The following is a 57,671-nucleotide window of genomic DNA, read 5'->3' as shown; positions in this document are numbered from 1 at the left end:
CCTTAACATGGTCGCCGAGTGTCAGAACATCCTCAACATGGTTGATCCTCTCTTTAGCGATCTTGGAAATGTGTACCATTCCCTCCTTGCCGGGAGCAAACTCAACGAATGCACCAAATTCCTTGATGCTGACAACCTCGCCCTCGAGGATCTGTCCCTGATGGAAGTCTGTTGTAATGATCTCGATCAGGCGCTTTGCCTCATTCATCATTGCTTCATCCTCACCACAGATAGAAACCTGACCTTCATCGTTGATATCGATCTTAACGCCTGTTCTCTCGATCAGTGCATTGATCGTCTTACCGCGCTGTCCGACAACATCACCGATCTTGGTTGGGTCGATCATGATCTGAATGATCTTCGGAGCAAATTCGCCAACCTTCTCACGAGGCTCGCTGATTGCAGGCTTCATACAGGTATCCATAATGAACATTCTTGCCTCACGGCATCTTGCGATCGCACCCTCAACGATTGGTCGGGTCAGTCCGTGGATCTTGATATCCATCTGGATTGCTGTGATACCATCCTCTGTACCGGTTACCTTAAAGTCCATATCACCAAAGAAGTCCTCAAGACCCTGGATATCGGTCAGAAGTACAAAATCATCATCGGTATCTCCGGTTACGAGACCGCAGGAAATACCTGCAACCATCTTCTTGATCGGCACACCGGCAGCCATAAGAGACATGCAGGATGCACAGGTAGATGCCATGGATGTAGAACCGTTGGACTCGAAGGTCTCGGATACGGAACGGATTGCATATGGAAACTCTTCCTCGCTTGGAAGTACCGGAAGAAGTGCCTTCTCAGCCAGCGCACCATGACCGATCTCGCGACGTCCCGGTCCACGACTTGGCTTTGTCTCACCAACAGAGTATGAAGGGAAATTGTAATGATGCATATATCTCTTCTCTGTCTTGTTGGCATCCAGACCGTCGATTCTCTGCTTCTCAGAAAGAGGAGCAAGTGTTGTAATATTACAGATCTGTGTCTGTCCACGGGTGAACATTGCAGAACCATGTACTCTTGGAATCAGATCAACCTCTGCTGCAAGCGGTCTGATCTGTGTGATCTCACGACCATCCGGACGCTTATGATCCTTTAAGATCATCTTACGGACTGTCTTCTTCTGGTACTGATATACTGCCTCATCCAGAATCTCCAGCCAGTCTTCCTTGTCCGCAAATGCCTCAGCAAGCTTCTCTGTTACCTGACGGACATTCTCTTCTCTTGTCTGCTTATCATCAGAGAATACGGCCTCCTCCATCTCAGCAGGAGGGACGATCTTCTTGATCTCCTCAAACATCTCCTCCGGGATCGCACAACTTGTATACTCATGCTTTGGCTTACCGATCTCCTCTACCATCTGATTGATCAGCGCAATGATCGTCTGGTTGACGTCATGACACTTGTAGATTGCTTCGATCATCTTGTCCTCAGGAATCTCATTGGCTCCTGCCTCGATCATGATAACCTTCTCAGCAGTAGATGCAACAGTCAGACGAAGATCACCGTTGTCCCATACCTCCTGGCTTGGGTTTACGATAAACTCACCGTCTACCATACCCATCTGGGTTGTTGCACATGGACCGTAAAATGGAATATCTGAAATACTGGTTGCTACGGCAGAGCCGATCATTGCAACGAGCTCCGGACGACACTCCGGATCTACAGAAAGCACCAGATTGTTCAGAGAACAATCATTTCTATAATCCTTCGGGAATAAAGGACGCATCGGACGGTCAATAACACGGGCGGTAAGCACTGCATTCTCAGACGCCTTACCCTCACGCTTATTGAAACCTCCCGGAATCTTTCCTACTGAATACATCTTCTCTTCAAATTCAACTGACAGAGGGAAAAAGTCGATTCCCTCACGTGGCTTCTCTGATGCGGTTGCGGTACACAGAACCGTTGTGTCTCCATAATGCATCAAAGCTGCACCATTTGCCTGCTTTGCAACTCGTCCGATATCAATTGACAGAGTTCTTCCGGCAAGCTCCATGGAATATGTTTTGTATGCCATCGATAATCTCCTTTCCTATGCCCGGCGGGCTTTGCAAAACAAGGCACCCTTGCAGGTGCCTCATCCCTTATTGTATCATGATTATTTTCTAAGACCAAGCTTCTCAATCAGTGCACGATATGCATCAAGATCTTTCTTCTTGAGGTACTCAAGAAGGTTACGTCTCTGACCAATCATCTTCAGCATACCACGTCTTGAGTGGTGATCCTTTTTGTTCTCCTTCAGATGCTCAGTGAGCTCACGGATACGGAATGTAAGAATTGCTACCTGTACCTCTGGAGATCCTGTATCCTCTGGTGTACGTCCATACTCTTTTACGATTTCTGCTTTCTGCTCTTTGCTAATCATTGTTCTTCCTCCTAAAATTTAATATATGCCTGTCACTAAGATCCGGTTGGAGTATCCGAAATCTGAGCAACGGTAATCACAACTTATTAAGAATAACACATTGTAATGCGTTTGTAAACCGCTTCGGTTAAATTTCTGCTAATTTTCTGTTATGCTCCAACGTTTCCCGCTTAAATATCAAGCTCAAGCTGTATCTCTTCCTCTGCCTCAATCTTGAAGTCCTCTACCTTTTCCGGATTTACCACCGGCAGATCCTCCAGCGATTCAATGCCGAAGTTACGTAAAAACTCCTCCGTCGTAGCGAAAAGGATCGGGCGACCCGGTGCATCAAGACGCCCAACCTCACAGATCAGCTTGTACTCGACAAGCTTGTTGATCACATGATCACTCTTGACACCACGTATGTGTTCCACCTCCAGCTTTGTGATCGGCTGCTTGTAGGCAATGATCGACAATGTCTCAAGAAGAACATCGGTCAGCACATGCTTCTTCGGCACATGAGCGATCCGGACCAGATATTCATACATGGATGCCTTCGTACACATCTGAAATGCACCATCAAGCTCTATGATCTGTATTCCTCTGTCATCGCCGGCATACCGGTCCATCATGTTGCGGATCACATGACGGCAGGTATCCTCATCCTGCTCTGTGGCTGCAGCGATCCGTTCCAGTTCCACTGCTTCTCCCATGGTAAAAAGAATTGCCTCGATCACCGCTTCCAGATCTGATATTTTCATTTCCTTATCCATACTACTTCTTACATTCCTTTCTCAGCACAAAAAACGAACTCTCTGCGAAACATCTGCCGGGTGAGTATATTTATTTCACGCAATATCCTTCCGGATCTTATACGCCACTGGACGGCACAACCTCTACGTCCTTCACACCCGGTACATATGTAATCTGAATATCATCAAAGGTGTTTTCCTGTTCGATCTTAAGCTTACCAACCTTCATCAGCTCCAGGATTCCCAGAAATGTCACGATCAGCATCAGCTTGCTGTGCTGCTCCTCCAGCATTCCGCGGAATGTAAAGCTTCCGTGAAGCATCGCATATTCCTCGATATGCAGCATCCGGTCGGTCAGACTTATCTTCTCCTTCTCGATGTTACCAAACTTGCTTCGGATCGGATCGATCTTGTCGACCTGTTTCTTCATGATATCCCGGAAAATGCTCTGCAGTCTGGAAAGCGTCACATCTGAAAGAAGTTCTCCCACATCGACCTCCTCCTGATACTCGGCAATCTCCTTCGGGATGGACGGATCCTTAAAAATCATTCTCGAGGCATCCAGCTGACGATCCTTCAGCTCATAGGATGCATATTTGTACATCTTATACTGAAGCAAACGTTCAACCAGCTCTGCTCTCGGATCTTCCTCCTCGCCCTCCTCGGTCGGAGGTGCCGGAAGAAGCATTTTGGACTTAATCTTAAGCAGTGTCGCTGCCATGACCAGAAAGTCACTCATCACATCCATATCCTTTGTCTCCATCCGCGACACATAATCCATGTACTGCTCCGTGATCTCAACAATCGGTATATCAAAGATATCAATCTTATTTTTCTCGATCAGATGAAGCAGAAGATCCAACGGACCATCAAATGCTTCCAGCTTAACAGATAAACTCATACCAGCAATCATACCTTTCCAAAATCACAATAATAAAAGAATCAGCCTCGATGCACCATAGTGGATCAGATCAAACAAAAGCACCAGCACAAAGATCAGCTTGACAGTTCCATCCACCTTCAGCATCCCAAGATATCCCGTCGGTGATGTCCCGGCAATCAGAAGTCCCATGTCAAACGTTGACACCGGAAACAGATTTGCCACAAACATCCCAAAGCTGAGCATCGCAAGGTACTGTACGAAAATTGGGGCAATACTCTGCCACCAATGATGTATTACCAGATGATCCAGTCCCTTCACGCCTCCGTAACCGAACCGTAGAACAAGTATGCTGCCCGCAAATACCATGAGCAAACTGACAAGTCCCGCCACCCCCAGACGTCTGTTTGTTATCGGATCCCTGACCCGGTAGAAATACGGCTTGGAAATTGGCACACAGCTGGTAAGGGAAAGAATCAGACCGATCGGATCAATATACCGCCACACCTTCCACGGAGTTGTCCGAAAACAGTGTACAGACCGCTGACAGCACGCATATACAATCAATCGGATTACTTCGTGCCAGATCATCAGCAGCATCGCAGCCACCAGACAGCTCCCTGTTTCTATAAGGATTTCTTTCACCCTGTCACCTCAAATAATCAAACTGAAGACCATACATACGAACGGTATCGCCTTCTTCGATGCCAAGCTTCTCCAGTTCGTCCACAATACCGCTTGTGCGCAGGAACTTCTGGAAAAATTCAAAGCCCTTCTCGGAATCAAGGTTCGTGTAACCAAGCATACGCTCGATCCTTGGTCCCTCGACCACATACATGCCTTCCTTCTCGTCGTACTCAACCGTATACGGCTCGTCCTTGAAGGTTTCCTGCTCCAGATCGTATTCCTGTTCAAAGACAACCGGCTCCTGATCAAGCTGATCCAGTTCCTTGCGGACATAATATAAAAGTTCCTTAACGCCCTTGCCGCTTACGGCAGAGATTGGAAATACCGGGATTCCCTTCGGTTCAAACTCTTCCTTAAGAAGTGTGATCACCGTATCCTCCTCCGTGCCATAAAAGACATCAGTCTTATTCGCCGCGATGACCTGCGGTCTCTTGATAAGCTCCGGACTGTAGTTTTCCAACTCTTTATTGATGACAAGAATATCATTGAGCGGATCGCGTCCCTCTGTGGAAGCTGCATCCACCATATGAATAAAAAGCTTGGTACGCTCGATATGGCGCAAAAACTCATGACCAAGTCCAATGCCCTCTGATGCGCCCTCGATCAATCCCGGAATATCGGCGATCACAAAGCCGTCTGCCCCGTCCAGATCGACAACACCGAGAATCGGACTCAGTGTTGTGAAATGATAATTGGCAATCTTTGGCTTTGCATTGCTGACTCTGGATAAGAAAGTAGACTTTCCAACATTTGGAAAACCGATCAATCCCACATCTGCGATCGTCTTTAACTCCAGAATAACCTCAAGCTCTCTACCCGGCTTACCCGGCTGTGCATACTTCGGCACCTGCATCGTCGGCGTTGCATAATTCATGTTGCCCTTACCGCCACGACCGCCCTTTAACACAACTTCTCTCTTGTGTTCATGGGACATGTCAATAATGACCTTTCCTGTCTCTGCCTCGCGTACCACAGTTCCCTCCGGCACATGAACAACCATATCCTCGCCATCGGCTCCATGACAACGGCGCTTGCCGCCCGGCTCGCCATCGCCCGCAAAATATTTACGGATATGACGAAAGTCATTCAGTGTATTTACGCGGGGATCCACTTCAAATATCAGATCACCACCACGGCCGCCGTCTCCGCCATCCGGACCACCTGCAGCTACATACAGTTCTCTTCGGAAACTCACATGACCGTCTCCGCCTTTTCCGGATCGTATCGTTATCTTCGCACTATCAGCAAACATCATATCCTCCTTTTGTTCAAACTGCTTCCGCTTAGTCGAAAGCCCAATGGAAGCTTCCTACACATACAATAAAGAAATAGGGGCTGCCAGTGGCAACCCCTTATCGGTAACCGGATCCCCGGTCAAAAAGTCTTATTTAGCTTCTACCGGATATACGGAAGCCTGCTTTTTGTCTCTACCTTTTCTCTCGAAACGAACAACACCATCAACAAGTGCAAACAGAGTGTCATCTCCACCGCGTCCAACATTTACACCCGGATGAATCTTTGTACCACGCTGTCTGTATAAAATGTTACCAGCAAGTACGAACTGTCCATCGGCTCTCTTTGCTCCTAATCTCTTAGACTCGGAATCTCTACCGTTCTTTGTAGAACCCATTCCCTTTTTATGAGCAAATAACTGAGGTTCATCTTTAACATGGTTCTATCCCTCCTGTTTTTTAATTCGAAGTTTAATGTGTTTCTTACCATACTCATCCTGAATGCCATTAAGCCCCAGAACAAGTGATTTCAGTAACAGCTCTGACGATGATCCGACCGGCATGTCCTTTATTTTGAAAAGAACGGTTCCGGTCTCAGGATCTACAGAACTTTCAAATGAATCTTCGGTATACTGCTCAATCGAATTGATCGTGTTGATCACCAGCGCTGACACGGCAGCGCAGACAATGTCCTGACCATATTCTGCATACTCCGCATGACCATTCATCCGAAATCCTGTATACTTCCCGGAGGAAGTCTGAAAAATCTCAACATCTATCATACTGTCACCCTTCTGTGAACTTCACAGAATCCCTGCCATCAGACCGGATTAAGCGTTGATCTTATCGATCTTAACCTGTGTGTAAGCCTGTCTGTGACCGTTTTTCTTATGATATCCGGTTTTTCTCTTATATCTGTAAACGATAACTTTCTTTGCTCTGCCTTCCTTAACAACTGTTGCAGAAACACTTGCATTTGCTACATCAGCACCTGCCTTCATAGCTCCGTCGTTTACAGCCAAAACGCTATCAAATGTAACTGCCTCGCCAGCTTCTGCTGCAAGCTTCTCTACGTTAATGATATCACCCTCGGCTACTTTGTACTGCTTTCCACCTGTTGCAATAATTGCGTACATCTTTGCACCTCCTTATCATTACTCGCCAACTTTGGTATCCGGAAGCATTTCCGACATTTCACAAAACCTCGTTGAGCGGCACACTTGATTATCTTATCATTACACTTCCATTCTGTCAACTGTTTTTTATTATTTTTCCATTGGTAATTTTGAAGACTGCCGCCATCTCACAAAAGCACGAAAATCCCATATAAGATCAGTAGATGTACCGGATAAAACCAATAGAAAAAGCTTCGAGGCAGCCTCGTCCTGCCCGCATCCCTATCCGCCGCATAATAACGCACAAAAAATAACGCCACTGCACCGAACGCCTCCAGCCAGCCCTGACCGACACACAAAAGCAAAATGCTGTATATCAGCAATCGCCAGTCATACTGCCCCACATAAAACGCAAGAATCATTAACACTCCCCAAAACGAATAATCACTTCGGCAAAGCACGGCAGCCACCATGGCAACCCCAACGATCCCACAAGAAATCGGAATACGCCACCCTTTCCCAACATACTCCTTCGTCCGGAAAAGTTCCAAAAGCATCATTAGTCCGATTGCAAGCGTCACAAAGACATTCTGATTCCACGGATTCCAGACACGTCCGAAAAACGCAAGATCATACGGAATCTCCGATACCAGTGCAAAGCACCATAGCCGGAAAAGATACTTTCTGCGGCTGTGCGTATAGAAAAAGCCCTGTACCAGAAGAAAACAGATCAGAGGGAAAGAAACCCTTCCAATCCCACGAAGCAGATAATAACATACCGGCATCGTTTTCACCGGCACAAAAATGCAGCCCACATGATCCAAAACCATCGTTACCATAGCGATCCACTTCAACTGATCTCTTGAGAACTGCTCCTTCGACAATGAAAATACCACCTTCTCCTCTCCCTTCGTAAGCAATCCGTCTTAAAGCGGGCTTGCCCAGTTTGCGCGTCACCGCACAATTGCTTATGCATCTTCCTCTGTGCGGTGATCGCATCCTGCGGTGCGTTTTACATTATAGGAAACGACAAGTTTCCTATAATGTAAAAAAACAAAAATCTACTCATATACTACGAGTAGATTTCCATTCGGGTTGGGCTGTTATAAATAACAGTTAGCAGTCTGTAGGGGAATCGAACCCCTGTTTTCGCCGTGAGAGGGCGACGTCTTAGCCGCTTGACCAACAGACCATTTCGCTGCTGCGCTTTACCGCGTCAGCAGTTGATATATTACACTACTTTCTGACAAAATGCAAGCATTTTTTTGATTTTTTTTAAAATATTTTTTTTAAAACTCCGCGAACCCGCATTATTTCTAGGGTTTAGCGGTTAAAATATTTATCAATTCCGTCTGCCATTCCCTTTGCCATTTTGTTCTGGGTAGACTTTTTCTGCATATAGCGATCCTCTGTCGGATTACTCAAAAATCCCATCTCGATCAGAGTCACCGGAATCTTACTCCAGTTTGTTCCTGTCAGATCGTCTCTGAGAGAGAGACCTCTGCTACGAATTCCTGTCTTCTTACAATAACTGTTCAGCATATACTGAGACAGCTTCTTAGACTTCGCACTGAGCTTTCCGACATACCGGTTCTTTGTCGACGGATATAACGCAGATGCTCCCCGTACTGACGATGACGCAGAACTGTCCGCATGGATCCTTACATAGATATCAGCACCGCTTTTATTGGCAATCTGCGCCCTCTGCTTATTACTGATATTGACATTATTCTTCGTGCGGATCATAACAACCTTATATCCACGAGATTCAAGCTCCTTACGAAGCTTTTTGGCAACACTTAAGTTAATCTTATACTCCGGCACATGAGAAGACACACCTGTCGCACCTCCGGCAACCTTTGCCTTACGCACTGAAGAACCCGGTCCCACCGGCTCTGTCGAGCTGTTACCGCGACTCTGATGACCGGCATCGATTGCAACTACCTTTGCATCATCTGTATCTGCATCCGAACTGCGCTCTGCAGCCTTAGCCTTATTCCCCTGGGAACGAAGTGTGCCAAACTTGTTCAACGGATAGATCCGAAGTACAGCCCTTCCCTCAATCTTGTCGCGGGATACCGGACCAACCTCCTCATAACGGCTGTCCTCGCTGACCTCACGATTATCTCCCAACACAAAATATTCATCCTTGCCGAGCTTTAACGGCTCCGAGGCAATGCCGGATTCCGTCATCGGATCCTTGCCATAACTCTCCTTAAGAACCTTTCCATCAATATAGATCGTATCTCCCACAATCTGTATCGTCTCTCCCGGCAGACCGATTACCCGCTTAATGTAATAATCCTCATTCTCTCTGCCATATGGATAAAATACGATCACATCAAACCGTTTTGGATCGGAGAAGCGGTAAGACAGCTTATCGACCAGAAGGTTATCCTGATCCTGCAGTGTCGCCTCCATAGAGGTACCATCCACGATCGTACGCTGTATCACATAGCGCGGCACAACCATCACACATACCACAATGATCGCCACATAAACAAGCAGCTCAAAAATGGCACTTCGGATGCGCTGTACCTTTGATGGTTTCTTCGTATTATCCTTATCCTGTGTATTTTCTTCTACCGGGCAGTTTTCTTCCTGCTCCACTTCATTTGTCTGATCCTGGTTTTGTTCCATCATCAACAAGCTCCTATCCTGACAATTTGATTAGTCTTCCTCAGAAAAAGAAAGGAATGACTCTGCTTCCTCTGCTCTCTCCTGTGCCTCTTTGGCCTTCTTTGCCTCAAGCTCAGCAGCCTCTTCCTCGCTGAGAATACGGATTTTGGAATTGCTTAACTCCTCAATTGCTATAGACAGCGGTTTTGGACATTTGGATTTTACGAGTGGCTGAACTCCATCGATCAGCTGACGTGCTCTCTTGGAGGTTGCCAGAACGATAGAATAACGGCTGTTGACTACCGGAGCCTCACCGGTCTCTACCTCACTGTTTACTAATTTCATTAAATCTGTATAAGATGGATGTAACATAAATATACCCCTTTCAATTGTAATCTGATTAATTTGAAAATATTGCACTAGCTATTAGAATATCGCAAAAAGATAAATTTATCAACTATCTTTTTTCAAACTCCTGTTTTATTTTCTGAATGAAGCCCTCCTGCTGTTCTCTCTTATAATGAAGAGAACGGATCAGCTGATGGACATTCTCCACGCATTCATCAAGATCATCGTTAATGACAACATAGTCGTATTCTTTCATATAAGCACTCTCTTCTTTGGCTCTCGCCATGCGCTCACGGATCACCTCTGCCGTCTCTGTTCCTCTGCTGACCAGCCGCCGTTCCAGTTCATCCACCGTTGGCGGTGTCAGAAAGATCAGATTTACCTCCGGAAGGATCTCGCGGACACGAAGTGCTCCCTGCATTTCAATTTCAAGAATAACGTCTTTGCCCTGCTCCAGCTGCTGCACCACATATTCCTTTGGTGTTCCGTAATAATTTCCGACATACTGCGCATACTCAATGAGCTGATGCTCTCTGATCATTTTCTCAAACTCTTCTTTTGTTTTGAAGAAATATTCTCTACCATCCTGCTCCCCCTCCCGCGGTGATCGGGTTGTCGCTGAGATCGACAGACCATAATCGTATTCTTGAAGGAGCTGTTTAACAACGGTTCCTTTCCCGGCTCCCGAAAATCCTGAAATCACTGTAAGAACTCCTCTGTCTGACATTTTTATTCCTCCATTTCCTCATTATGCTTCTCATAATCCATCGGCGTTTTCACTCTGCTCTCAATCGTTTCAGGCAGAAGTGCCGACAAAACAAGATGTCCACTGTCCATGACCAGAATGCATTTTGTTTTTCTGCCACAGGTGGCATCCACCGCCAACCCTGCATCCTTGGCATTTTGAATCATCCGCTTGATCGGTGCCGCATCGGCACGCACAATGCTGATGACCTTATTCATATTAACCACATTCCCATAACCGACATTTACCAGCATTTTATTTCCTCCCGGCTCTGCCATTATTCAATGTTCTGAATCTGCTCTCTGACCTTCTCGATCTCCGTCTTCAGATCAATGGCAATATTGGAAAGTGTCCTGTCATTTGCTTTTGAAAGAATGGTATTAGATTCTCGATTCATCTCCTGTGCGATAAAGTCGAGCTTGCGTCCGATGTTCTCTCCCAGCAGCAATGTATCTCTCATATTCTTGATATGGCTGTGAAGCCGGACTGTCTCTTCATCCACACAGACCTTATCTGCATAGATCGTAAGCTCTGTCGCAAGCACACGCTCATCAATATTCTTATCACCAAGCAGCTCCTCTACCTTATCTGTGATCTTCTGTCTGTACTCAGCAAGCATCTCCGGAGAACGCTTCTCCACATCACATACCATCTGCTCAATACCATCTAACTTCTCATTCAGATCACGGAACAGATGCTCCCCTTCCTTCTCTCGGGATTCTGCAAAACGCACAGCAGCCTCTCTTAACGTCTGCTCCAGCACCGGAAACAGCGTCTCTTCATCGTCTTCCATCTCATCCAGAGCGATCACATCCGGCATACGGATCAGCGCTGCCGCAGAGATTCCCTTTTCAATACCAAAGGTGACCGTCGCCTTCTCGATCGCATCCATATAGCCTCTTGCAACGGTATCGTGGTAATCCACCTTTGTCCGCTTTCCGGCATAATCCTCATAAGAAATATAAATATCAATCTTACCTCTGGAAGCATATTCCTTCACGGTGGAACGCACTGCATTCTCAAATGCATTAAACTTCTTAGGAAGCTTGATCCCGATATCGCAGTATCTGTGATTGACCGCCTTCATCTCCACTGTCATCTTATATTCCTCGGTGATCACTTCGCTTCTTCCAAAGCCTGTCATACTTTTAATCATATTTTCCCCATTTCTGTGTACAGCTCCCCTTTTGATTCCGGTCCTGCACACCCGGCCGGCATCATTTTCTATCATTAACCGTTGCTTTATTTGTGTTCCTGCTTGTCTGTCACTAATACATCTGCAGCTTCCACAGTCCGCCCCGGCATGTTTTCCCCGGCTTCCACGACCTTCCCGTACTCGTCTCTGCCGCCTTCTGCCAAATCGTCCACTGTCTTCTCCGATGCATTTTGACTATCCTGCCCTGCTGCATTCTTCAGCTTCGGCTGTTCTCCCTCCGCATCCGAAACATCCATCGGCTTCTGGTCTAACAGCTGCATCAGCGTTATTTTATCCTCTGCATCTCTACGCAGATTTGCATTTCTCTTTTCCTTCTTTGTATACAGGATATAATGCTTATCTCCCTGGACATCGGACTGAATACTCTTCAGATCCTTATACATCTCTGTCTCCGTACTAAGTCTCTTATGATACAGCCGAAGCTCCAGATAGTCCTTCAGCAGACGATAGATCATCGCAAACAACGGCACTCCGACGATCATGCCGACAATGCCCCACATTCCGCCGAACAGCAGGATTGCAAAAAGTACCCAGAATGCGGTCAGACCGGTCGATTCACCAAGAATAGCAGGTCCTATTACGTTTCCGTCCAGCTGCTGCAGAATAATGATAAAAACCACAAAATATAAACACTGCATCGGGCTGACCAACAGGATCAGCAACGCACTCGGCACCGCTCCAATATACGGACCGAATACAGGGATCACATTCGTCACACCAACGATCACGCTGATCAGCAGCGAATACGGAAGCTTCAGGATCCACATTACAATAAAACAGATCACTCCGATAATCGCTGAGTCCACGATCTTACCAACAATGAAGCCGCTAAATGTATCATTTGTCATGCGGCTGTAATGCAAGATCACATCTGCCTGCTTCTTTCCAAAGACCGCATAGATCATTTTCTTTGCCTGTGCCAAAAACTTCTCCTTGCCAAGAAGCAGATACACGGCAACAATACAGCCGATCAGCAGATTATATAATACGCCCAGCACACTGAACACACCACTTGCAAACATAGACGCAAGCGAATTGACATTCGGCAGGAGCCCGGTCTGCAGCCACGGAAGCAGATCCTTCTGTGTCCACTCATCCAGACTGTCAGTCAGATGAAGCAGCGCATCCTGAAACTGATTGGCCATATAAGGATTGTCCATAACCCACTTGCTGACCTTATGATAATAATCCTGTGCCTGATCCGGCAGCGTATTGGCAAGTGCAATGACACTGTTAAACACCTGCGGGATCAGCATCCAGAGCAGCACGGTAATGATCAGCAAACCTGTGATCATCGCCAGGATCAGGCTGATCACCTTGGAAAACTTCTGATAACGTTCCACATGCCGCTCCTCGTCCTCCGGAATCTTTCTTCCAAACAGGCGGTAAAATACATTGCCGTAAAATACCATCAGCGGATTCAGCAGGTATGCGATCACCAGACCATATATTACCGGCATCAGAAGCTTCACCAGCGTCCGCACTGCTTTCAGAATATGCACCATATTAGAAAGGCAGTAAAATATAACGATTGATATGATAATAACAAGAAACAGACCAAACCAGTGACCAAGCATTCCCCGGAAACGTTTCTTTTTCTTTTGTTGTGATGCCACATAATCCGGATGAAAGATTTCCTCCGGCTCCTGTACAGATATATCTATATTTTTTGTCTGCTTCTTCTCCATAAGCACTCCTCATTTCTACACTTTTGCTGACATTCGATGTATATCGGTTACACACACTCTTTCTTATGATAAACGATTCGCCCTCAAAAAGCAATAGCGAGGCGGTACATCCTTTCTTTATAAAAAGCAGGAAAATACGGACGCTCCCACAACCGTCAAAAGACCTGCAACCGCAATCGACAAGCCGGAAATCGCCCCTTCCGTCTCTCCCATTTCCATTGCCTTGGAGGTACCGATCGCATGCGATGCCGTTCCGATCGCAACACCTCTTGCAACCGGCTCCGTGATTTTAAAGATCCTGCACGCCGTCTCCGCCAGAACACTTCCAAGAATACCGGTAATAATTATGATTGCCACAGTAAGTGTCACATAACCGCCAAGCTCCTCCGAAACGCCCATCCCGATCGCTGTTGTGATCGATTTTGGCAGGAGCGTCGCATACTCCTTGTGATTCAGTCCAAAGAAAACAGACATGGCAAGCACACTGCAAAGACTTGTCAATACCCCCGAAAGTATCCCCACCATGATCGCACGGAAGTTCTTTTTCAAAAGCTCAATCTGCTCATAAAGAGGAATCGCAAGGCAGACCGTTGCCGGTGTCAGAAAATAGCTGATCACATTCGCCCCCTCTTGATACTTTCTGTAATCTGTCCCTGAAACACCAAGAAAGACCATAATCAAAATAACAGAGATTAATAATGGATTAAAAATTGCCCGATGAAATTTTCTCTGCAGCAGCATTCCAATTCCATATGCCACAAAGCTCAACGCTACACCCCAGAATACCGATTCTGCATAAACTCACTCATTGGTCTGCTCCTCTCCTTTCATCGCCTGCGTTACCCTGCCTGCCACCAGCATCACAAGCAGTGTACTCACAAGCGTGATCACTACATATGGCACCAGCACCGGCATTAATGTATGATATGCTCCGAGCAGTCCGACTGCCGCCGGAATAAACATAAGCGGCATTACCTCGATCAGAAAACGACCGGTCTCACGAACCTCTTCCAATGGTATGATCCCTGTCGATAATGCCGTAAACAGTATTGCCAGACCATAAATGCTTGCCGGCATCGGAAGTGGAACAATACTATGTAATATTTCTCCTAATAATGAAATGAAAAGAATGATTGAAAACTGCTTCAGATACTTCAATCGAAAAACACCTCTTTCTCTCTGCGAATATTCGCTATGTACTTGTGATATAACTGCTTTTTACAGACAGCGTTTTTTAGAGTATACCTATTAAAATGTTTTGTCAACAAGGAATTTGTGATCAAAGAATTTAAAAAAATCAAAAAAGGGGCTTTTCAAATGATTTATTTTGTGATATAGTAATCTGCAGTTGGATAACGAACGGAACAAGGGTGTTCTCATTACTTGTAATGAGTGCGCCCTTTTTTACTAATCAGACTGACATAAACAGTTTATCCAGCATCCATGAGACGGTCATCGACAACAGGGTTTGACACATTATCCGACCGCCTCATAAAATAAAAAGTCAGTTGATGATGAAAGGATGGTAGGAATTATGGAACAAAACGTAATTGAGCAGGTTTTTGGTAAAGACGTGTTCAACGATGAGGTAATGAAGGAAAAGTTGCCTAAGGACGTCTACAAATCATGGAAGAAAACATTGGAGAATGGCGAGGATCTCAATCAGGATATCGCAAACGTCGTCGCTCATGCCATGAAAGAGTGGGCTTTAGAGCACGGCGCTACTCATTATACACACTGGTTTCAGCCAATGACCGGTATTACAGCAGAGAAGCATGATTCATTCTTAAGTCCTGCATCTGACAGCAAACCGGTTCTTGAATTTTCCGGCAAGGAGCTGATCAAGGGTGAACCGGACGCTTCTTCTTTCCCTTCAGGTGGTCTTCGTGCGACCTTTGAGGCAAGAGGATATACAGCATGGGATTGTACATCACCTGCATTCCTGCGTGAGGATGCTGCCGGCGTTACACTCTGCATCCCTACCGCATTTTGTTCATATACAGGTGAGGCACTTGATAAGAAAACTCCTCTCCTTCGTTCCATGGAAGCGCTCAGCAAACAGGCTGTCCGCATCGTAAAGCTTTTCGGATATGATGATGTCAAGAAGGTATCCTGCTCCGTAGGACCTGAGCAGGAATATTTCCTGGTTGACAGAGATAAATATTTACAGCGTAAGGATCTGATCTTCACCGGTCGTACTCTTTTCGGTGCACCGGCTCCAAAGGGTCAGGAGCTTGATGATCACTACTTCGGTACCATTAAGGAGCGCATCGCTGCATTCATGAAGGATCTCAACATTGAGCTCTGGAAGCTTGGAATCCTTTCCAAGACACAGCATAACGAGGTTGCTCCGGCTCAGCATGAGATGGCTCCAATCTTTACAACTGCTAATATCTCTACCGATCATAACCAGCTTGTTATGGAGCTGATGAAAAAGGTAGCTAAGAGACATAATCTTGAGTGTCTGCTTCATGAGAAGCCATTTGCAGGTGTAAACGGTTCCGGTAAGCATGACAACTGGTCTATCGTAACCGATACCGGAATCAACCTTCTGGATCCGGGCAAGAAACCACATGAGAACAAGCTGTTCCTTCTGACACTTGCCGCTGTGATCAAGGCTGTTGATGACAACGCAGAGCTTCTTCGTCTGTCTGCTTCCAGCCCCGGAAACGACCACAGACTCGGAGCAAACGAGGCACCGCCTGCTATCATTTCTATCTTCCTTGGCGAGCAGCTTGAGGATATCATTGAGCAGATCATCCGAGGTGATGTTTCTTCCTCTATCCAGGGGGAGAAGCTTGATACCGGTGTTCATGTTCTTCCGGTACTGAAAAAGGATGCTACTGACAGAAACCGTACATCTCCATTCGCATTCACCGGTAATAAGTTCGAGTTCCGTATGCTTGGTTCTTCCATGTCCATCTCCGGACCAAACTTTACATTAAATACTATGGTTGCCGATGTCCTTCAGGATTTTGCAGATGAGCTTGATCAGGCAGACGATTTCGACTCTGCTGTTGACGCTCTGATCAAGAAAACCGTTACCGAGCATCAGCGTATCATCTTCAACGGAGACGGATATTCTAATGAGTGGGTTGAGGAAGCTGAGAGACGTGGTCTTCCAAACATCAAGTCCATGGTTGAGGCAATTCCTTATCTTGCAACAGACAAGAGCGTAAATCTGTTTGAGAGACAGAATGTCATGACAAAGGCAGAGCTTGAGTCTCGTGTAGAGATTAACTATGAGAACTACTCAAAGACGATCAACATTGAGGCTAAGACAATGATTGATATGGCTGGCAAACAGTTCATTCCATCTGTTATCAAATATACAACAAGCCTTGCAGATTCTATCACAAAGGTTCAGACTGCATGTCCGGATGCTGATGTATCTGTACAGACTGAGCTGTTAAAGAAAACATCTACTCTCCTTGCTTCTGCACAGAAGGCACTGGCTACCCTTGAAAAGGCAGTTGATGAGGCAGATACTAAGGAAGAGGGCAAGGAACAGGCTCTGTTCTTCCGCGAGGTTGTATTTGCTGATATGGAGACACTCCGTGCTCCGATCGATGAGCTGGAGATGATCGTCGATAAGACGTACTGGCCGGTACCAACCTACGGCGATCTGCTGTTCGAGGTATAATACATACCTTTGAACCGTAGAGAATAATTATGCTTTCATATTATAATATTCCCAATTTATAAATGAATCAGAGAAGGGGCGGTTGACCGTATGGCAATCGTCTCTTTTCTTGTGTTATCATTCCGTTTATGATATACTTAAAGTTATCAATGCAGATGTTTTTTGTTCGTAAATATATCTGTCTATCACTACATAATACATATGGAGGTACCCATTATGAACAATAAAAAAATCGTGGTTGCTCTTGGTCATAACGCCCTTGGCAGCACCTTTCCGGAGCAGAAGGCTGCCGTAAAGAAAGCCGCTGCAGCAATTGCCGATCTCGTTGAGGCAAAGTATCAGGTTGTGATCACGCACAGTAACGGACCACAGGTCGGCATGATCCACGCAGCAATGACCGAGTATTCTCTTCTCGAGCCGGACAATACAGTAGCACCAATGTCCATCTGCAGCGCAATGAGCCAGGGCTACATTGGCTATGATCTTCAGAATGAGATCCGCACCGAGCTGTTAAACCGCGGTATCTACAAGCCGGTCACCACACTGATCACACAGGTTCGTGTTGATCCGTTTGACGCAGCCTTCAGCCAGCCATCCAAGGTCATCGGTCGTTATATGACGGAGGAGGAAGCCAAAGCTGAGGAAAAGAAAAACAACCATGTCATCAAGGACGGCGACAAGGGTTACCGCCGTATCATCGGCGCTCCACGTCCAATCGAAATCTATGAATTAGATGCGATCAAGGCACTCCTCGACGCAGATCAGATTGTCATTGCCTGCGGTGGTGGCGGAATTCCTGTTCTGCAGCAGGGAACCCGCTTAAAGGGAGCCAGCGCTGTTATCGAGAAGGATCTTACCAGTGCATGTCTCGCAGAGGGTATTCAGGCAGATATGCTTCTCCTGCTTACCGGTGTCGAGAAGGTTATGCTGAACTTTGACACGCCACAGGCAACACCGTTAGATCATCTCTCTGTTGAGGAGGCAACCAGATATATCGATGAAGGACAGTTCACTACAGGAGCAATGCTTCCAAAGATCGAGGCTGCTGTTTCCTTCGCATCCTCCTCTCCTGCCCACAAGTCTGTTATCACTGACCTGAACACTGCTTTGGACGGCGTAGCCGGCAAGACCGGAACTGTGATCACGGCAGATTAAGACAACCATTTTTTCATCATATAATCATAAAAACCAGCCCTCATATCAGAACAAATCCGTATAGGGCTGGTTTTTTATACATCTGACATTTTCCTATACCCAAAAACAGAATCCATACCGGTGTAGATTGGTATGGATTCTGTTTTTATATACACACATCTAACAGATGCCACGGATTGGTCCATTGCGATGCAATTTTGCAATCCGACAACCAGACAACCATTCATACACAGATACATATTGCTGATCTGTCTGCCGGCATCATAATATTACTCTTTTTCTTTATATCTTACTTTGCGTAGGAACCACTCTTGGAGATTGTTGCCACATCCACGATAGAAAGATGTGTCTTATCTGAGTTCTCAAGACTGGTCAGCAGTGCATTGGCAGTATCAAGCGAAGTAAGAACGTTTACACCTGTCTCGATCGCAGTACGGCGGATCAGGAAACCATCCTTCATCTTGTCGCCGTGTGTCGGTGTATCGATAACGAGATCGATCTGATGCTCCAGAAGCAGATCCATCAGCGTCGGTGCTTCCTCATTGATACGGTTTACCGGAATGGCAAGCACACCGTTCTCATTCAGTACACGTGCCGTATTTCTCGTTGCGAAAATCTCATAGCCAAGCTTCTTAAAACGCTTTGCCACTCCAACAGCTTCCAGCTTATCCGAATCCTTAACGGAAATGATCATCTTCTTATGCTTTGGAAGGTTCACTCCAGCTCCGAGGAATGCCTTATACAGAGCCTCATCAAATGTCTTGGCGATACCAAGGCACTCACCGGTAGACTTCATTTCCGGTCCGAGGGAAATCTCAGCTCCACGAAGCTTCTCAAAAGAGAATACCGGCATCTTGATTGCAAGATAGCCTGCATCCGGTGCAAGACCAGGCTCAAAGCCAAGATCACGGATCTTTGCTCCAAGGATTACGCGGGATGCCAGATCAACGATCGGAATACCGGTAACCTTGCTGATATATGGTACAGTTCGGCTGGAACGAGGATTTACCTCGATCACATAAACCTCATCCTGATATACGATAAACTGAATATTGATCAGTCCGATTACATGCAGGGAACGTGCCAGCTTGCCGGTGTAATCAACCAGAACTCGCTTGATCTTCTCTGAGATCGTCTGTGCCGGATATACGGAGATACTGTCTCCGGAATGGATACCGGCTCTCTCGATATGCTCCATGATACCCGGGATCAAAATGTCTTCGCCATCGCATACCGCATCGACCTCAATTTCCTTACCCATCAGGTACTTATCGATCAGGATCGGATGCTCCTGATGATAACGGTTGATAACCGCCATAAACTCTACGATATCCTGATCGCGTACTGCGATCTGCATACCCTGCCCTCCAAGCACATAGGACGGACGGATCAGCACCGGATAACCAAGCTCATTGGCAACCTTTAACGCTTCCTCTGTCGTAAATACCGTATCACCCTTTGCTCTCGGAATACAGCACTGCTCCAGGATCTCGTCGAACAGCTCGCGATCCTCTGCAGCATCTACATTCTCTGCGCTTGTTCCAAGGATCTTAACACCCATCTTGATCAGAGATTCTGTCAGATTGATGGCAGTCTGTCCACCAAACTGTACAACGGCTCCGTCCGGCTTCTCCAGACGAACAATATTTTCTACATCCTCCGGTGTCAGCGGCTCGAAATACAGCTTATCTGCAATATCAAAGTCGGTGCTGACAGTCTCCGGGTTGTTATTTACAATAATGGTCTCATAGCCCTCCTGTTTCAGCGCCCATACGCTGTGAACAGAACAGTAATCGAACTCGATACCCTGACCGATACGGATCGGGCCGGAACCAAGTACCATGATCTTCTTGTGGTCTCTTGTCTCCTCAACCTCGTTGCTTCCATCAAAGCAGCCATAATAATACGGTGTCTCAGATGCAAACTCGGCCGCACAGGTATCAACCATCTTAAATGCTGCGGTAATGCCATACTCATAACGGAGCTGCTTGACCTCTTCCTCGGTCTTTCCGGTCCAGCGTGCGATCACGTTGTCCGGGAACTCCATTCTCTTCGCTTCCTTCATGAGTTCCTTGTCGATATTGCCGCCACATGCCTTGAGCTTCTTCTCCATCTCAACAAGGATCGCAAGCTTATCAATGAACCACTTGTCAATCTTTGTAATCTCATGGATCTTGTCGTAGGAGGCGAGACCACGACGGAGAATCTCAGCAATCAGATAGATACGGCGGTCATCCACGATATCCAGCTTCTCAAGTACATCCTCATCAGACATGCCATCATAATCACCGGTCTCCAGACAGTCTACATGCTGTGCCAGAGAACGGATCGCTTTCATCAGACCACCCTCGAAGTTTGTACATATACTCATAACCTCACCGGTTGCCTTCATCTGTGTAGTCAGTGTACGCTTCGCATTGATAAACTTATCAAACGGAAGTCTCGGAATCTTTACAACACAGTAGTCCAATGCCGGCTCAAAGCTTGCGTAAGTCTTTCCGGTAACGGCATTCGGGATCTCATCCAGAGTATAGCCAAGCGCGATCTTCGCTGCCACCTTGGCGATCGGATAACCGGTTGCCTTTGATGCCAGTGCGGAGGAACGGCTTACACGAGGGTTTACCTCGATGACACAATATTCAAAGGATGTCGGATGAAGCGCAAACTGTACGTTACATCCACCTGTCACACCAAGCTCGCTGATGATCTTGAGTGCGGAGGTACGAAGCATCTGATACTCCTTGTCAGACAGTGTCTGTGAAGGAGCCACAACGATACTGTCTCCGGTATGTACACCTACCGGATCAAGGTTTTCCATGTTACATACGGTAATGCAGTTGCCGTTACTGTCACGCATTACCTCATACTCAATCTCCTTCCAGCCGGCGATACATCTCTCAACCAGAACCTGACCGACACGGGAAAGACGAAGTCCGTTGGAAAGGATTTCCTCAAGCTCCTCCTGGTTATGCGCGATTCCACCGCCGGAACCACCAAGTGTATATGCTGGTCTGAGCACAACCGGATAACCGATCTTATCCGCAAATGCCACACCATCTTCAATATTCTCTACAAGCTCGGAAGGCGCACATGGCTCACCGATGCGCTCCATCAGATCCTTAAACTCCTGACGTCCCTCTGCGTTACGGATCGTCTCTGCTGTTGTTCCGAGAAGCTTTACATTATGACTGTCCAGAAAACCGGATTCTGCGAGTTCCATACCAAGATTCAGACCAGCCTGTCCACCCATGTTCGGAAGCAGACTGTCCGGCTTTTCTACCTCAATAATATGCTGAAGCACCTCAACGGTCAGCGGCTCAATATAAACCTTATCGGCGATGTCCTTATCGGTCATGATCGTTGCAGGATTGGAATTGACAAGGATAACCTCCATTCCCTCTTCCTTCAGAGAACGGCATGCCTGTGTTCCCGCATAGTCAAACTCGGCCGCCTGTCCGATAACGATCGGACCGGAACCAATTACTAATACACGTTTAATTCCCTCTAATTTTGGCATTACTGATTACCTCCCATCATTTTGATAAATTCCTCAAACAGCACTTCTGAATCCTTTGGCCCTGCATTTGCCTCCGGGTGGAACTGTACGGTTTTAACCGGCTTTCCGATATATTCAAGCCCCTCAATAGTCTTATCGTTTACATTGACAAACCAAGGCTTTGCCTTTGTCTCATCAAGTGATTCGCCATCCACAACATATCCGTGGTTCTGGGAAGAAATATATACTCTTCTTGTATGCAGATCCATAACCGGATGGTTCGCACCACGGTGACCGTATTTCATCTTGTATGTCTTAAAGCCATGTGCCAATGCCATAAGCTGATGTCCCAGACAGATTGCAAAGATCGGAATGCTTGATTCTGACAGCTTCTTAATCTGCTCAATGATCTCCACACACTCTGCCGGATCTCCCGGTCCGTTGGTGATCATGATACCATCCGGCTTTGCAGCGATCACATCATCTGCATTGAAATCACATGGATACACATCGACCTCACAGCCTCTGTTTAACAGGCAGCGGATGATGTTATTCTTTGTTCCGACATCAATCACTGCAACCTTAAACTTTGTCTCGGTCTTTTCAGAACCAAGATCACCCGGCTTGAAGGACTCCTTCTCACTTCGTGAAACCTTCTTCACAACACCTGTTACGGTATATTCCTTCAGCTTCGGAAGAATCTCATCCAGATTGTAATTCTCATTGGTTGTGATCATTCCGTTCATGGTTCCTTTCTCACGAAGGATCTTCGTAAGGGCTCTGGTATCAATACCGTAGATGCCCGGAATGTCCTGATCCTCCAGGAACTTCTGTAAGGTATCTTCACATCGGAAATTGCTTGGCATACGGGAAATTTCTCTGGTGATAAAACCGTCCGACCATCCCTTTCGCGACTCCATGTCTGCATAGGTAACACCGTAATTACCGATCAACGGATATGTCATCGTTACCGCCTGTCCCGCATAACTCGGATCAGTCAGAACCTCAAGATATCCGGTCATTGACGTATTAAATACGATCTCACTGATCACTTCCTTTTGCGAGCCAACACTCTTGCCCTCAAATACTGTTCCATCCTCTAAAATAAGAAACGCTTTCATCTAAATTTCCCATTCCTTTCCATTTAGTTCTAGTATCATTTCAGCAGTTTCAACTAAATTTATCGCACTGTCCATGCTTATTTTTTGTATGTATCTATGTGCTTCTTCCTCTGTCATCTGGTTTCTCTCCATCAACAGCTCTTTTGCTTTCTGAATTATTCTTTTCTCACCTTCTGACCGTACCTCGGCTTGTTCTTCTGCTTTTTCTTCCAGCGCCGGTACTGCACCATCATCATGTTCAGGGTGTCAAGCAGATCCTGTACCTTTAGCGGCATTGGCAGCGACACAATCTCACTGATATCGCTGTCCTCCAGCTTTGCCGGCGATGCCATCAGAAGCATTTGAAATCCTTTCGGCAGATAATCAAGTATCTCTGAGAAATGCATATCGCTGAAGCGATAGCCACAGATCACTACACCGCCATCCAATTCGTTTACCGCGCCGACAACCTGTGCACCATTATCGCATACCAGACTGACATCATACCCGTTTCGAAGCAGAAGTTTTTTAAGATTTTTTGCATCGTCCAGCTTTGGAAATGCAATGATGATATCTGCCATAAAAACCTCCCGTGTATCGGTTACTTATCAGCGGTACTGCTTATACTGTTCCAAGATAACGCTCCGTCTCCCAGTGTGTTACCTGCCTGCAGTATTCTTCCCATTCTGCATCCTTTGTAGAGATCAGATAATTCGATACATGTGCTCCCAGCACCTCACGCAGGAACTCATCATTTTCAAAACGCTTCACAGCTTCATAAAGCGTCCTTGGAAGTCTCTCACGCTCAGCAAGCTCTTCCGTTGACATTTTGTCCATGCATACCGGCGGCTCAAGCTGCTTACGGACACCATCCATTCCTGCCGCCAGACAAGCCGCGATCACCAGATATGGATTCGCCGCACCGTCCGGATTGCGAAGAACGATCCTTCCGCCATCTCCACCAACCGATGTCAGGCGGATCAGAGGGCTGGAATTATGTACGGACCAGCTCACCCTGAGCGGTGCAAGAAATCCCGGAACCAGACGCTTGTAGGAGTTTACCAGCGGATTGGTTACCAGAGACATATCTGCAATATGCTCAAGCATGCCCGCCATAAAGGCATATCCTTCCTTGCTCACACCGGCTGAGTCCGATACATCCGTAAAGATATTCTGACCGTTCTTTGATAAAGAAAATGTATAATGTGCTCCGGAGCCCTTGGAATCCTTCTTCGGCTTCGGCATAAATGTCGCATGCAGTCCGTGACGCTTTGCTACGGTCCGGATAACCAGACGGGATGTCATAATGTTGTCTGCCATCGCAAGCGCATTGGTGTATGACATGTCAAGCACATGCTGTGCCGCCTCGTCGGAATGATAGGAGGACTCGGTTGAAATCCCCATATCTGCAAGATATAAGACCATGTCACGTCTTGCATTCTCACCGCAGTCCGCAGGCCCAACATCAAAATAGCCGCCCTTCTCGCTGGAATTATGGGTCGGCTCTCCGTTTTCGCCAAGGTCAAACAAGAAAAATTCATTCTTAAGGCAACGTCAAAATCGAACCCCATCTCCTTTGCCTGCGCAATTGTTCTTTTTAAAATGTAACGGCTATCGCCGTCAAAAGGTGTTCCATCCGGTTTCACGATATCACAGATAAAACGAGCTACTTTGCCATGCTGTGGACGCCATGGAAAAATAACAAATGTATCTAAATCAGGAATTAAAAATAATTCCTCCATATCGCCATCAAAGCCATCAACCGCCGCACAGTCAAACTGACATCTGCCGTCTAAGATCTTATCAATCTGATCAACGGTCGTCGCCATGTTTTTAAGATTGCCGGCAATATCCGTAAACTGAAGACGGATAAATTCGATATCTTCCTCTTCGATCATGTCCAATATGTCGTCTCTGGTATAATTTGCCACGCTGCATCCTCCTATTCGCCATGATAATTCATCGTTCATATTGTATCAACGCACTTCTCCTTATTATATATCGTATAGAGTGGGATGTCAAAGACTATTTTAGCTTTTAACTTGTTTTTGCTTGTTTCATCTGTTTTTCAACAAAAATAGGGAACTTTCTCACCGACTTATTGGATGTGAAAGCTCCCTGTATCAATTATATGTTTACTTGCTAAAACTTCCCATACCTCAAATTGATGTATGCCCATAATATTTCTTATGTCCGGAAAATAAAATATCAATTTTGCCTGAGAAATCACTTAATCCGTGAACTATGACTAAAAAATTGACGCAGATCAGTAGGATTTCCAAAAAATCTTTGCTTTGCAATGCTTTGATAAATACGCATCCGCACGACTGAGCCCCATAGGTGGGCTCAGCTTTTTCGGACGGCACGCTCCCGCTACCACTGCACCACGCAGCGGTACATAACGCCCCGGATATTCAATGGAGTATCTATATCATTTGCAAAATCCAGGGCGTAAGTGACAAGACAATTTTTTAGTCATAGCTCATGGATTTTTAATATATTGGCAGGCAAAATATGATTTCTAAATAACCGGACATAAGAAATATTATGGGCAAATTTCCATCCTTGGTATGGGAAGTCTTAGTTACTTATCTTTACATTTTTTTAAAAACTTCTCTTCAGAAAATTAACAAGTCCGTTTTTCCAAACCTTTTCCTCATGGGTTCCACCCGGATACAGGTACCACATATGATCAACCTTGTTCTCTGTAAGTCTCTTATGATAATCCTCCGGATTATTTCCTATCGTGCTGTCTGCATCACCACTGCAAAGCAAAACGGTATGTGGAGTTGTTGTCCAGCCATCCAGATTCAGAATACTTTGATCCAGACTCGGAGCTGCTGAAAAAGATCCTATATAATTAAAATGGTCCTTAATAACAAATCCAAGACGAAGCGCCTCCATTCCTCCCATAGAAAGACCACATACTCCTGTGTTCTCTCTTTTTGTTGAAACCGCATAATTCTTCTGAATATACGGTTCCAGATCAGTCAGAAATTCCTTTTCAAACACGGTAAAGGCACCAATGTTGTCACTCGAAAAAGTGTTTTGATCCAATCCATTTTTCGGTACAACACTCGGAAGAACTGCCACTAACGGCTGAAGTTCACCACGATTGATCATGTTACTTAAAATCTCGTTCAACGACATATAACGCCACTGTCCCCGGTCACATCCGATTCCATGCAACATATAAAGTACCGGATATTCTTTATTCTCATCATAATTCGGCGGCAGGTATACATATGCCTCTCTGTCCGCTCCAACAACAGCTGAATGATATGTCACATCCTTAAATTTTCCCTGCGGCATATCCTTCTGACGTTTGGTATACTGCTTCATTTCCGGATTAAAATACAATTCAAAATCTTCTTTTGTTCCACTCTTCTTACCTGCCTCCCAAGCTGCCCCCTGTTCAATATTCGGCGTTGGTACCGGCGTTGGCGTTACCGGAGCTGCCGTTGCCGGCAATGGTGTGGATGTCGGCTGTACAGACGGCGATGGTGCAGCTGGCTGTGTCGCTGTTACATCCGGCTGCGGAATTACCGTTGGTTGATTCTGTATCGGTTCACTGGTCTGCGGCGACTGTTTCGGTTTTACTGTCACTCTGCACACATACTTTTTCTTCTGAACACGTGCGATGATCTTTGTTTTTCCAATCCTTTTTCCACAAACCTCTCCTCTTTGTGTCACGGTAGCTATCTTCTTATTATTGGAGATCCACTTAACTTTCTTCTTTGTATTTTTGATTTGCAGTTTTTTCTTTTCTCCGACCTTTAATTCCAGATTTTTCCGGTTTAATTTCGGCTTTGTTTTTGCAGACGCTATTATTCCGGTGATACCCATCACCAACAATCCGGCGATCACACAGGTAATCATTGCATTTCTGGCAGCATGTAATCTTTTCATTCTCATTCCTCCTTACCAAACAAGGTTTCTCTTGACAATTTCGTAAACTAAGAATAGCATAATATGTACAAATATAGAATATCTATTTCCGACCATGATATATATTATAGCGACTTTTTTTAAACAATGTACCCTTTATAACTGATTATAATAAATGATTGAATATTACAGAATTTCGAAAGGAGTTCCCTTATGGAATTACTACCTTATATTTCCGGTTTTTCAAACTCTCTCCCGGTTTTTTTACTGTCCGGTGTTGTTCACATTCCATCTCCCAATAAGCATTTTCAGAGGATTTCACAAAATTGGATCATCTATATCATTACGGATGGCATTATGCAAATTATGGAAAATGAGAATCAATACACTCTCACCGCCGGTGATATTATGATCTTTTCTCCCGGCAAATGCCACTATGGGCTACTCACAAATGAACATATTGACTATTATTACATTCATTTTGATTAGAATTGTCTGCAGGACATAACAATGACATCCGAAGAATATCTTCAGCAAAAAGTAGGCGGACATCCATTTTTTCCAACGCCCTCCTCTACTGTCCAAAACACTTTTTTACTGCCCAAATACTTTCATCCGACACACTCTGACTTCGAAAAAATCATCCGTCAAATGCAGCATCTGACAAATTTCAATTCGACAAACGGACTTCATCAGCAATCAATCAATGATGCCCTTTTATTCGTGCTTTTGTTACAAATGTCCCGTTCAGAACTGTCTCATATTTTACACACGGAACAGGAAAATCTTTCTCTTCCGTTTCGTATCTGTGACTATTTAAAAAATAATTATTCACATAAAATCACCGGCTCTATGTTGGAAGATATTTTTCACCATAATTTCGACTATATGAACCGCCGATTCAAACAGCATACCGGCACGACCATTTTTGCCTTTTTAGAAAATTTAAGAATCGAACAAGGAAAAAAACTTTTAAAAAGCCGGCAGTTTACTATATCAGAAACAGCAGAGGCTCTCGGCTTTTGTAACGCTTTTTACTTTAGCAGGGTTTTCAAGAAACACGAAGCCATTACCCCAAGCGAATATCAACAAAAACATAGCGTCTGATCAAATAACACTATTGCTTTCATCCAAGCAGTGCGATAATAAATATCCACCAGATAATGACTACCGGATACTTATCAGATATTTGCATCCGATAAATGATTACATCAACGACAAATTTCCTCCGAATCCAGCATCACCGTAAACGGTCCGTCATTCAACAAAGACACCTTCATATCCGCACCAAACACACCGGCACCCACTTCGAATCCCCTGTCCCGCAGGCTCGCAAGCACATATTCGTACAGCTCGTTTGCCAGCTGTGGATTGCCCGCATTTGTAAAGGATGGGCGGTTTCCCTTGCGGCAGTCCGCATACAAAGTAAACTGGGATACCACGAGAAAGTTTCCACCGACATCAGCGATGGATTTGTTGGTTTTGCCGTTTTCATCCTCGAAGATCCGGAGCTTTACCATTTTGTCGATCATCTTGTCTGCAATCTCTGTCGTATCCTCTTCTGCTACACCGACAAATACCAGAAATCCATGGTCGACACGTCCGGTGATCTCTCCACCCACTTCCACTGATGCTTCTCTTACTCTCTGAATCAATAATTTCATGATCTATAAATCCTCCTGCAGCTTTTTTTCAATCATATACATTTTCGGGTCATAATGCAATCCCCCACAGACATAATCACCGACGCTAACGAAAGCTGCAAAAAAGCAAAGCACGATGTGTCCCATTTTTCGTACACACCGTGCCTCGGTTTCTCCCACGCTTATTTCGTATTTATCTGATATTTCTTTCTCAATCCGCAGCTAAAATTTATTTTATAATAAATCCCGCATCTGCGTATTTCCACATCAACATCAATCCAGATTCGTATATCCCATCAGGAATTTATCGACTTCTTTTGCCACATGGCGTCCCTCGTTGATGCCCCATACGACCAGTGACTGACCTCTGTGCATATCTCCTGCCGTAAATACCTTGTCAACGCTTGTCTTGAACTCACCCGGAGCTGTCTCGACGTTGGTACGTGCATTGAGCTTCACGCCAAATGCCTTTGCCACATACTCCTGTGCGCCAAGGAAGCCTGCTGCAATCAGGACAACATCTGCCGGCATCTCAAATTCACTTCCGGCGATCTCTGTCATATTCATACGACCGGTCTTTGGATCCTTCTTTGCCTCCAGCTTCACAAGCTTCACCTTCTTGAGCTTGCCGTTCTTGTCTGCGATAAACTCCTTTACGGTTGTCTGATAGATTCGCGGATCATGTCCGAATACCGCAATCGCTTCTTCCTGGCCGTAATCGGTCTTGCAGACTCTCGGCCACTCCGGCCAAGGATTGGATGCTGCTCTCTCATCCGGAAGCTTTGGCATCATCTCAAGCTGCGTTACGGATTTTGCGCCCTGACGGACTGCTGTTCCGACACAGTCGTTTCCGGTATCACCGCCACCGATGACGATAACATGTTTGCCCTTTGTATCAACCCAGCCCTCTTTCTTGCCGGTAAGGACATGCTTGGTGGAGCGCGTCAGAAAATCTACCGCAAAATAGATTCCCTCTGCTTCTCTACCCTTTGCCTTGATATCACGCGGATTGGATGCGCCACAGGCGAGGATCACACTGTCGTATTCCTTCATCAGATCTGTTGCCTTAACGTCTTTTCCGACATCTGCGTTGACAACAAACTTCACGCCCTCTTCTTCCATAACCTTCTGCTTGCGGTCGATAACCCACTTCTCCAGCTTCATGTTCGGAATACCGTACATCAGAAGACCTCCGATATGATCATTTCTCTCATATACCGTAACGGAATGACCGCGGCGGTTAAGCTGATCGGCTGCTGCCAGTCCGGAAGGACCGGAACCGATGACTGCAACCTTTTTGCCGGTCCGAGTCTTTGGAGCTGCGCCCCCATCAGTTCGTTGGCATAACCGTACTCGATGATCGCATTCTCATTTGCCTTGCAGGTAACCGGTGTATCGTTCAGACCACAGGTGCAGGCTGCCTCACAGAGTGCCGGGCATACTCTGGAGGTAAACTCCGGAAAGTTATTTGTCTGACGCAGCATCTGCAGTGCCTTTTTGTAATTACCATGATATAAAAGATCATTCCACTCCGGCACCAGGTTGTTCAGAGGACAACCGGAAGCCATTCCTCCGATCATCATACCGGACTGGCAGAACGGCACGCCACAGTTCATGCATCTTGCCGCCTGCTCTCTACGATCCTTTTCGCGCATTGGTGTGTGAAACTCGTTAAAGTTCTTGATTCGCTCTAATGGCTCCACTGCCTGATTATTTTTCCGCTCATATTCTAAAAATCCCGTTGGTTTACCCATGTTGATTCTCCTTTCCAATCAAAGCTTATTTATTTTTATGCTCGTAAAATGCTTCAATCTGTGCCTGCTCATAACTCAGACCGTGCTCCTCCATCTGGGCGATCAGCTGCAGCATATGAGCATAGTCATAAGAAATAATCTTCTTGAATTTTGGAAGATATTCACTGAAATCGTCAAGGATCATCTTACCCTTCTTAGAGCCTGTTGCTGCAACGTGCTCCTCGATCATCTCTTTGAGTTCCAGTACATCGTATTTATCGGTGATCGGCTCTGAGGATACCAGCTCCTTATTCAGCTTCAGGTAAAGGTTGCTGTCCTCATCCAGTACATAGGCAACACCGCCGCTCATACCGGCTGCGAAGTTCTTTCCGGTCGGTCCGAGAACAACAACACGACCTCCTGTCATGTACTCGCATCCATGATCGCCGACACCCTCTACAACCGCATAAGCACCGGAGTTTCTTACACAGAAACGCTCACCGGCAATACCATTGATGAATGCCTTACCGCTTGTGGCACCATAGAGAGCAACGTTACCAACGATAATATTTTCTTCTGCCTTGAACCGGCTGTTTGCAGGCGGATATACCACGATCTTACCACCGGAAAGACCTTTTCCGAGGTAATCATTGGAATCACCCTCCAGCTCTAAGGTAAGTCCCTTCGGGATAAATGCACCGAAACTCTGTCCACCGCTTCCGTCACACTTCACTGTGATCGTATCCTCCTCGAGAGTGTCACCAAACTTCTTGGTAACCTCGGAACCAAGGATCGTTCCGAGAGAACGGTTAATATTGTCAACTTTTACCTCGATCCGCGATTTCTCACCGGTTTCAAGAGACTTCTTCAGTTTCGGAAGGAATACCTTCTCATCGATCGTCTTTTCCAGCTCGAAATCGTATTTATCCTTCGGATTAAACTTGTTGTCCTTACGCATGCCTGCAAAGGTAGGGTCCAAAATCTTGGACAGGTCAACACGCTTTGCATACTCTGCTGCCTCACCGGTCAGCTCCTTTCTCTGAAGAAGATCAACTCGACCGATCAGATCATCGAGCTTACGGACACCAAGTGCTGCCATATATTCACGAAGCTCACTTGCGATGAAACGCATAAAGTTCTCAACATACTCCGGCTTACCGCGGAATCTCTTACGCAGCTCCGGATTCTGTGTTGCAACACCGACCGGACAGGTATCCAGATTGCAGACACGCATCATAACACAGCCCATTGTGATCAGCGGAGCCGTAGCAAAGCCAAACTCCTCTGCACCAAGCATTGCAGCAATCGCTACATCACGGCCGGTCATTAACTTACCGTCTGTCTCGATGCGGACACGGGAACGAAGTCCGTTCATGATCAATGTCTGATGAGTCTCGGCAAGACCAAGTTCCCAAGGAAGACCTGCGTTGTAGATAGAGCTCTTCGGTGCCGCACCGGTACCTCCATCGTATCCGGAGATCAGGATAACGGCTGCACCGGCCTTTGCAACACCGGCTGCGACAGTTCCGACACCAGCCTCGGAAACAAGCTTTACGGAAATTCTTGCATCTTTATTACTGTTTTTCAGATCGTAGATCAGCTGAGCCAGATCCTCAATAGAGTAAATATCATGATGCGGTGGTGGGGAGATCAGGCTGACACCCGGTGTGGAATGACGGGTCTTTGCAACCCAAGGATAAACCTTTCCACCCGGAAGATGACCACCCTCACCGGGCTTTGCACCCTGTGCCATCTTGATCTGGATCTCCTTGGCACTGACAAGGTAACGGGAGGTGACACCAAAACGTCCGGATGCCACCTGCTTGATTGCAGAGCAGCGATCCACTTCGGATCCGGCAGTTTCCAGTCTCTCAAGACTCTCACCACCCTCACCGCTGTTTGACTTACCATGGAGACGGTTCATTGCGATCGCCAATGTCTCATGTGCCTCCTGTGAAATAGATCCATAAGACATTGCACCGGTCTTAAATCTCTGTACGATCTCATCCACACTCTCAACCTGATCAATGTCGATACCCTTCTTCGGATATTTGAAATCAAGAAGACTTCTTAAATTGATCTGCTTCTCTTTCTCATCTATACACTTTGAATACTGTTTAAACAGCTCATAATTACCGGTCCAGGTTGCCTGCTGCAGAAGATGGATCGTCTCCGGATTGTACAGATGCTCCTCCTGATGGCCACGTTCTTTATGCTGTCCACGGTTCTCTAAGTTCAGATCAACCGTCAGATCCAGCGGATCAAATGCACGGCTGTGCTGCTCGTCGATCTGCTTCTCAATATCCTCAAGAGTAACACCACCCACACGACTTACCGTATCCGGGAAGTAAGTCTCGATAACTTCCTTGGAGATACCGATTGCCTCGAAGATCTTGGATCCCTGATAAGACTGGATCGTAGAAATTCCCATCTTGGAAGCGATCTTTACGATGCCATGAAGAACAGCGTTATCATAATCACTGACTGCTGCATAATAATCCTTGTCCAGCATTCCGTTACTGATCAGCTCACGGATCGTCTCATGTGCCAGATATGGATTGACCGCACTTGCACCGTATCCGAGAAGTGTTGCAAAATGATGAACCTCTCTCGGCTCTGCCGTCTCAAGAATGACTGACATGCTTGTTCTTCTCTTTGTTGTTACCAGATGCTGCTGCAGGGTAGAAACCGCAAGCAGGGATGGAATCGGCATATGGAACTCATCCACATCACGGTCACTTAAGATCAGGATGTTGCAGCCTTCCTTATGCGCACGGTCTGCCTCAAGGCACAGATGATCCAGTGCTTTCTTTAAGGATGTGTTCTTATAATAAGTAATCGGAAGAACCTCACACTTAAAGCCATCCTTATCCATGTTCTTAATCTTTAAAAGATCGGTATCATTCAGGATCGGATTGTGGATCTTTAATACCTTGCAGTTCTCTCCCTTCTCCTCGAGAAGGTTTCCGTCCTCACCGATGTAAACGCTTGTTGATGTAACGATCTCCTCGCGGATCGCATCGATCGGAGGGTTTGTTACCTGTGCAAACATCTGCTTGAAATAGTTAAACAGCGGCTGTACCTTACGGGAAAGCATTGGAAGCGGTGTATCGGTACCCATGGATGCGATCGGCTCACTTCCGTTCTGCGCCATCGGCAGGATAGAGTTCTTATATTCCTCAAAGGTATAACCGAATGCCTTCTGCATTCTTGCTCTCTCTTCATCCGTGTACTCCGGTACCTTATGGTTTGGAATATGAAGCTCTGCCAGAGTGACGAGATTACTGTTTAACCACTCACCGTACGGCTGACGGGATGCATATTTCTCTTTCAGGTCCGCATCATCGATCAGCTCACCCTTCACGGTGTCCACCAGAAGCATACGGCCCGGTCTTAAACGATCCTTCTTCACGATCTTCTCCGGAGGAAGTTCAAATACACCAACCTCGGACGAAAGGATCAGCTGATCGTCTGTTGTAATATAGTAACGGGAAGGTCTGAGACCATTACGGTCAAGGACAGCTCCCATATAATCACCATCGGAGAACAGGATAGATGCCGGACCATCCCATGGCTCCATCATTGTTGCATAATACTGATAAAAGTCTCTCTTCTTCTGGCTGATGCTCATATCATTTTCCCATGGCTCAGGGATCGTGATCATCACGGCAAGCGGCAGCTCCATACCACTCATTACCAGAAATTCCAGTGTATTATCAAGACGTGCGGAGTCGGAACCGTTTGGATCGACAACCGGCAGAATCTTATGGAAATCACTGGACAGATATGGTGTCTCCATCGTCTCCTCGCGGGCAAGCATCTTATCTGCGTTACCTACGATCGTATTGATCTCACCATTGTGTACGATGAAGCGGTTTGGATGAGCACGCATCCAGCTTGGATTTGTGTTAGTACTAAATCTGGAATGCACAATTGCAATTGCAGAAACATAATCCTCATCCTGCAGGTCCATAAAGAAGGAACGAAGCTGTCCAACCAAGAACATTCCTTTATAAACGATCGTACGGCTGGAACAGGAAACAACATAAGTATCCTCGCTGCTCTGCTGCTCAAACACACGGCGTGCAACATACAGCTTACGGTCAAAGTCAAGTCCTTTCTGAACATCATCCGGTCTCTTTACAAAGCCCTGCATAATATAAGGCATGCACTCCAACGCCTTGTGACCGAGAATGTCCGGCTTGATTGGAACCTCTCTCCAGCCGAGGAACTTCATGCCTTCCTTCTCTGTGATCACCTCAAACATACGCTTTGCCTGATTGCGCTTTAACTCATCCTGCGGAAAGAAGAACATACCCACACCATAATCGCGCTCTCCTCCAAGCTCAATACCAAGCGGCTCTGTCGCTTTCTTAAAAAACTGGTGCGAAATCTGAAGCATGATACCTACTCCATCACCGGTCTTACCTTCTGCATCCTTACCGGCACGATGTTCCAGCTTTTCCACAATCTCCAGTGCTCCGGATACTGTGTCATGGGTTTTGTTACCCTTAATGTTGACGATGGCACCAATACCACAGTTGTCATGCTCAAAATGCGGATCATATAAGCCCTTTGTCTCATGATCAATACATTTTGAAGCCTGTACTGCACTCTCATTCATTGCTTCCTGATTAACCATTCCATGTTCCTCCATTCAATTATTGATATCGCGGTATCCGCTTAAATTTACTTGTTTTGACTGCGGATACCTAAAAAAAGAAAAAGGGGTCAACAAGTAAAACCTGTCGAACCCCTTTGTTCTTCAAATTGAAGCTATTATAATATATATTCTCAATAATTGCAACACATTTTTAAGTTTTATCAATAATTTCTTTGAATAATATAGCATTTTCCCGTTTTGATTTATTTTCTTCTGTTTAATATGCTCTGTTTCGCCCAAAAACACCACTTGCTTAAGAAAATATACTGTCCCTTGCGAAATTGCCTGTTTCATGCTAAACTTATCAACATTAAAACACTCAAAAAAGGGCGTTTTTCAACGCTTTGTGCCTTTCGCACAGAGAAGCATTCTATTCAGAAAGGAATCGAAACCATGAATTTTTTAGAAGAACGTATTATGAAGGACGGCATTGTAAAGGAGGGGAATGTCTTAAAGGTCGACAGCTTTCTCAACCATCAGATGGATATCCGTCTCTTTGACGAGATGGGTGCCGAGTGGAAACGCCGCTTTGCAGGCAAACCGATCAACAAGATCCTGACCATCGAGGCTTCCGGTATCGGTATCGCCTGCGTGGCTGCCAGACATTTTGATGTACCGGTCGTCTTTGCCAAGAAGTCCAAAAGCATCAATATTGAGGGAGACATGTATGTAGCCGAGGTGGAGTCCTTCACCCACAAGTGCAAAAATCAGGTCATTGTCTCCAAGAAGTTTCTAAGTCCGGAGGATCATGTACTCATCATTGATGATTTTCTGGCAAATGGCTGTGCTCTGCAGGGACTGATCTCCATCATCACCGAAGCCGGTGCAACTGTTGAAGGAATCGGAATTGCCGTTGAGAAGGGCTTCCAGGTCGGCGGTCGTATGATCCGCAACCTCGGTTTCCAGTTAGAGTCTCTGGCGATCGTGGATGCCATGGACGCCTCCACCGGCGAGATCACCTTCCGCGAGCAGTAACCCCCGGCACATCCATTGGGGACAAAGTAGTTTCTGCCCCCCGTCATCTTTTAAATGATTTTCTTTGTAATAAGAAATAATACATCGACGTTCCTGTTACCGGGATCGTTATTTTACCAATCGAAAAGGAAAGGAATTTACATGAAATGAGTAACAAAAATAACAGTTCAGTAAGCAACATCTATCAATTAGAGGGACGGGTTCCCGTATCCCGCGCCATTCCGTTTGGTCTTCAGCACATTCTTGCAATGTTCGTAGCCAATATTTCACCGATCATCATTGTTGCCGGTGCCTCCGGTGTCTCCGGCAAACAGCTTGCCATGTTGATCCAGAGTGCCATGCTGATCGCCGGTATCGGTACACTGATCCAGCTTTTCCCGCTCTGGCGGATCGGCTCCGGTCTTCCGATCGTTATGGGTATCAGCTTTACGTTCGTATCGATCATGTGTTACATCGGCACAAACTACGGCTACGGCACGATCATGGGAGCCGTACTGATCGGCGGTCTGATCGAGGGCTGTCTTGGTCTTTTCGCCAAATACTGGATAAAGATCATCTCTCCGATCGTATCCGCCAGCGTGGTTACGGCGATCGGATTTTCCCTTCTCTCTGTAGGCTCCACCTCCTTCGGCGGTGGCAGCGGCAGCGAAAACTTTGGCTCTGTCGAAAACTGGATCCTCGGTACGATCACACTGCTTTGCTGTATCTTATTTAATATATTTGCAAAGTCCTACTGGAAGCAATTGTCCGTCCTTTTCGGACTCATTGTCGGATACCTTGTCGCAATCCCGATGGGACTTGTCGATTTCTCCTCTCTGGCAGGCACCAGCGTTATTGCTCTTCCACATCTGATGCCATTTAAAATGGAATTTCATTTAAATGCGATCATTTCTGTAGCATTGATTTTCTTAGTATCTGCCACAGAGACAATCGGAGATACGCAGGCACTTGCCAATTCCGGCTTAAACCGCAGTGCCACCACAAAAGAGATCTCCGGCTCCCTTGCCTGTGATGGTTTTATCAGCTCCCTGTCCTCTCTGTTTGGCTGTATGCCGATCACATCCTTCAGCCAGAACGTCGGTCTTGTCGCAATGACAAAGGTTGTCAACCGCTTCACGATCGCTACAGGCGCGCTGATCATGATCCTTGCCGGTATCTTCCCAATCTTTGGTGCTGTGCTTGCCACACTGCCGGATGCCGTTTTAGGCGGATGTACGATCATGATGTTTGGAACGATCGTTGTCAGTGGTCTGCAGATGATCGGTAAATGCGGTTATTCACAGAGAAACATCACTATCGTGGCACTTTCCTTAAGTATCGGTATTGGCTTTACACAGGTGCCGGAGCTGTTCTCTGTATTCCCGAAGATCATCGAGACAGTCTTCGCAGAGAACTGTGTAGCCGTGGTATTTCTGGTAGCGGTTATCTTAAACCTGATCCTTCCGCAGAATATGGAAGCATTTGAGGAAAAGAAAGCTGCAAACGAGTAGTAAATGATCCTTATTACGGCTTTCGCCGCAGTACAAACATATCATAACGAAAGAAGAGACATGCTCTATATGACATAGAACATGTCTCTTCTTTTCGTTTATCAAAACGTTTTACTAAGACTTCCCATTCCCCCAATTGATGTATGCCCATAATATTTCTTATGTCTGATTATTTAGAAGTTACATTTTGTCTGCCAATGTATAAAAATCCGTGAGCTATCACTAAAAAATTGTCTTGTCACTGACGGATTTCGAAAAATCTAATTGCTTTGCTGCTTTGATCTTCGATAAACGCATCCTGCCGTACTCGCCCCAAGGTGGGAATCAGATGTTTCGAGAGGCACTTGCATCCGCCGGTACTTACGCCCAAGTATTGTAAATACATATATAATTATTTAACACTTGGGGCGTTATGTACCGCTGCGTGGTGCAGTGGTAGCGAAAGCGTGCCGTCCGAAATAGCTGAGCCCACCTATGGGGCTCAGTCGTTCGGATGCGCATTTATCAAAGCATTGCAAAGCAAAGATTTTTCAGAAATCCTACTGATCTGCGTCAATTTTTTAGTGATAGCTCACGGATCAATTTATTTTCCAAGGCAAAATGGATGTTTCATTCTTGGACATAAGAAATATTTTGGGTTGATTTCTGTCTTTGGAATGGGAAGTCTTAGTATTTCATTACATACATCGAGACTTTTCATACCAAAACAGGGAAGTCTGTCTCGCGACAATCAACTTCCCTGATAAGGTTTTACTCTTTTTCATTGTGGTTTCGTAAATTAATATTTACGCTTACGAGCTGCCTCAGACTTCTTCTTACGACGAACACTAGGCTTCTCATAATGCTCTCTCTTACGAATCTCCTGCTGAATACCTGCCTTTGCGCAGTTTCTCTTGAAACGGCGTAAAGCGTTATCCAATGTCTCATTCTCTTTTACGATTACATTTGACATAGTCTCACACCTAACCTCCCTCCAGTTGTAAATTTTGCGCGGCTGCTGTGCATTCAGCTGCTTATAAATCCAATACACAACTGTATGGGTATTTTTAACGACAGGATTCCTCCTATCAACGCACAAGATAGATTATAACACATTTTTCCATTTCGTCAACTACTTTTTGAAATATTTCTCTTTATTTCAACTGACCCTCAAGGACTTCTTTTACCTTGGCGATCGCGTTGTCGATTCCTGCCGGATTCTTGCCGCCTGCCTGTGCCATATTCGGACGTCCGCCGCCGCCACCTCCGACTTCGGAAGCAATGGCTTTGATCAGGTTGCCGGCATGTGCTCCGTGCTTCATTGCCTCATCGGTTGCCATAGCAAGCAGAGAAACCTTTCCGCCCACGGCGGATGCCAGAACAACGACACCCTCACCGATCTTTTCCTTCATCTGGTCACCGAGTGTACGCAGACCATTCATATCTACCTCAGGTACGCTCATTGCCAGTACCTTTACACCGGCAATCTCCTGAATCTGGCTGTCTACATCACCGGCTGCCTCGTTGGCAAGCTTTGTCTTAAGCTTCTCATTCTCGGACTGGAGAGCCTTGATCTCCTCCTGCATGGACTGAATCTTCTTCTCCAGCTGCTCCGGCTCAGCCTTTGCTGTCTTTGCTGCAGCATTCAGTGCCTTCTCGATATTATCGTAATGCTTCATCAGACCTGTAGATGTCAGTGCCTCGATACGACGGACGCCTGCTGCAACACCGCTCTCGGAAATAATCTTGAAGGATGCGATCACGCTTGTGTTCGCTACATGAGTACCACCACAGAGCTCTGTACTGAAATCACCCATCTTGACAACGCGAACCTTATCGCCGTACTTCTCACCAAAAAGAGCCATCGCACCGGTCTCTTTTGCCTCTTCGAGTGTCATCTCCTCGGTTACAACATCAAGACTTGCAGAGATCTGATCATTGACGATCTGCTCAACCTTCTCAATCTCCTCCTGTGTCATTGCAGAGAAATGAGAGAAGTCGAAACGAAGTCTCTCGGCATCCACGTAGGATCCCTTCTGCTCAACATGATTGCCCAATACCATACGGAGTGCCTTCTGAAGAAGATGTGTTGCACTGTGATTCTTTCCGGTATCCAGACGATTCTTCGGACAAACCTTTAATGTCGCGGTATCGCCGGTCTTGATCATTCCCTTTGTAACCTTACCGATATGACCGATCTTGCCACCCTGCAGGTGAACCGTATCCTCAACAACAAACTCGCTGTCTCCGACAGTGATCGTACCTATATCTGCCTTCTGACCACCCATGGTTGCATAGAACGGTGTCTCCTCAACGATCACGGTACCTGTCTGACCATCTGTAAGTGCATCAACAAGCTCTGTCTCTGTGGTAAGTACTGTGATCTTTGAATCATGCTCCAGATCATGATATCCGACAAATTTAGAAGTAATTGCCGGATCAATCTGCTGATATACGGTCTCCTCGGCACCCATGTAGTTTGTCTCTTTGCGAGCCTTACGTGCCTTGTCCTTCTGCTCCTCCATAAATGCTTTAAAGCCGGCCTCATCTACGGTGCAGCCCTGCTCCTCAAGGATCTCTGTCGTGATGTCAAGAGGGAAACCGTAGGTGTCATACAGCTTGAACGCATCTGCGCCGGAAAGCTCTGTCTTGCCCTCAGCCTTCATTGTCTCCTGCATCTCATTTAAAATAGCAAGTCCCTGGTCGATCGTCTTATTAAACTGCTCTTCCTCTTTATTCAGAACATTTAAGATAAATTCTTTCTTCTCTTCTAACTCCGGATAACCGTCCTTGGACTCGTTGATCACGGTCTTTGATAACTCTGCCAGAAATGCTCCCTTGATGTCGAGCTTTCTGCCATGAAGCGCTGCACGGCGGATCAGACGGCGGAGAACATAACCACGTCCTTCGTTACCCGGCATAACACCATCAGAGATCAGAAATGTTGAAGAACGGATATGATCGGTGATCAGACGGATGGAAACATCCTTCTCATCGTCCTTCTGATACTCTGTATGAGCCATCTCGCAGATGCGGTCACGGATTGCCTTCATGGTGTCAATATCAAAGACAGAATCCACATCCTGTACAACAACAGCGAGACGTTCCAGACCCATTCCGGTATCGATGTTCTTATTCTGGAGTTCCTCGTAGCCGCCATGTCCGTCTCCGTTAAACTGGGTAAATACATTGTTCCATACCTCCATGAAACGGTCACAGTCGCAGCCAACCTTACAATCCGGTTTGCCACAGCCGTACTTCTCTCCTCTGTCGTAATAAATTTCAGAGCACGGACCACAAGGACCTGCACCATGCTCCCAGAAGTTATCACATTCCCCGTTCTCATCACGGTAGAATCTGGTGATCTTCTCTCCCGGCACACCGATCTCCTTTGTCCAGATATCGTATGCCTCTTCATCCTCACCGTAGATAGACGGATATAATCTCTCCGGCTCCATACCGATCACCTTTGTCAAAAACTCCCATGACCATGCGATCGCCTCATGCTTGAAATAATCTCCGAAGGAGAAGTTACCAAGCATCTCAAAAAACGTCAGATGACGTGCTGTCTTACCAACATTCTCAATATCTCCTGTACGGACACACTTCTGACAGGTTGTTACTCTGCGCTTCGGCGGAATCTCCTGTCCCGTGAAATATGGCTTGAGTGGTGCCATACCCGCATTGATCAGCAAAAGGCTGTTATCATTGTGCGGAACCAGCGAAAAGCTCTTCATCGCCAAATGATCCTTGCTTTCAAAAAAGTTCAAATACATTCTTCGAAGCTCATTTACTCCATACTTTTGCATGTTTATCCTCCATTCTGCACATTTCCGTGTGCATCCACAAATTGTATGACCGACCGCCCGGAAGCTTTGCCGGCTTTGTTTTTCCTTACTGGAATAAAGAAAAAACCCCTAATTTATAATTATAAATTAAGGGTTTGTATCTGTCAATCATTGTTTCCGGCATCAAAGCCATTTCATAAGTACAAATTGCATAACCGGATCAAAACGAAACTATCCAAGCACTTCCTCGATATGCTCCTGATTCTTATCCGCCTCCGGATCATCCTTCAGGATTGAAAATGCAATGTTGGTAGAGTGATCGGCAATCCGCTCCAGACCGGATACGACATCCGTAAAGATCATGCCGGCATGTGCCTGACACTTGTCGCTGGTCAGACGCACGATATGATTATTCTGAAGCTGACGCTCCATGCCATCGATCTCATTCTCAAGATCAAGGATCTCCTGCAGATGTTCCTCGCTGTTGTGGCTGAACATATTGAGTGCCAGAGAAAGGATCTCGCAGGTGTCTTTCAGCATCTCCTTCAGTTCCTTCTCCGCATCTGCCGAAAAGCTAAGCTCCTGATCAATGCAGGTCTTTGCAAAATCTGCGATATTCTCTGCGTGATCTCCGATCCGCTCAATATCATTGACTACATGGAACAGTCCACCTAACATCTTACGATCCGCCACCGGCAGAGACAATGTATTGATCTGCACCAGATAATCCGTGATCTCTGTATTCAGATAATCGATCGTAATCTCCGTCTGATAGACCTCTGCGATCAGATTCTCATCTTTATTTAACAGGGCATCCATTGCCTTTTCCATGTTCTCCTGTGCGATATTACCCATGCGGACGATCTCACAGATTCCTGTCGGTACGGCTGTGGTCGGATTATATACATTGTGTCCGCCGATATAAGCAAGCTCCGGTGCTGTGCTTGTCGCCTCCTCTTCCTGATCCTCGCCCGGAACCAGAATGTAGGACAGCTTGATCAGAAGCGGTGACAGGAAGAAGAATACCGCAACCTGAACCACCTTAAACATCGTATGCGTATTGGCAACCTCTCTCTGAAGGAATACATTCACGCCATTAACCATCTGATCCGGCTGGGTACAGGTATGCTCCGTCATAATGTGAAGCAGATGCTCTACACCATTGCTGCCTAAGATCAGCACAATAAACATCAATATAGATCCCAGCACGTTAAAGGAAAGATGCAGGCACGCTGCCCGTTTCGCCATCTTATTGCCGGAAAGACTGGTAAGCACTGCAGAAATACAGGCACCGATATTACAGCCAAGGATCATGAAAAATACATGATGAATATCGACAACGCCCTGTCCGCATAATGCGATCAGAATACCAACCGTCGCGGATGAGCTCTGCAGGATTGACGTCACGGCAAATCCAAAGAACACACATAAAAACGGATTGGAAAGCTGACCAAGTGTTGATGTCACAAGAGGTGCATCCTTTATGGTTCCCACTGCAGAGGACATCGTTCCCATACCAATAAATAAAATACCAAAGCCGACAATAACTTCACCGAACTTCTTGACCATCGGGTGCTGCATAAACATGACCATGATGACACCGACAAGCAGGATCACCGGAGCGTACTTGGACATATCCAGCGACAAAAGCTGTCCTGTCACCGTTGTACCGATATTGGCACCGAAGATCACACCGATTGCCTGAGACAGATTCATCAGACCCGCATTTACAAAGCTGACGACCATAACAGTGGCCGCATTGGATGACTGGATGATACCGGTAAATATAATACCGACGATCAACGCAGAAAATCTCGTCTTTGTCAATGTCTCCAGGATACCACGCATCTTGTCGCCGGCAACCTTTTGAAGACCATCACCCATCAGTTTCATTCCGTAAAGGAACATGCCGAGTCCGGCAATTACATTCAATATCGCTGTAGAATACTCTGCACTCATCTTTTGACCTCTCTCTCTGTGCAATCTCCCCGGTCATGGATTCTGTTTTTGACCTGCACACGTTATTATACTATTTATCATTTTTCCCTTAACTATGTTAAACGATTCTTACAAAAGATACAAGCAGATTTTACATTTTTTACATTTTTTTTACACAGTGTTCATTTCAATTTGCGTCCCCCCTTAAAATATGATACCATTCGATGCATAAGAACATTTCAGGAGGAATCAATATGCTGTCAATTCATTTGGATCAACGATCCGGCAAACCATTATATAATCAGATCTACGAACAGATTCGCGAACAGATCCTGACCGGCGAACTGACAGCTTCCACAAAACTGCCCTCCACGCGCAGCATGGCAGGCAATCTCGGCGTCAGCAGAAATACGGTGGATACCGCATATTACCAGCTTCAGTCGGAGGGCTATATTGATGCCGCTCCCAAGAGCGGATTTTATGTGTGTGCGCTCACTCCGGTCGATTACCGCACAAAGCCAGCCGTCCCGGTGCCGGAGAACACTACCGGAAGCACAGACACAGCCGATGCATCCGAAACACAGGACAAACCGGCTTTTCTCTACGACTTTGACCCCTACTCGATCGATATCAGTCATTTTCCGTTTTCTGTCTGGCGCCGTCTCTCCAGACAGGTATTAATGGACGACCATTCTCTTTTCCTTCTTGGCGACAACCGCGGAGATCAGGCACTGCGCAGTGCAATCTGCAGTTATGTACGCATGTCAAGACAGGTAACCTGCACACCGGATCAAGTCATCGTGGGGGCCGGTGTAGATTATCTGCTGCAGATGCTTTCCCTTGTATTTCAGTCCTCCTCTATGAATAATATCACACTGGAGTCACCCGGCTACACGCAGGCAGCGCATATCTTTCACAACAACGGGCTGACCGTCACTCCGGGAACTATGGATAAAAGCGGGCTCAGCACATCGTCAATTGCACCGGAAAGTTCCATCGTCTATGTCACACCATCCCATCAGTTTCCGCTTGGCACAGTCATGCCATACGGTCGGCGTGTCGAGCTTCTTACCTGGGCAAAATCCGCTCCGAACCGTTACATTATCGAAGATGACCACGACAGTGAGTTCCGTTACCGCGGCAAGCCGATTCCTGCCCTTCAGGGAATGGATGACGAGAATCGTGTTATTTATATCGGTACCTTTTCCAAAGCAATCGCTCCTGCGATCCGTGTCGGCTACATGATCCTTCCACCGGAACTTCTGAAACGGTACGAACAGATCTGCGGACATTATTCCTGCACTGTCTCCCGCGTGGATCAGGCAATCCTCACGCATTTCCTGTGCGAAGGATATTTTGAAAAGCATGTCAACCGCATGCGAAAGATTTACCGCAGCAAACATGATCTCATTCTCGAATGCATGCAGCCGCTGATCGACCGGTATGGACTGACGCTTCAGGGCGAACACGCCGGCATGCATATCACGATCTTTCTGCCGGAGCACATCAATGAGCAGTCTCTGATCAAAAATGCCGCCACGCAGGGCATTCATCTGTACGGCATCGAAAGTCATTATCTGCCACAGCACCCGGAAAAGCTCCGTCAGCAGGCAATCCTGCTTGGTTACTCTGCCCTCACCGAGGAAGAGATCAAAAAGGGTGTCCACCTCATGGTGGACACCCATATCTTCGATCAGAGCAGCTCCTCTGCCCGTTTCTTATCATAAGCCATCTGTGCCTTCAGCGCATCCAGACTCTCAAACCTCTGCTCCGGACGCAGGAAATACAGAAAATATACTTTCATCTGTTTGCCGTAGAGATCCCCGTCAAAATGAAGCAGTGTCGTTTCTACATTTGCCTGACTGGCACCAACAGTCGGCTTTACACCAACATTCGTCACTCCGGCATAGATCTTCCCATCGACTTCCACTCTGCTGGCATAAACGCCATAAACCGGAAGAAGCTTCTGCGATCCCGGCACAAGGTTCGCAGTCGGCATGCCGATCGTTCTTCCAAGTGCGTTGCCATGAACAACTTCACCGCTCACAAAATACGGATCTCCAAGCAGCCGGTTGGCTGTCTCGATCTTCCCTTCGGCAAGCTCTCTGCGGATCCTTGTGCTGCTGATCACTTCGCCATCCTCACAGATCTTGGGAAACACACAGAGCTCATAGCCATATTTTGATGCATATTCGTCAAGCATTTCTACATTTCCACGGCGTCCACAGCCAAAACGAAAGTCTTCGCCAACGCAGATCAACTTTGCATCCATACGTTCCACCAGAATCTCCTGAATAAATGCTTCCGGAGTCATCGATTTTGTTTCCTCACGAAACGGGAAAAGCACCTCCCGCTCAACGCCAAGTCTCTGCAGCAGATCCCGTTTCTCCTGCTCCACATAGATCTGCGGTCCCTTCCATATTCCGTCAAAGGTAAAGATTGTGGCATGCATGTCCTTCTGCTCCAGGATCCTGTTCAGCAAAAGGCGATGCCCCCGGTGAAAACCATCGAATTTCCCCAGAGACACCGCACTGTTTTCTATTTTAAAGTCAAGACCATTTATGATTTCCATTGTCCTTGTCCCTTTCGCCGCTAAAACATCTTCCGCACCCGAAGGTCCTTTTCTCCCTTCCGGTACATCGCCTTAAACCGCCCCGTCTCATCATAGACAAGAAATTCCTGTCCTTCAGAAAGCTCCCTTATCATAACAGGATTCTCCCGATCCGGGTCATATGGCTGCAAAAAACGAGGTAGCAGCGGATTTCCATTGGCGAGCTTCGCTGCAAATTCATCCCGGATCCGATATGCGGGGTATCCGGCAAACAGCGCATCGACCTGCACGATATGTGCCTCAACCACATTCTCCGCCATCAACTGCTCAATCTGCGCCAGCGTGAATGCTTTTTCCAGTTCAAAAACACCGACTCTTGTCCGCAGCAGCGACTTCATTGCACCGAAGCAGCCAAGCTTTTCTCCGATGTCGTTGCAAAGTGTCCGGATATAGGTTCCCTTCGAGCAGGTCACATCTATGGTAAATGTGCCTTCCTCCGGTACAAAATCCACCAGCTCCAATGCATAGATCGTAATCGACCTTGCCTTGCGCTCGACCGTCTTTCCCTCTCTTGCAAGCTCATAGAGCTTCTTTCCATTCACCTTCAGTGCCGAATACATAGGCGGAACCTGAAGCTGATTCCCGGTAAAGCCACAAAGAACCTCCTGCAGAGCTTCCCTCGTCACCCCGGAGCAGTCCGCTGTCTGCAAAATCTCCCCCGTCATGTCCTGTGTATCCGTTGAAACGCCAAGCTGGCACACGGCACGGTATGTTTTGTCTTTGTTCGTAAGCAGATCGCATACCTTTGTCGCCTTCCCGAGACAGACCGGAAGAACGCCCTCCGCTTCCGGATCAAGTGTACCCGTATGACCGATCTTTTTCTGATGCAGGATTCCCCGCAGCTTTGCCACCACATCATGGGAGGTAAAGCCCTTCTCTTTATATACATTGATTATGCCATCCATCACACTCTCTCCTATATGAGACGCTACATCTGAAACTCAATATGCTCCGTAATATTATTGACTACATCATGCAAAGAGCCGCGCATCGTACAGCCTGCCGCCTTCACATGACCACCACCGCCGAAATAAACAGCAATCCTGCTGACATCGATCGTGGTATTGGAACGCATGCTGACCTTGTACTCCTGATCACCAATCTCATGAAGCAGAAGTGCCACCTCAACCCCCTTTGTCACACGAAGCTGGTCAATAATTCCTTCGATGTCCTCTGTCTGTGCGCCGTAAAATTCCAGCATCCTCCGGGTAACTGTGGCAACGATCACCTTTCCATCCATCAAACGCATGCTTGTAAGAAGTGTTCTTCCAAGAAGCTGTGTCTGTGTATAGGTTCTCTGGTAAAAGCATTCGTCTATATATTTCCAGAACGGAATGCCCTTTTCCATCAGACTTCCGGCAATCTCCATTGTTTTTGGGGTGGTGCTGGAATAACGGAACACACCGGTATCCATAATAATTCCGATATAGAGTGCCTCTGCGATTTTCTCGTCGATCAGCTCCTCTTCCATCAGACCATAAAGCACCTCACAGGCTGAGCTACAGCCCGGCTTGACGAAATTGTCCTTCGCATAGCCAAGATTGCTCACATGATGGTCAACACATGCTGTCTGCTTTGCAGTGTCAAACACCGCCTGCGCCTCTCCCAGACGATCCTTCGAACTGCTGTCCAGCACCAGGAACAGATCCACCGGCTCCTTCGGCAGCTCCTGCACAAATATCGTGTGATCCGGATCCAGAAAGTCAAATACCTCCGGAACCTTTTCCACATACGCATGAATAGCAGCGTCCGGATATAATTTCTTCAGATATCGGTAAGATGCCACGGCTGCGCCGACACAATCGCCATCCGGTCTTAAATGTCCTGCGATAAATATGGTCTTCGCTCCCTGTGCAAGCTCTCTTAATCCTGTCATCCTCTAACCGCCTTCCTGCTCTTTATTTCTCTTCTTCCTCTTTCTTCAGTTCATCAATACGTTTCGACATATTGATTCCATACTCGATCGAATCATCCATCACGAACGTAAGCTCCGGCGTATTGCGCAGATTTAACTGCTTTGCAAGCTGTGTACGGATATGAGAGGCTGCGCTCAAAAGACCCTTGTGTGTCTTTTCACGATCCTCGTCGTTGCCAAGTACACTGACGAATACCTTTGCAAACTTCAGATCCGGAGTTACCTCCACAGAGACAACCGAAGTCATCGGATGAATCCGTGGATCTTTAATATCCTGTGCAATGATCTTGCTCAGAACTCTCTGAACCTCCCCATTCATGCGGGAGTATTTAATACTGTTTTTTTTCATAGCTATTCCTCATTTCCCATTGCTTCCTATCTAGGAATCTCAACCATAATATAAGCCTCGATCTGGTCACCCTCATGGATATCATTGAAATCCTGTGCCACGATACCACACTCATATCCGGCTGCAACTTCCTTCACATCATCCTTGAAACGCTTCAGGGATGCCATCTCGCCCTCAAATACGAGTTCGCCTTCACGGCTGATACGGATCTTGCTTCCACGCTCAATCTTACCATCCAGAACATAACTTCCGGCAATCGTTCCGACACCGGATGCCTTGAAGGTCTGACGAACCTCGAGATGAGCGATCACCTTCTCTTCGTATTCCGGATCAAGCATACCCTTCATTGCCGCCTCAACATCCTCGATCGCATCGTAAATAACGCGGTACAGACGAACGTCAACCTTCTCGCGGTCTGCAATGTCCTTTGCAGTGTTATCCGGGCGAACATTAAATCCGATAATGATCGCATTGGATGCACTTGCCAGGCTGACATCAGACTCGTTGATCGCACCAACACCGGCATGAATCACGCGGACTGCCACCTCTTCATTGGTAAGCTTGAGAAGACTCTGCTTCACAGCCTCAACAGAACCCTGTACATCAGCTTTAACGATAATGTTGAGTTCCTTAATATTACCTGCCTGAATCTGGGAGAATAATCCATCCAGAGTCAGTTTTGCCTTTGTATCATCAAGCAGCTTCTCTCTTCCCTGAGCCACATAAGTCTCAGCGATATTACGTGCTTCCTTATCATTCTCGGTTGCCATAAAGATCTCACCGGCATCCGGCACATCATGAAGACCAAGGATCTCAACAGGTGTAGAAGGAAGTGCTTCCTTTACACGTCTTCCACGGTCATCCATCATAGCACGGATCTTACCGTAAGCAGCTCCGACAGCGATATTATCACCGACATGAAGTGTACCCTTCTGTACCAGAATCGTAGCAACAGGACCACGTCCCTTGTCTAACTTCGCCTCGATAACAACACCTCTTGCCAGACGATCCGGATTAGCCTTTAACTCCTCAACCTCTGCGGTCAGGATGATCATCTCAAGAAGCTGATCGATACCCTCGCCGGTATGTGCGGATACCGGAACGAATACCGTATCTCCACCCCAGTCCTCAGCGATGAGCTCATACTCCACTAACTCCTGTTTTACACGCTCAACATTGGCACTTGGCTTATCGATCTTATTGACAGCAACGATAATCTGCACACCTGCTGCCTTCGCATGGTTGATCGCCTCTACAGTCTGTGGCATAACACCATCGTCTGCTGCGACAACGAGGATTGCGATATCCGTTGCCTGTGCACCTCGCATACGCATGGAGGTAAATGCCTCATGTCCCGGTGTATCTAAGAAGGTGATCTTCTCACCATTGATCTCTGTGACATATGCACCAATGTGCTGTGTGATTCCACCTGCCTCGCGGGAGGTAACGTTTGTCTCACGGATCGCATCCAGAAGAGAAGTTTTACCATGGTCAACGTGACCCATAACGCAGACTACAGGCGGTCTCTTCTTCATTAAGGATTCATCCTCTTCATCCTCCTTCAGAAGCTCTGCAACAAGATCGACCTTCTCCTCCATCTCAGCGATGCAGTTGTACTCCAGTGCGATCTCTTCCGCCTCTTCATAAGTGATCTGATGGTTCAGCGTTACAACCTCACCACGCATGAAAAGATTCTTGATCACGGTAGATGCCTGCACCTTCATGATATCAGCCAGCTCCTTGATCGTCATCTTCTCTGGCAGAATGATATTTCTGATGCCATCCTCCGGCTCCTCCGGTTTTACAACCGGCTCCGGCTTAATAAATGCACCCTTACGGTTCGGATCCTTCTTCTTGGTCTTTCTTCCGCCCGGTCCGTAAAGTGGATTGTACTCCGGCTCTTCTCTGTCACGGTCTCTGCCATGTCTCTGCTTTGCACTTCTTGAGTCATTCTTAGCTCTCTGTGCTCTGGACTGCTTAACCTCAGGCTTCACTGCATCAATTCCGGAGAAGGAATTGCCACCACGTCCGCCATCGCGGCGTCCACCGTTCTGGCCGCCACGGTTATCTCTGTTCTGGCCGTTACGATTGTCGCGGTTGTAACCGCCCTGTCCGTTTCCACGGTTACGGTTGTCTCCGCGGTTATCTCTTCCGCCCTGTCCGTTACGGTTGTCGCGGTTGTAGCCACCCTGTCCGTTTCCACGGTTACGGTTATCGCCACGGTTGTCTCTTCCGCCCTGTCCGTTACGATTATCACGATTGTCACGGCGTCCACCGTCACGACGGTCACGATTGTCGCGGTTATCTCTTCCACCCTGTCCGTTACGGTTGTCACGGCGGTTATTCTGCTCAGGACGATTCTCAGAGACCGGCTTCTTCTCCGGTGCCTTCTGTGCTGCCGGAGCCTTTTCCTCTTTCTTTGGCTCTTCCTTCTTCTCTTCTTCCTTCTTTACTGGTTCCGGTTTCTCTTCCTTCTTCTCGGTCTCTTTCTCTGCTGTCTTTTCCTTCACCGGTGTTTCCTCCACAGTCTTCTTCGTCTGTTCCTTCTTCTCTTCGGTCTTAGCCTCTTCCTTTTTCTTCGGCTCTGCCTTTTCTTTGACTTCCTTCTTTGGAGCACTTTCCGTCTTTACGACTTCCTCTGTTTCCTTTACAGGCTCAGCCTTCTTGGCAGATCCCTTAAACTTATTCAGAAGAAAGCTGATCGCATCATCTTCAATACTGCTCTGAGCACTCTTTACCTGAAATCCGTTCTCCTGTAACAGTTTGATCAGATCCTTGCTCTTCAGATCCGGGAATGCTCCCTGCAGACTTCTTGAAATCTCATATATCTTCATCTTTGCCATATATTACTACGACCTCCTAATCCATTTTCTTCATAATTGCCTGTGCAAAACCATTATCTACGACTGCTAATGATGCTCTAAGTTCTTTTCCCATTGCATGCCCAAGATAATCTTTTGCAGCATGGATGCGAAGTGGCACCTGATAAAACTCACACATGTTTCGGAATTTCTTTTGTGTATTTTCCGAAGCATCCTCCGCCAGGATAACCAGTGCAGCCTCTCCGGTCTTTACCGCCTTCTCTGTCATGAACTCTCCGCTCACAACCTTTCCGGCTTTCTGTGCCAGCCCGATCAGATTCAAAACTCTGTCATTCTGCAATGTTATCCATCTCCTTTTCCAGTTCCTTATATATTTCATCGGGAATAACCGTTTTCAGGGAGCGTTCCAGTGATTTCCGTCTGCGCGCCTTGCGAAGGCATTCCGTAGAATTACATATATATGCACCACGTCCGTTTTTCTTGCCTGTCAGGTCGATCACAATCGTATCCTCCGGCGTCTTAATGATGCGTACCAGTTCTTTTTTCTCTTTTCTCTCACCACATCCGGTGCATTGACGCAGCGGAACCTTTCGTGGACGGACACTGCTTTTCTCTCCCATATGCTCACATCCTTTTCTGATTATTCCTGCTTAATATCGATCTTGTATCCTGTCAGTTTTGCAGCAAGACGTGCGTTCTGACCTTCCTTACCGATTGCCAGAGAGAGCTGATTCTCAGGAACGATTACTCTGGCTGTTTTCTCTTCCTCATCCGCAGTAACGGAAATAACCTTTGCCGGGCTGAGTGCATTCTCGATCAGCACTGCCGGATCATCACTCCATGTAATGATATCAATCTTCTCGCCGCGCAGCTCGTCAACAATCGCATTGACACGATCACCATTGATACCAACGCATGCGCCGACCGGATCAACATTTGGATCTTCTGTATAAACAGCGATCTTTGTTCTGGAACCTGCCTCTCTTGCAATGCTCTTGATCTCCACTATGCCATCCTGAAGCTCTGTTACCTCTTCCTCAAACAGACGCTTTACAAACTCCGGATGTGTTCTGGAAACAGTAATACGAGGTCCCTTTGTCGTATCCTTTACCTCAACAACATAAAGCTTAATGTGCTCTGTCGGTTTGAAATGCTCGCCATGCACCTGCTCGCTTTCCATCAGGATTGCATCAACCTTACCGAGGTTAATACAGACATTATTACCACTGTAACGCTGAACAATACCGGTGATAACCTCACGCTCTTTCTCAAGATACTGTGTATACAGCACCTTTCTCTCCTCCTCGCGAATCTTCTGAACAACAACCTGCTTTGCCTTCTGTGCAGCGATTCTGCCGAAGTTCTTTGGAATCACCTCGGTAGATACGGTATCACCCGGCTCAACCTTGCCATATTTCAGGGTTGCCTCAGTCAGTCCGATCTGTGCAGTCGGATCCTCTACCAGATCATCCTCTACAACCTCATAATCCGCAAATACCTTGATCTCTCCGGTATCACGGTTGATAGAAACACGGATATTGTCCGCCTTGCTCTCAAACTGATTCTTGCAGGCAGCCACCAGCGAATTCTCAATCGCCTCGAGAATGATGTCCTTACTGATCTGTTTCTCCTTTTCGATCGCCTCCAATGCTTCAATAAGCTCTGTGCGGTCTGACTTTGTTGATTTACTCTTTCTTGCAGCCATTTTTATCTCCTCCTAAATATAAGCTTCCTGAACTTGTATTCACTAAAAATTAATGGTTAGCTTCACCGACGAAATCTCTTTTCTCATAATCTCATATTCAGGTGAAAACTCAGTCTCAACAGTGATCGTATCCGGTGTGTATGCAAGAAGAACTCCTGTAAGCTCTTTCACCGACACTTCTTTGCCGTTTCTCCCCACCGGAAGCTTTCTGCCCTGATAAAAATGAACATCCACCTCTTCGCCTATACTGCGTTTGAAATCTTTGTCCTTCTTGAGCTGTCTTCCAAGACCCGGCGAGCTGACCTCCAGCACATAAGCCTCTGATATGAAATCATCCTTATCCATCATATCGCTCCATGCACGATTCACCAATTCGCAGTCATCAAGGGTAATACCACCCTCTTTGTCCACATAGGCACGCAGATACCACTGACCGGCTTCCTTGACATATTCCACGTCAACCAGTTCAAAGCCGTTCTCTTCCATCAATGGCTCCAGCATCTTCTCCGCCCGTGCCTCATACTCCTCACGTTTCGTCAAATGCATAACCTCTTTTCCACTGACGAAGCAGCAACCATGAAACTCTTATAAATTACTGCCTCGTTCCAAAACGAAAGAGTGGACCGCGCAGTCCACTCTTCATAATTTACAGTATCACAATGACGATAATAGCACTACAACCTCGGAAAATCAAGGGGTTTTGCGTATTTTTTACGATTTTTCCACATTTTTTTACGAATTTCACTGCACAACCGGTGCAATCCGTGTCTCATAGCCATTTTCGTACAAAATCTGTTCGGCACGGCGAACCTCGGTCAGTGACGGATATATTCCCTGGCAAACGACATAGTAATCTCCTCTCTTCCCAACAAAGCTCTCAAATCCGTCCTCCTGCAGAAGCGCTGCCAGATTCTTAGCATTCTCTTCATGTGCAAACATCCCGGTTTCGATCGTGTAGCTTTCTGCCTTCTCTGTGGCCCGGACATCCTTCCCGGCTTCCTGCAGCGTTTCAAGGATGCCGTCCGCAATCGCCTGTGCCACCTCAGGGAATTTAGCATCCAGAAGCGCATTGTCCCTGTCCGTGTTGATAAATCCAACCTCAACCAGTCCCGCCGGCATATTGGACTGACGGATTACCGGCAGATCCTTTCGCACTGATATTCCAAGATTAGTAAATCCCGCCTTTTCCAGCTCGCTGTTAATATTCTGCGCCAGCAGGCGGCGTGGACCGCTGTCTGCATACACAAGCGTTTGTATCCCTGAATACTGATTCGGGGACGGACTGGAATTACGATGGATCGAAATAAACAGATCCGAATCGTTTTCGTTGGCGATCTCCGCCTTCCTCTGCGGAGTCTGATAGACATCCTCTGTCCTTGTGTATCTGACGTCCACTCCCTCGTTCTGCAAAATATTTCCGACTGCCAGTGCCAGGTTCAGATTATCATCCTTTTCTTTCCGTCCCTGATAGGAAGCACCATTGTCATAGCCTCCGTGACCGGCATCCAATGTTACCACTGCCATAGTCATCCTCCCTTTACTGTGATAGAATGATGCCGGGACAAATATTTGACCACTGCATCATATAATAAGAAGTCTTCTCCTACTATGACTATGCAGCCGGGGCGATTTGGTGTGTTTTATATTCGTTGCAAAACTTTCTCTGTTGCCGCCTCACGAAGTTGGTTCAAGTTTTCCAAAACACTCTTTCATATTCAGAAACACATCTGCTATAAAAGAATCAATCCCTCATATTCATCCCTGCAGATCGAACATACCACCAGATCACACCGTTCATTGATATCTACATGGGGCATCTGTATCGGGTTCAAATTGATAATTTTGATTGGCGTATCATTCTGATTTTTCTTTTTGGAACGCAGATGATCTCCATCGGCTGATACAATCCCACTATCATAGTCTGAATTACTGTCATATTCCAGCCGAATAAATAGGTTTATCAAACTTTATATTTACCCTAACAGGAATATCATAAAAGTAGAGACTTCATTCAATAATGAGTGAGGCTTCTTTTAGTTTTGCTTATGGGTTTGAAGTGTTAGAAATTTATGTAACTTCATAGACATTTTCTTATCGTTGAGCTATAATATTAAAATCATATGGAACAGATAGGCATTGATTTTAGGAAGTGATACAAATGAAAAAGCTAAAAAAGAGATTCATTGTTCCGGCAGTGGTATTTATATTGGGCATGTGCGCGTTAATCGGTACGACATATGCAGTCGGTAAGGGTCAGGAGCAGCAGAACAGGACAAAAGCGAAGCTCAATGCGATGACATATGCAGAGCGTATAAATGGCGAGCTTATGGAGGGAATAGATGTTACCGATACCTTAAAGCAGGTTGTCATAAGTGGTGATGGAAATATAAATAAGTTTTATGATATTGCAGCAAATATGATGGACGATTCGATTCAGAGTATACAGATAGCACCGAATGGAGTTGTGACTGAAATATATCCAGAGGAGGGGAATGAATCCGGCAAGATAGATCTGATAAATGATAGTGACAGGGGAGAGATTTCGCGCTATGCGAGGGATAATGACACTGTAATTACGCAGGGACCATTTGAGCTGAAGCAGGGCAGATATGGTATAGCAGTGCGCAATCCGGTTTATTTGGAGGATGAAAATGGTCAGAAGAGCTTTTGGGGCTTCACAATTGTTATACTGAAGGTTCCGGAAATTTTTTCTGATTCTGTAAAGGCTCTTTCCAATTTTGGATATAAGTACAGTCTGCAGAAGTGTGCTTCGCCGTGGGATGATATGTATGAGTGGGTTTATGGTTCAAAGAAAGAGTTGAACGATCCGGTGATATATGACTTTGACGTGTATGGAGACAAGTGGAGGCTTGAGATTTTACCCAAGAGTGGGTTTTACAATAATAACTACCTGATATACATGTTTATTGGAGGTGTAATTATAGTCCTGCTTTTGACTGGGCTTATAGCAGCATTGATTTTCATCAATGAAAACAGGAAGAATTTCAAGAGACTTGCTGTGACTGACACACTGACCGGTATCTACAACAGGCTCGGCTTTGATGATCAGGTTGAGCAATATATGAGGCAGAACCCGCAAAAGCACTGTGTTATGGCGATGATTGATATTGATGATTTCAAGCTTGTTAATGATGTGTATGGACATGCGGCGGGTGATGGTGTACTGCAGAAGCTTGCAGAGAGCATGAAGCAATATTTTTCAAAGGATGTTATACTCGGCAGAAACGGAGGCGATGAGTTTAGCATTTTCATGCCGGATTGCACGGTAGTGGAGGTTAAGCCTTTTCTTAAGAAGTTTACAGAAGAAACCAGGAATTTTTATTGTAAAGGTGAAGCGCATACATTTACCATTTCACTGGGCTTTGCGGAGTATCCTGTTTTGGCTGATGACCGTTCACAGCTTATGCATTGTGCGGACAAGGCACTTTATGAGGTGAAAATGCGTGGTAAGAACGGCTGCATGGCATATCGTGAGGGTGAGCAAGTAAAGAGTCGCGCAAAGCTTGGTTTTGTAATGAAGGATATTATTGATAATTTGCCGGGAGCTTTTATTGTTTACAGAGCAGATAAAGAAAATGATGAGATTCTGCTTGCAAACAGTGAGTTGCTTCGGCTTACAGGCTGTAAAAATATGGACGAGCTGCTTGCATATACAGGTAAGAGCTTCTGCAATCTGATACGCCCGGATGAACAGGAAAGCTGTCAAAAAAGCATATGGTCGCAGATTAACGGAGGACACTCAAATGATTATATTTTCTTTCATATGCAAAAAGCAGACGGTAAATATATTTCAGTGCTCAACCATGGCAGGATAGTGGATTCAGTGCACAATGGCAGAGTATTTTATGTGATGATTATGGACTTAAAGTCACTGCAGAGGCACTATGGAGACCGCCTGGAGCTGGTGGAGAAGTAGAAAAAAGCAGATTGCCCTCGTTAATGCAAGCCGGAGAAAGGTGGCAGATTCCTCGTTAGTCATGCCCTTATCGTCCGGGGCACAATACTTTCAAAGACTGCGCCCCAGACGATAAGGCGGTGGCTGCGCGTTCTGCGTTCCTCTTTGAATAGCTTCTGACGCAACATCTTTTCCCGATTTTCAAACTGCCGGATTTTCTTCTTTCCCCCCTCAATCTCGGCTTGCAGCTCCTCGCGGGTTTTCTCTCTTGGCTTTGTCATGGGTGGTCGCTCCTTTCTGCTCATAGGCATAGAAAAAGGACAATCGATTTTCTCGACTGTCCTCTCGGATTGGTTATGTAATTGTAAAATGTTATTTTTCATTAAACTTTTGAATATCTCCGTAATCTTTAAGCTCACTATTTTCAAAAGCTTGTTGTAAATTATCGCTATCCAAAAACAACACGTTTCCACTTGAGGTCAAGGGCAACAAACAAGAATCAGCTTTCAGTATTTCTGCCGGATTGTCTATTAGTATAACCAGAGGATTTTTTGCTTCTATTGGCTTCGCTGATCCAAGAGTTACATTTACAGGAAATGCAAGCAGACCGCCACCTCGTATTCGTATAACCCTGTTCCTTCTGGCAATACACTTCCGTCGTTTGTCAATATCGGCATTTGACTGTCTAAAAACTCTTGCATACTTTTTGATAAGCTGCTATATTCTATGGGTTTTAATTTGCCAGAATCGCCAAAGTTTTCAATCCATTTGGGATTTGTAAACACCAAATGGTCATAATCTCCCAGATCGGCAGAAAGTTCAATAGCGCTATCTACTACATAGGAGAGGAGCAAATTGTCCTCTTGGTCAGATAGCAAATTGCTTCCAGCAGTTATCAGTTCTTTATCTTCGCATACTGTATCTATGTCAGTATATTCTATAAAGCTAATTCCGGTCATGTCATATTCGGAAAGCTTATTTGTATTTCCGCACCCGGTTAAACTAATCACAAGTGCTAATGCAGACATGATTATAATGTTGTTATGTTTCATAGATTACCGCCCCCTTCTCATGCACCAGTAAATATTGAATAATTCTCTGGCGAACGGGATTCATAAAAACTGATATGTAATGACTTTTGTCAAGAGTAAATTCGAAAAAAATCAAAAAAAATTAATTATTCTGTTTTCTGAAGGCACCCAGAAAGAGCTTCGGAGTATCAGTTCC

Annotated in this window: 47 protein-coding genes, 1 tRNA gene and 4 pseudogenes (1 of these 52 running past the window's edge); 8 read left to right on the top strand and 44 right to left on the bottom strand. The window is 46.2% G+C overall.

Annotated elements, in window-relative coordinates; translation table 11 throughout:
* The 19 genes and pseudogenes from DXA20_RS12040 to DXA20_RS11950 form a co-directional block, all read right to left on the bottom strand.
* Nucleotides 1-2,026: pseudogene (locus DXA20_RS12040) on the bottom strand (polyribonucleotide nucleotidyltransferase); it reaches 61 nt to the left of the window's first position.
* Between the two features lie 81 nt (nucleotides 2,027-2,107).
* A complete protein-coding gene (rpsO, locus tag DXA20_RS12035) occupies nucleotides 2,108-2,374 on the bottom strand; it encodes a 30S ribosomal protein S15 (protein WP_022306414.1) in 267 nt (88 codons plus the stop codon).
* Between the two features lie 170 nt (nucleotides 2,375-2,544).
* The gene (gene scpB / locus DXA20_RS12030) at nucleotides 2,545-3,114 is read right to left on the bottom strand and encodes an SMC-Scp complex subunit ScpB (RefSeq protein WP_118561069.1); all 570 of its coding nucleotides are present in this window, start codon (nucleotides 3,112-3,114) and stop codon (nucleotides 2,545-2,547) included.
* A 109-nt stretch (nucleotides 3,115-3,223) separates the two neighbouring features.
* Complete coding sequence (locus DXA20_RS12025) at nucleotides 3,224-4,006, bottom strand: segregation and condensation protein A (RefSeq protein WP_118561057.1); 783 nt, start codon at nucleotides 4,004-4,006, stop codon at nucleotides 3,224-3,226.
* A gap of 24 nt (nucleotides 4,007-4,030) precedes the next feature.
* Nucleotides 4,031-4,630, bottom strand: coding sequence for a hypothetical protein (locus DXA20_RS12020; RefSeq protein WP_118561055.1), 600 nt, complete (start codon nucleotides 4,628-4,630; stop codon nucleotides 4,031-4,033).
* 4 nt (nucleotides 4,631-4,634) lie between these two features.
* Entirely contained in the window at nucleotides 4,635-5,924 is a 1,290-nt protein-coding gene (gene obgE / locus DXA20_RS12015) for a GTPase ObgE (protein ID WP_022306418.1), read from the bottom strand.
* 132 nt (nucleotides 5,925-6,056) lie between these two features.
* Nucleotides 6,057-6,343: pseudogene (gene rpmA, locus DXA20_RS12010) on the bottom strand (50S ribosomal protein L27).
* 4 nt (nucleotides 6,344-6,347) lie between these two features.
* On the bottom strand, nucleotides 6,348-6,686 hold the full coding sequence (locus tag DXA20_RS12005) for a ribosomal-processing cysteine protease Prp (RefSeq protein WP_118561051.1): 339 nt from the start codon (nucleotides 6,684-6,686) through the stop codon (nucleotides 6,348-6,350).
* Nucleotides 6,687-6,734: 48 nt separating this feature from the next.
* On the bottom strand, nucleotides 6,735-7,040 hold the full coding sequence (rplU, locus tag DXA20_RS12000) for a 50S ribosomal protein L21 (protein ID WP_022306421.1): 306 nt from the start codon (nucleotides 7,038-7,040) through the stop codon (nucleotides 6,735-6,737).
* Nucleotides 7,041-7,207: 167 nt separating this feature from the next.
* Complete coding sequence (locus DXA20_RS11995) at nucleotides 7,208-7,915, bottom strand: TraX family protein (protein WP_118561049.1); 708 nt, start codon at nucleotides 7,913-7,915, stop codon at nucleotides 7,208-7,210.
* Between the two features lie 224 nt (nucleotides 7,916-8,139).
* A tRNA-Glu gene (locus DXA20_RS11990) sits at nucleotides 8,140-8,211 on the bottom strand.
* A gap of 131 nt (nucleotides 8,212-8,342) precedes the next feature.
* Nucleotides 8,343-9,662 (bottom strand): signal peptidase I, encoded by a 1,320-nt coding sequence (gene lepB, locus DXA20_RS17990; RefSeq protein WP_330420892.1) that lies wholly within the window; start codon nucleotides 9,660-9,662, stop codon nucleotides 8,343-8,345.
* 27 nt (nucleotides 9,663-9,689) lie between these two features.
* On the bottom strand, nucleotides 9,690-10,010 hold the full coding sequence (rpoZ, locus tag DXA20_RS11980; RefSeq protein ID WP_199877075.1) for a DNA-directed RNA polymerase subunit omega: 321 nt from the start codon (nucleotides 10,008-10,010) through the stop codon (nucleotides 9,690-9,692).
* A gap of 85 nt (nucleotides 10,011-10,095) precedes the next feature.
* Nucleotides 10,096-10,713 (bottom strand): guanylate kinase, encoded by a 618-nt coding sequence (gene gmk, locus DXA20_RS11975; protein WP_022306424.1) that lies wholly within the window; start codon nucleotides 10,711-10,713, stop codon nucleotides 10,096-10,098.
* 2 nt (nucleotides 10,714-10,715) lie between these two features.
* The gene (locus DXA20_RS11970) at nucleotides 10,716-10,985 is read right to left on the bottom strand and encodes a DUF370 domain-containing protein (protein WP_022306425.1); all 270 of its coding nucleotides are present in this window, start codon (nucleotides 10,983-10,985) and stop codon (nucleotides 10,716-10,718) included.
* A 23-nt stretch (nucleotides 10,986-11,008) separates the two neighbouring features.
* Nucleotides 11,009-11,887 carry a YicC/YloC family endoribonuclease gene (locus tag DXA20_RS11965; RefSeq protein WP_118561063.1) on the bottom strand — a complete coding sequence of 293 codons (879 nt, stop codon included), beginning with the start codon at nucleotides 11,885-11,887 and terminating at the stop codon, nucleotides 11,009-11,011.
* An 86-nt stretch (nucleotides 11,888-11,973) separates the two neighbouring features.
* Nucleotides 11,974-13,635, bottom strand: coding sequence for an AI-2E family transporter (locus DXA20_RS11960; protein WP_118561045.1), 1,662 nt, complete (start codon nucleotides 13,633-13,635; stop codon nucleotides 11,974-11,976).
* A gap of 117 nt (nucleotides 13,636-13,752) precedes the next feature.
* Complete coding sequence (locus tag DXA20_RS11955) at nucleotides 13,753-14,376, bottom strand: LrgB family protein (protein ID WP_118561061.1); 624 nt, start codon at nucleotides 14,374-14,376, stop codon at nucleotides 13,753-13,755.
* 60 nt (nucleotides 14,377-14,436) lie between these two features.
* A complete protein-coding gene (locus tag DXA20_RS11950; RefSeq protein WP_118561043.1) occupies nucleotides 14,437-14,793 on the bottom strand; it encodes a CidA/LrgA family protein in 357 nt (118 codons plus the stop codon).
* A gap of 376 nt (nucleotides 14,794-15,169) precedes the next feature.
* Between DXA20_RS11950 and DXA20_RS11945 the strand changes: the two genes are divergently transcribed.
* Both DXA20_RS11945 and arcC read left to right on the top strand, forming a co-directional pair.
* Nucleotides 15,170-17,278: a glutamine synthetase III family protein gene (locus DXA20_RS11945; RefSeq protein WP_118561042.1), complete on the top strand. Its 2,109-nt coding sequence runs from the start codon at nucleotides 15,170-15,172 to the stop codon at nucleotides 17,276-17,278.
* Nucleotides 17,279-17,494: 216 nt separating this feature from the next.
* Complete coding sequence (gene arcC, locus DXA20_RS11940) at nucleotides 17,495-18,433, top strand: carbamate kinase (protein ID WP_118561040.1); 939 nt, start codon at nucleotides 17,495-17,497, stop codon at nucleotides 18,431-18,433.
* A 289-nt stretch (nucleotides 18,434-18,722) separates the two neighbouring features.
* On the opposite strand, the gene carB is transcribed toward arcC, so the two are convergent.
* The 6 genes and pseudogenes from carB to DXA20_RS11915 all read right to left on the bottom strand — a co-directional run bounded on the left by carB (nucleotide 18,723) and on the right by DXA20_RS11915 (nucleotide 26,938).
* Nucleotides 18,723-21,950, bottom strand: coding sequence for a carbamoyl-phosphate synthase large subunit (gene carB / locus DXA20_RS11935; protein ID WP_118561038.1), 3,228 nt, complete (start codon nucleotides 21,948-21,950; stop codon nucleotides 18,723-18,725).
* Nucleotides 21,950-23,050: a carbamoyl phosphate synthase small subunit gene (locus tag DXA20_RS11930; RefSeq protein ID WP_118561036.1), complete on the bottom strand. Its 1,101-nt coding sequence runs from the start codon at nucleotides 23,048-23,050 to the stop codon at nucleotides 21,950-21,952. Before DXA20_RS11930 ends, carB begins: the two co-directional genes overlap by 1 nt.
* On the bottom strand, nucleotides 23,051-23,167 hold the full coding sequence (locus tag DXA20_RS18710) for an ANTAR domain-containing protein (protein ID WP_330420890.1): 117 nt from the start codon (nucleotides 23,165-23,167) through the stop codon (nucleotides 23,051-23,053).
* Nucleotides 23,168-23,205: 38 nt separating this feature from the next.
* Nucleotides 23,206-23,610: a hypothetical protein gene (locus tag DXA20_RS11925; protein ID WP_330420888.1), complete on the bottom strand. Its 405-nt coding sequence runs from the start codon at nucleotides 23,608-23,610 to the stop codon at nucleotides 23,206-23,208.
* Between the two features lie 40 nt (nucleotides 23,611-23,650).
* A pseudogene (locus tag DXA20_RS11920) lies at nucleotides 23,651-24,960 on the bottom strand (glutamine synthetase family protein).
* Between the two features lie 673 nt (nucleotides 24,961-25,633).
* Complete coding sequence (locus DXA20_RS11915) at nucleotides 25,634-26,938, bottom strand: alpha/beta hydrolase-fold protein (protein ID WP_158577227.1); 1,305 nt, start codon at nucleotides 26,936-26,938, stop codon at nucleotides 25,634-25,636.
* Between the two features lie 192 nt (nucleotides 26,939-27,130).
* On the opposite strand from DXA20_RS11915, the gene DXA20_RS11910 reads away from it, so the two are divergent.
* Nucleotides 27,131-27,406 (top strand): AraC family ligand binding domain-containing protein, encoded by a 276-nt coding sequence (locus tag DXA20_RS11910; protein ID WP_118561032.1) that lies wholly within the window; start codon nucleotides 27,131-27,133, stop codon nucleotides 27,404-27,406.
* A gap of 21 nt (nucleotides 27,407-27,427) precedes the next feature.
* A complete protein-coding gene (locus tag DXA20_RS11905) occupies nucleotides 27,428-28,024 on the top strand; it encodes a helix-turn-helix domain-containing protein (RefSeq protein WP_118561030.1) in 597 nt (198 codons plus the stop codon).
* Between the two features lie 104 nt (nucleotides 28,025-28,128).
* On the opposite strand, the gene dtd is transcribed toward DXA20_RS11905, so the two are convergent.
* The 3 genes and pseudogenes from dtd to gltB form a co-directional block, all read right to left on the bottom strand.
* Entirely contained in the window at nucleotides 28,129-28,581 is a 453-nt protein-coding gene (gene dtd, locus DXA20_RS11900; protein ID WP_118561028.1) for a D-aminoacyl-tRNA deacylase, read from the bottom strand.
* Between the two features lie 252 nt (nucleotides 28,582-28,833).
* Nucleotides 28,834-30,314: pseudogene (locus DXA20_RS11895) on the bottom strand (glutamate synthase subunit beta).
* A 25-nt stretch (nucleotides 30,315-30,339) separates the two neighbouring features.
* On the bottom strand, nucleotides 30,340-34,917 hold the full coding sequence (gene gltB / locus DXA20_RS11890) for a glutamate synthase large subunit (RefSeq protein ID WP_118561059.1): 4,578 nt from the start codon (nucleotides 34,915-34,917) through the stop codon (nucleotides 30,340-30,342).
* Nucleotides 34,918-35,349: 432 nt separating this feature from the next.
* On the opposite strand from gltB, the gene DXA20_RS11880 reads away from it, so the two are divergent.
* Nucleotides 35,350-35,931, top strand: coding sequence for a xanthine phosphoribosyltransferase (locus tag DXA20_RS11880; protein ID WP_118561024.1), 582 nt, complete (start codon nucleotides 35,350-35,352; stop codon nucleotides 35,929-35,931).
* A 146-nt stretch (nucleotides 35,932-36,077) separates the two neighbouring features.
* Entirely contained in the window at nucleotides 36,078-37,421 is a 1,344-nt protein-coding gene (locus DXA20_RS11875) for a uracil-xanthine permease family protein (protein ID WP_118561022.1), read from the top strand.
* A gap of 778 nt (nucleotides 37,422-38,199) precedes the next feature.
* Here DXA20_RS11875 and rpsU read toward each other — a convergent pair.
* The 3 genes from rpsU to DXA20_RS11860 form a co-directional block, all read right to left on the bottom strand.
* On the bottom strand, nucleotides 38,200-38,373 hold the full coding sequence (rpsU, locus tag DXA20_RS11870; protein WP_022013401.1) for a 30S ribosomal protein S21: 174 nt from the start codon (nucleotides 38,371-38,373) through the stop codon (nucleotides 38,200-38,202).
* Between the two features lie 181 nt (nucleotides 38,374-38,554).
* Entirely contained in the window at nucleotides 38,555-41,209 is a 2,655-nt protein-coding gene (gene alaS, locus DXA20_RS11865) for an alanine--tRNA ligase (protein WP_118561020.1), read from the bottom strand.
* Between the two features lie 210 nt (nucleotides 41,210-41,419).
* A complete protein-coding gene (locus DXA20_RS11860) occupies nucleotides 41,420-43,147 on the bottom strand; it encodes a Na/Pi cotransporter family protein (protein WP_022304879.1) in 1,728 nt (575 codons plus the stop codon).
* 233 nt (nucleotides 43,148-43,380) lie between these two features.
* On the opposite strand from DXA20_RS11860, the gene pdxR reads away from it, so the two are divergent.
* Nucleotides 43,381-44,853, top strand: a complete 1,473-nt coding sequence (gene pdxR / locus DXA20_RS11855) for a MocR-like pyridoxine biosynthesis transcription factor PdxR (protein WP_158577226.1) — start codon at nucleotides 43,381-43,383, stop codon at nucleotides 44,851-44,853.
* Here pdxR and DXA20_RS11850 read toward each other — a convergent pair.
* The 11 genes from DXA20_RS11850 to DXA20_RS16025 all read right to left on the bottom strand — a co-directional run bounded on the left by DXA20_RS11850 (nucleotide 44,820) and on the right by DXA20_RS16025 (nucleotide 54,492).
* Nucleotides 44,820-45,698 carry a bifunctional riboflavin kinase/FAD synthetase gene (locus tag DXA20_RS11850; RefSeq protein WP_022304881.1) on the bottom strand — a complete coding sequence of 293 codons (879 nt, stop codon included), beginning with the start codon at nucleotides 45,696-45,698 and terminating at the stop codon, nucleotides 44,820-44,822. The genes pdxR and DXA20_RS11850 overlap by 34 nt on opposite strands.
* A gap of 20 nt (nucleotides 45,699-45,718) precedes the next feature.
* Entirely contained in the window at nucleotides 45,719-46,645 is a 927-nt protein-coding gene (truB, locus tag DXA20_RS11845) for a tRNA pseudouridine(55) synthase TruB (protein ID WP_118561016.1), read from the bottom strand.
* Between the two features lie 20 nt (nucleotides 46,646-46,665).
* On the bottom strand, nucleotides 46,666-47,613 hold the full coding sequence (locus DXA20_RS11840) for a DHH family phosphoesterase (RefSeq protein ID WP_118561014.1): 948 nt from the start codon (nucleotides 47,611-47,613) through the stop codon (nucleotides 46,666-46,668).
* Nucleotides 47,614-47,635: 22 nt separating this feature from the next.
* Nucleotides 47,636-48,001, bottom strand: coding sequence for a 30S ribosome-binding factor RbfA (rbfA, locus tag DXA20_RS11835; protein WP_118561012.1), 366 nt, complete (start codon nucleotides 47,999-48,001; stop codon nucleotides 47,636-47,638).
* A gap of 26 nt (nucleotides 48,002-48,027) precedes the next feature.
* Entirely contained in the window at nucleotides 48,028-50,844 is a 2,817-nt protein-coding gene (gene infB / locus DXA20_RS11830; protein ID WP_118561010.1) for a translation initiation factor IF-2, read from the bottom strand.
* 16 nt (nucleotides 50,845-50,860) lie between these two features.
* Nucleotides 50,861-51,163, bottom strand: a complete 303-nt coding sequence (locus tag DXA20_RS11825; RefSeq protein WP_022304886.1) for a L7Ae/L30e/S12e/Gadd45 family ribosomal protein — start codon at nucleotides 51,161-51,163, stop codon at nucleotides 50,861-50,863.
* Complete coding sequence (gene rnpM / locus DXA20_RS11820) at nucleotides 51,153-51,443, bottom strand: RNase P modulator RnpM (RefSeq protein ID WP_022304887.1); 291 nt, start codon at nucleotides 51,441-51,443, stop codon at nucleotides 51,153-51,155. The genes DXA20_RS11825 and rnpM overlap by 11 nt, the downstream gene beginning before the upstream one ends.
* 20 nt (nucleotides 51,444-51,463) lie before the next feature.
* A complete protein-coding gene (nusA, locus tag DXA20_RS11815; protein WP_118561008.1) occupies nucleotides 51,464-52,528 on the bottom strand; it encodes a transcription termination factor NusA in 1,065 nt (354 codons plus the stop codon).
* Between the two features lie 42 nt (nucleotides 52,529-52,570).
* On the bottom strand, nucleotides 52,571-53,068 hold the full coding sequence (gene rimP, locus DXA20_RS11810; RefSeq protein ID WP_118561006.1) for a ribosome maturation factor RimP: 498 nt from the start codon (nucleotides 53,066-53,068) through the stop codon (nucleotides 52,571-52,573).
* Nucleotides 53,069-53,269: 201 nt separating this feature from the next.
* Nucleotides 53,270-54,052, bottom strand: coding sequence for an N-acetylmuramoyl-L-alanine amidase (locus DXA20_RS11805; protein ID WP_118561004.1), 783 nt, complete (start codon nucleotides 54,050-54,052; stop codon nucleotides 53,270-53,272).
* Between the two features lie 206 nt (nucleotides 54,053-54,258).
* A complete protein-coding gene (locus tag DXA20_RS16025; protein WP_147403747.1) occupies nucleotides 54,259-54,492 on the bottom strand; it encodes a hypothetical protein in 234 nt (77 codons plus the stop codon).
* Between the two features lie 194 nt (nucleotides 54,493-54,686).
* On the opposite strand from DXA20_RS16025, the gene DXA20_RS11800 reads away from it, so the two are divergent.
* Nucleotides 54,687-56,465 carry a diguanylate cyclase domain-containing protein gene (locus DXA20_RS11800; protein ID WP_118561002.1) on the top strand — a complete coding sequence of 593 codons (1,779 nt, stop codon included), beginning with the start codon at nucleotides 54,687-54,689 and terminating at the stop codon, nucleotides 56,463-56,465.
* A 59-nt stretch (nucleotides 56,466-56,524) separates the two neighbouring features.
* Here the strand turns inward: DXA20_RS11800 and DXA20_RS11795 are convergent, their stop codons facing one another.
* Entirely contained in the window at nucleotides 56,525-56,725 is a 201-nt protein-coding gene (locus DXA20_RS11795; RefSeq protein ID WP_330420870.1) for a DUF3847 domain-containing protein, read from the bottom strand.
* 306 nt (nucleotides 56,726-57,031) lie between these two features.
* On the bottom strand, nucleotides 57,032-57,496 hold the full coding sequence (locus DXA20_RS11790) for a DUF6619 domain-containing protein (RefSeq protein WP_243100642.1): 465 nt from the start codon (nucleotides 57,494-57,496) through the stop codon (nucleotides 57,032-57,034).
* Nucleotides 57,497-57,671 lie beyond the last annotated feature (175 nt).

The sequence above is a fragment of the Roseburia sp. AM59-24XD genome, from assembly GCF_003478445.1.
GTDB lineage: Bacteria > Bacillota > Clostridia > Lachnospirales > Lachnospiraceae > Jutongia.
This window is presented reverse-complemented; position numbering and strand designations above follow the sequence as displayed.

What these genes read in the sequence shown, in the direction of transcription:
- rpsO (WP_022306414.1), bottom strand. Translation starts at nt 2,374, where the DNA reads ATGATTAGCAAAGAGCAGAAAGCAGAAATCGTAAAAGAGTATGGACGT.
- scpB (WP_118561069.1), bottom strand. Translation starts at nt 3,114, where the DNA reads ATGAAAATATCAGATCTGGAAGCGGTGATCGAGGCAATTCTTTTTACC.
- DXA20_RS12025 (WP_118561057.1), bottom strand. Translation starts at nt 4,006, where the DNA reads ATGAGTTTATCTGTTAAGCTGGAAGCATTTGATGGTCCGTTGGATCTT.
- obgE (WP_022306418.1), bottom strand. Translation starts at nt 5,924, where the DNA reads ATGTTTGCTGATAGTGCGAAGATAACGATACGATCCGGAAAAGGCGGA.
- DXA20_RS12005 (WP_118561051.1), bottom strand. Translation starts at nt 6,686, where the DNA reads ATGATAGATGTTGAGATTTTTCAGACTTCCTCCGGGAAGTATACAGGA.
- rplU (WP_022306421.1), bottom strand. Translation starts at nt 7,040, where the DNA reads ATGTACGCAATTATTGCAACAGGTGGAAAGCAGTACAAAGTAGCCGAG.
- lepB (WP_330420892.1), bottom strand. Translation starts at nt 9,662, where the DNA reads ATGATGGAACAAAACCAGGATCAGACAAATGAAGTGGAGCAGGAAGAA.
- rpoZ (WP_199877075.1), bottom strand. Translation starts at nt 10,010, where the DNA reads ATGTTACATCCATCTTATACAGATTTAATGAAATTAGTAAACAGTGAG.
- gmk (WP_022306424.1), bottom strand. Translation starts at nt 10,713, where the DNA reads ATGTCAGACAGAGGAGTTCTTACAGTGATTTCAGGATTTTCGGGAGCC.
- DXA20_RS11970 (WP_022306425.1), bottom strand. Translation starts at nt 10,985, where the DNA reads ATGCTGGTAAATGTCGGTTATGGGAATGTGGTTAATATGAATAAGGTC.
- DXA20_RS11965 (WP_118561063.1), bottom strand. Translation starts at nt 11,887, where the DNA reads ATGATTAAAAGTATGACAGGCTTTGGAAGAAGCGAAGTGATCACCGAG.
- DXA20_RS11960 (WP_118561045.1), bottom strand. Translation starts at nt 13,635, where the DNA reads ATGGAGAAGAAGCAGACAAAAAATATAGATATATCTGTACAGGAGCCG.
- DXA20_RS11955 (WP_118561061.1), bottom strand. Translation starts at nt 14,376, where the DNA reads ATGCTGCTGCAGAGAAAATTTCATCGGGCAATTTTTAATCCATTATTA.
- DXA20_RS11945 (WP_118561042.1), top strand. Translation starts at nt 15,170, where the DNA reads ATGGAACAAAACGTAATTGAGCAGGTTTTTGGTAAAGACGTGTTCAAC.
- arcC (WP_118561040.1), top strand. Translation starts at nt 17,495, where the DNA reads ATGAACAATAAAAAAATCGTGGTTGCTCTTGGTCATAACGCCCTTGGC.
- carB (WP_118561038.1), bottom strand. Translation starts at nt 21,950, where the DNA reads ATGCCAAAATTAGAGGGAATTAAACGTGTATTAGTAATTGGTTCCGGT.
- DXA20_RS11930 (WP_118561036.1), bottom strand. Translation starts at nt 23,050, where the DNA reads ATGAAAGCGTTTCTTATTTTAGAGGATGGAACAGTATTTGAGGGCAAG.
- DXA20_RS18710 (WP_330420890.1), bottom strand. Translation starts at nt 23,167, where the DNA reads ATGACAGAGGAAGAAGCACATAGATACATACAAAAAATAAGCATGGAC.
- DXA20_RS11925 (WP_330420888.1), bottom strand. Translation starts at nt 23,610, where the DNA reads ATGGCAGATATCATCATTGCATTTCCAAAGCTGGACGATGCAAAAAAT.
- DXA20_RS11915 (WP_158577227.1), bottom strand. Translation starts at nt 26,938, where the DNA reads ATGAAAAGATTACATGCTGCCAGAAATGCAATGATTACCTGTGTGATC.
- DXA20_RS11910 (WP_118561032.1), top strand. Translation starts at nt 27,131, where the DNA reads ATGGAATTACTACCTTATATTTCCGGTTTTTCAAACTCTCTCCCGGTT.
- DXA20_RS11905 (WP_118561030.1), top strand. Translation starts at nt 27,428, where the DNA reads ATGACATCCGAAGAATATCTTCAGCAAAAAGTAGGCGGACATCCATTT.
- dtd (WP_118561028.1), bottom strand. Translation starts at nt 28,581, where the DNA reads ATGAAATTATTGATTCAGAGAGTAAGAGAAGCATCAGTGGAAGTGGGT.
- gltB (WP_118561059.1), bottom strand. Translation starts at nt 34,917, where the DNA reads ATGAATGAGAGTGCAGTACAGGCTTCAAAATGTATTGATCATGAGACA.
- DXA20_RS11880 (WP_118561024.1), top strand. Translation starts at nt 35,350, where the DNA reads ATGAATTTTTTAGAAGAACGTATTATGAAGGACGGCATTGTAAAGGAG.
- DXA20_RS11875 (WP_118561022.1), top strand. Translation starts at nt 36,078, where the DNA reads ATGAGTAACAAAAATAACAGTTCAGTAAGCAACATCTATCAATTAGAG.
- rpsU (WP_022013401.1), bottom strand. Translation starts at nt 38,373, where the DNA reads ATGTCAAATGTAATCGTAAAAGAGAATGAGACATTGGATAACGCTTTA.
- alaS (WP_118561020.1), bottom strand. Translation starts at nt 41,209, where the DNA reads ATGCAAAAGTATGGAGTAAATGAGCTTCGAAGAATGTATTTGAACTTT.
- DXA20_RS11860 (WP_022304879.1), bottom strand. Translation starts at nt 43,147, where the DNA reads ATGAGTGCAGAGTATTCTACAGCGATATTGAATGTAATTGCCGGACTC.
- pdxR (WP_158577226.1), top strand. Translation starts at nt 43,381, where the DNA reads ATGCTGTCAATTCATTTGGATCAACGATCCGGCAAACCATTATATAAT.
- DXA20_RS11850 (WP_022304881.1), bottom strand. Translation starts at nt 45,698, where the DNA reads ATGGAAATCATAAATGGTCTTGACTTTAAAATAGAAAACAGTGCGGTG.
- DXA20_RS11840 (WP_118561014.1), bottom strand. Translation starts at nt 47,613, where the DNA reads ATGACAGGATTAAGAGAGCTTGCACAGGGAGCGAAGACCATATTTATC.
- rbfA (WP_118561012.1), bottom strand. Translation starts at nt 48,001, where the DNA reads ATGAAAAAAAACAGTATTAAATACTCCCGCATGAATGGGGAGGTTCAG.
- infB (WP_118561010.1), bottom strand. Translation starts at nt 50,844, where the DNA reads ATGGCAAAGATGAAGATATATGAGATTTCAAGAAGTCTGCAGGGAGCA.
- rnpM (WP_022304887.1), bottom strand. Translation starts at nt 51,443, where the DNA reads ATGGGAGAGAAAAGCAGTGTCCGTCCACGAAAGGTTCCGCTGCGTCAA.
- nusA (WP_118561008.1), bottom strand. Translation starts at nt 52,528, where the DNA reads ATGGCTGCAAGAAAGAGTAAATCAACAAAGTCAGACCGCACAGAGCTT.
- DXA20_RS11805 (WP_118561004.1), bottom strand. Translation starts at nt 54,052, where the DNA reads ATGGCAGTGGTAACATTGGATGCCGGTCACGGAGGCTATGACAATGGT.
- DXA20_RS11800 (WP_118561002.1), top strand. Translation starts at nt 54,687, where the DNA reads ATGAAAAAGCTAAAAAAGAGATTCATTGTTCCGGCAGTGGTATTTATA.
- DXA20_RS11795 (WP_330420870.1), bottom strand. Translation starts at nt 56,725, where the DNA reads ATGACAAAGCCAAGAGAGAAAACCCGCGAGGAGCTGCAAGCCGAGATT.
- DXA20_RS11790 (WP_243100642.1), bottom strand. Translation starts at nt 57,496, where the DNA reads ATGAAACATAACAACATTATAATCATGTCTGCATTAGCACTTGTGATT.